Genomic DNA, 57,671 nt, shown 5'->3' on the forward strand with positions numbered 1-57,671 from the left:
AGAGGGGTAGTCGTAAGAGCCAATCCTGATGGAAGTGATTTCGAAGTGTTTGCCATGGGTGTGAGAAATACCCATGAGTTTACTTTTGACCAATACAATAATTTAATTTCTGTAGATAACGACGGTGATCACGGAGGAGAAAGTGAAAGACTGGTTTATTTGGTAAATGGCTCTGATACTGGCTGGAGAACCAATTGGCAGTTTGGTAAATACAGAGACCCTAAAAACAATACCTACAAGGTATGGATGGATGAGAAGCTTTTCTTGCCAAGACATGAAGGCCAAGCGGCTTATATCACTCCTCCGATATTAAATTATGTCAATGGACCTACCGGTATGGTTTACAATCCGGGAACTGCCATGGGCGAAAAATGGACCAATACCTTTTTTGTAGCCTCTTTCGTTGGTAATCCAACTTCTTCCGGCATTCATGCATTTAAGTTGGAGCCTGAAGGAGCTACTTTTAAGTTGGCTCAAACTGAAAAAGTAATGGGTGGAGTATTGGCTACTGGTTTGGATTTTGGTCCAGATGGTGCGCTTTATTTTGCCGATTGGATTAACGGTTGGAATACCAAGAATTCTGGAAGAGTTTGGAAATTGGATGATACTGCCGGTAAAAACTGGGAGGCAAGAAAAATCACTGCTCAAGTGATGAAAACTGATTTTGCTACTTTGACTGATGAGGCATTAGGTGAATTCCTAGGTGATGCAGACATGAGAATCAGAAGAAAAGCACAGTTTGAACTTGCCAAAAGAGGAGAAGATGGAGCCGCTGTATTCCAAAATGCACTCAATCAAAATTCCAATCAACTAGCTAGAATCCATGCTATCGTGGGAACAAGTCAATTGGCTAGAATGGAAGATATGGCCTATGCAGACGCTTTGATCCCATTGTTGAAGGACAATGATCCAGAAATCAGAGCGCAGGCAGCTAAATGGCTGGGAGATATTAAGTATGCAAAGTCCGGTGAGTCTTTGTTGCCTCTTTTGAAGGACTCAGCCATCCGAGTTAGATTCTTTGCTTCTGAAGCTTTGGGCAGAATAGCCTATGAACCTGCCATCAATGGGTTAATTGAAGTCTTGAGAGAAAATAATGATGAAGATGCCTACTTGAGACATGCAGCGAGTTTGGCTTTGGCGAGGATCAATAAAAAAGAACCAATCATTGCTTTGGCAAATGATCCTTCTCCAGCAGTGAGACTAGGCGCTGTACTAGCTTTGAGAAGAATGGCTGATCCAGGAATCAAGGCGTTTTTGGCTGATTCCGATGACTATATCGTAACAGAGGCTGCTAGAGCGATCAATGATGATTTTTCAATTGAAGGGGCACTTCCTGCCTTGGGAGATTTATTGGTAACTACTTCATCCCAAAATGAGCCTTTGATCAGAAGAGCGATCAATGCCAACCTTCGAGTTGGGACACAACAAGCTTTGGATAACTTGAAAGCTTATGTTTCTAAGCCTGGAATCGATTCTGAATTGAAAGCCGAAGCAATTGCAACTATTGGTTCTTGGGCTAGTCCATCTGTGCTAGACAGGGTAGATGGTAGAAATAGAGGAGAAATAAGCCGAGAGCTTGGACCGGTTCAGCAATCTGTTGCTGGTACTCTAGAAAGTGCTTTGAATGACCAAGATCCTGCGATCCGTGTGGCAGCTGCTAAAGCTATTGGTAATCTTAAAATCAAAGATGCCGATGCGAAACTTTTGGCATTGCTGAAATCGGATAGAGATGATCAGGTGAGGGTAGAAGCTATCAAAGCTCTTTCTGCAACAAGTCCTGAAAACATTTCTCAACCAATTGAAATTGCCATGAACGATCAATCCAAGGACGTTAGAGTGGTAGGATTGGATCTTTTAACCAAAACAGACGTTCCTGCTGATTTGATGGAAAAACTATTGAAAGATGTGATCCAAAACAGATCAATTGAAGAAAGACAAGCGGCTTTATTAAGCTTGGGCAATTTGCCAAATTCAGCAAATCTTGAAATATGGAACACTCTTTTGGAAGACCTGAAAAACAACAAACTTCCAAATGAAGTGATGATCGAATTGGAGGAAGCAGTAGCAGAAACAGAGTCTGAACAACTTCAAACCAAATACGATCAGATTCAACAAGAGCGCACCAATGGAGACCTAGTGGCACTTTATAGCGGTGCACTCGAAGGCGGAAGTGTAAGAGCTGGTCGGGCTATTTTCTTCCAGAACCAGGCTGCCCAATGTATCAGATGCCATGGCTATGATGATATGGGCGGAACTGCAGGCCCTCACCTAAATGGTGTCGCAAATAGAATTTCTAAGACTCAATTGTTGGAGGCTTTGATCGAACCAAGCAAGAGATTGGCTCCAGGTTTTGGCTTTGTACAGCTTAAACTGAATGATGGAACAGCTGTAAATGGAACTTTGATGGAAGAAAAAGCAGATGGTATTGTTGTTAAAGAAGCATCAAAACCAGAAGCTTTCATCGCCAATAGTGATATAGCAGAAAGAAAGAATTCTCCGTCAAGTATGCCTGATATGAAGGAAATATTGACCAAAAGACAAATCCGTGATCTGGTAAGTTTCTTAGGCACTTTGAATAAAGAATGGGAATAAGAAAAGTAATTATTTCGCTATTCATCTTGGGGATCATCGTTTATACGGTGATCCCTTTGGTTTTAATATTTCTTTGAAAGGGAAAATTACCTCACTCAGATATCCCGGAATTAGATTATTCAATTTTTTCATCTGAGATAAAAAAACTAGTTGAATCAATTCAAAAAAGCTAAATATAAAAGTATCGATACTTAACAGTTGAGTGAATTTATCTTTATGTAAATCCCTGATGTAAATAAAAAAAGGCGCAAAAAAAGGGCTTATCCAATCTGGATAAGCCCTTTTTCAGTTTTAATTAATTAATTGGGAGGTCATTTCCAACAACAGTATTGGGATTGATCAAAGGAATATTCGAACCCCATTTAGCATTAATTTGCTCTATAAATTCATTTGCTATGAAAGCATGAGCTCTGCCATTTGGATGAATACCATCTACAGAAATCCCACCATTTGGAGGAATAATACTTGCTGTCAGTGCCTGACCATTAAATCTAACTCCACCCTGAAGTACTTGATTCAAAAAAGATTTAACATCTACTAAAACCAAACGTGCGTCAGAGCTTTGTACAGCCGATTGAATAATTTGATTAAAGGCATCAATTCTAGATTGAACTTCATTTTGCTCAACTGTAGTCAATACATAAGTATCTTCAACTGGATAACTTACCCCCCGAATACTTTGAGGATTGTTATTTACAGGCTGTCCTAATACTTGAGAAAGTGTTAAGGTTGATTTGTCAGAAGAATTACTTTGGCGGATGGAAGGTAAACCAAAACCTGTTAAATCTGTCAGATTTTCATCAGTCATTAGATATCCATTTTGACCAGCAACAAAGTTTACCGTACGTAATGCGCGTTCCTCAGCTGAAATAGCCCCCATAGTTTCTAATTGAACAAGTCCTCCATTATAGGCTGCAAAATTTTGATTTACAAAAGCTGCAGTTTGAGCATCAAGAGGAAGTGAATTCCAAGGAACCAAATTGAAATATGGTAAAACATTCAAATCTGGAATATTTCCAACAGCGCCCTTTGCTTCTGGCACAGTAGCTAAAAAAGTTCCAAGAGCCGCATTGAATCTTCCTGTAAAATCTGATACAGAAGTCAGTAAAGCGGGATTAGAGGCTCCTCCAACTGCATAACCTAATACATCGCTACTTCCTAACCAAAATGTAAAGAAAGTACCACCATTTGCTAGGGCAGATGCAGCGTCACCAATTGGAGTGGAAACTCCAGGCTGTGTAGCAAATCTAGCGTAATATGGATTATAAGCAGGATTTTGAGGTACATTAGGCCCACCAGTCTGAGGAATCAAAGCTAAGCCCAAAGTCATGTTTGGTACTGAGAAATTATTTAAGGATGCTTTGTCCCCGCTAAATGGTCCTGGAAAATCCCCGGTTCCTATAGGAGCAGGAGCAGTAGTTCCATTTTGTGTTCTTAATATCAATCTACCTAAGGGAACTCCTCCAGGTCCAACTGCAAAAAAACCATTCTCAGAATTAATAGAAGGAACATTAAATCCTGATCCATTAATTGTCTCCATCTGAGCTGCCATTTGTACCGCAAAAGAATTTTGTTGGCCTCTAGTATAGAGTGCACCATCCATAAACCCAGCTGCAATACCATCTCCAATCACAACCATTTTGCTAAAATCGGCTTCTCCTTGGCTAGGCTCTGAAGTTGGGGTTTCAGGAAAATCATAGGTACAAGAAAATGCCATTCCTATGATTGAACCAAATGCTATATTTCTAGTTATCTTTTTCATTGCAATAATTTTTATCTCAACAACTCATCAAAGGTGATAGATAGGTAATAGATAGCTCCGATAGTCGGACCACCAAAATTCAGGAAGTACCTATTGTTTGTAATATTAGATCCACCAAGCTTAAAGATCGATTTCATTGAGGAAACCTTAAAGCTAACCTGTGCATCAACTGTAGTTACGGCAGGAACTTCTCCTCTAGCAAATGAAGATTCCCAACGGAATGCAGATTGACTTCGCAAAGCAACATTGAAACCTAAATTCTTTGCAATTTTTCTATTTCCAAATGAGATATTCCCTTTATGCTCTGGAGTATTAAAGTCATTCAAGAAACCTTCAGCAGGTGCTGTTAACAGTTTGTTGAAATTATAATTACCTGATAGGGTAAAATTGCTTGGGAGATTAAATGTCATCCCTAACGCCATTCCATGTGCCTTCACTTCACTGCCTGTAAAATTTGTATAGGTTTGGAAAGTGTTTTCTTGTCCTGGTGTGGTTACAGGTGTCAAAAGGGATGGAGCATTTACTGCGTTTATTGCCAATTGGTCACCATTAGCAGGAGTAGGGTAGACAGGCCCTGGAGCTTTTCTTACTGCATTTTGAGTGATAAAATCGTTGTATATATTATAATAATATGCGAAGTCTATCATGATTTTGCTGCTGTTCAACAGACTTTTATAACCTACTTCAAACGATTGAACCTGTTCAGGTCTGAGTTCAGGAAAATCTGACTCGGTTGCAGGAACCAATAATGAAGTTGCTTCAGGTGAAACAGGACTTACACCAGAACCAACTTTTTCCACATATTTTTCAACGGATGCCATTGTAAAGGCATTATTAAATATGTCATACTTCTCTCGATAATAAGGAAGGCCACCAATCAACCTTGCCGACACTACATTTAGATCAATATGCTGACCCTGTGTGGTAGGCATTCTGAAACCAGTCTGATAAGAAAACCTGAAATTGTGGTTTCTTTCTGTGAATACTCCAGAAACTCGTGGGCTAAACTGGCCATCAAAATTTTCATTTTTATCATATCTCAATGAGGCCATTAATTTCAATTTATCTCTAAGCACTTTCTTACCTGCTTGCGCATATGCACCAAATTCAGAGATAGTAATATCATTACCTTCGACATCAGCGAAGATTGTACCGTTGGAATTCAAATCATATACTCTATAAGAGCCCCCAACTTGTAAGTCTATAACATCAATTTCGTTACTGAAATCATATTGTCCTTCAACCATGTACATACTTGACTGATCATTGAATAAAGAACCTTGAGGAATAAAATTGGATCTTACTTCTTGAGATGCATTTTCAAATTCAGGAGTTCCAGGCATTATTCTACCAGTGTCAGCAAAGTCTCTAGCTGCTTGATGAGCAATTGCTTGTTGCTGGGTATTCCCTAGTTGACCTGGGGTAACTCCCTGTTGAGCAAGTGCACCCATGTAGGCAATTCCATAACCTCCAAACCAAGAGGAATTGTCCTTCCACATACTATTAATATTAACGCCAGTCAAATCAGCAATATAGGACTCACCAGAGTTTTCACGCGTCGTATAAGCTCTAAGGAAAAAGTTACTTCCTCTTAGTTCTAACTTATGTTGGCTAATTTCAAAATTTCTCAATGAATACCGCTGGGCACCAGTATATACAGAAGTTCCAGCACCGTAATTCAATGAATAACTTAACTCGGCTCTATCATTTAGCCTCCAATATAATCCTGTATTTATCTTATAATTTTTAGCTCCATAATCAACCAAAAACCTCTCATCGTAGCCAGTTCTTGATACTAACTGATCTGGTAAGCTATTTAGATAGCCACCAAGACCTAAAGCATTTGCTTGTTGTTGAATAGCTCCAACATTTTTGAGTAACCCAATATTGTTCGAAACTTCATCGCCAAAAACGTGAATTCGATTTGCTCCTGGATTGAAAGGTAAGTCTCCCTGAGTGGCTTCATTTAAATCAGTCTGATCAGTTCCATACCAATCAGTTGCTTGCATGAATGAAGCATTAACTTTAAAAGCAAATTTATTATTAAATGCTTTCGCATAGCGAATAGAACCCTCATACATTGGTTGAGGGCTAGTAGGCTCACCTGGACGACCATTAAAATGGTTGAAACCCTGCTTGTAAAAGGCACTTAATCCCTGATATTCAAATGCATTTTTACTATTTACTAACAGTATACCATTAAAAGCATTAGGACCATATAGGGCAGAAGCAGCTCCTGGAATAAATTCTAAACTCTCCACGTCCAACTCTGAAGGTCCATTTAGATTTCCTATTGGGAAATTCAATGCTGGTGCCTGAGTATCCATTCCATCAGTAAGTTGGACAAACCTTGTATTTCCAGTTGAGTTAAACCCTCGGGCGTTTATAATTTGAAAATTAATGGAGGAACTGGTTACATCAACACCTTTTAGGTTTGCTATGGACTTATAATAACTATCTGAAGGAGTGTCGCGAATAGCCAGAATATCCATTTTTTCGATGGAGACGGGAGATTGCAGGATATTTTCTTCAACACGAGAGGCAGATATGACTACCTCTTGCCCTAACATATACTGCTCTTCCATTTTAATATCCAGGGGCCCTGAAGGTGGATTATCAAAGTTTACTTCAATTGTCCGATATCCAACCATGGAAAACACCAATGTAAACGGAAATGGCTGGTTGACACTTAAATTAAAATTACCATCCAAATCTGTTATTGTACCAGTTACTTTTCCTTTGACAAGAATGTTGACACCTACCAGAGTTTCATTAGTATCCGTATCTGTTACAACACCAGAAACAACTGTCTGTGCAAGTAAACTGCTCGAGCTTAAGGAAACTAGAAGGAATAGCATAAACACTACCCTGTTTTTTACTTGAGTAGAAATCCTCATAGATTATATTTTTTAGTAAAATTTTAGCGGTGTTAAAAAGGTGATTAAGCTTATTTAACAAACGAATTTCATCCTAATTAGCGAATAAATTATCGAATTAGACCAAAATTTAACATGATAGTTTTTCTGGGAAAATGTGGTCTAAATGGAAACTAGGCCTGTTTTTAAAAAAAAGTTAAATAAAAAGGCCAGTTCATTAATGATCCTATTCAAAGAATTCAAAAAACTTAAAAAAAACAAAAAATGATTTTTTTTTAATTGATCTACATCAAGCAAAAAAAGCTCACCACCGGCGAGCTTTTTATTTATATTATTTTAAGAATAATTAGATTTTGCTGTTTTCTTCGTTGACATGGCGAACTAAGCGATCACAAAGGTCTTTGATTTCCTCAGACATATATTCATCTCCAGTACTATTCAAAATCGTTTGTCCCATCCCTCCAAGAATATCAATATAGAAACGTTTCATTTCCACGACAGACATATCTTCAGTCCATAGGTCAATTCTCAAAGTACTCTGATTTAAATTATCCCAGATATTCAAACTGATACTTTTAGTAGATTCAAGCCCTTCACCTTCTTTATCTGATGCATCCCAGGTGATTGCTTTTGGAAGACTTTTCTCGTCTAATTCAATTTGAAACTTAATGTCTGACTTTTTCATTCTTAGAAATTTTTCTGGTAAACCAACAGCTTACACAGGGAGTTCATTTGCTTGTAAATTTATTCAAAAACCATTTCAGGTACTTCGCCTTCAACTGTTAATTTCCCAGCTGTTTTGGCTTTTATCTCTTCCACACTGACGCCAGGAGCACGTTCTTTCAAAACAAATCCCAATTCAGGATCTACTTCCAATACCGCCAAGTCTGTTACAATTTTTTTTACGCACTTGATTCCAGTAATAGGTAGGCTACATTCTGCCAAAAGTTTAGATTGTCCATCTCTTGAGCAATGCTGCATTGCAACAATGATATTCTCGGCAGAGGCTACCAAATCCATGGCTCCACCCATTCCTTTCACCATTTTACCAGGGATTTTCCAGTTAGCTATATCGCCTTTTTCAGAAACTTCCATAGCACCAAGGATAGTCAAATGAACATGACCACCTCTGATCATTGCGAAAGATTCCGCTGAATTGAAGAGAACAGAACCTTTCACCATGGTTATGGTTTGTTTCCCAGCATTGATTAAATCCGGGTCAATATCTTCTTCCTTCGGAAAAGGACCAATTCCCAATAAGCCATTCTCGGATTGCAACACAACCTCTAAATGATCAGGAATATAATTGGCTACTAGGGTAGGGATTCCAATTCCCAAATTGATGTATTGCCCATTTTTCACTTCTTTAGCGATACGTTGGGCGATTTGATTTTTGGTTAACATGAGCTTTGGGTTTAATTGGAAACTGTTCTTTGTTCGATTCTTTTTTCATAATCTTTCCCTTGGAAAATACGCTGCACGTAAATTCCGGGACAATGAATCTCATTGGGATCCAATCCTCCAGCTTCAACCAATTCTTCAACCTCTGCAATACAGATTTTTCCAGCCGGAGCCATAATAGGATTGAAGTTTCTCGCTGTACCTTTAAAAATCAAATTTCCTGCAGTATCACCTTTCCAAGCTTTGATGATTGAAAAATCAGCTTTCAACCAACGCTCCATCAAGTAAACCTTTCCATCGAACTCTCTTGTTTCTTTTCCTTCCGCCACTTCAGTACCTACACCGGCAGGAGTGAAGAAAGCTGGGATTCCAGCCCCTCCAGCACGAACACGTTCAGCCAAAGTACCTTGCGGAATCAGCTCAACTTCCAGTTCTCCTTGAAGTAATTGCCTTTCAAATTCTGCATTTTCTCCAACGTAGCTGGAAATCATTTTCTTGACCATGTGCTTTTTGAGCAAGAGGCCAATGCCAAAATCATCTACTCCTGCATTATTGGATACAATAGTCAGGTTATTGATATCACGTTTTAAAAGTGCCGAAATACAGTTTTCTGGAATACCCGACAAACCAAAACCACCCATCATCAGCATAGCTCCAGATGGAATATCAGCTACTGCTTCAGTGGCATCTTTTACAGTTTTATTGATCATTTTATTTTGGGTTTATAGTAATGATTTGGCCATTTTTTGATCGAGGGCCAATTGATTCTTCAATGCTTCTAAGTTCTCAAATTTCTGTTCTTCCCTCAAGAAAGCTCTCAAGTAAATGGTGACTTGTTTATCATACAAATCCCCTTGGAAATCAAAAAGGTGAGCTTCCACTGTTTTCTTTGTTCCGCCAACAGTAGGTCTATTTCCAATATTAAGCATGGCCTTGTACAAAGAACCATTTACAGAAGCTTCTACAGCATAAACTCCATCTTTAGGGATAAGTTTATAATCATTCGGGATGTGAATATTTGCTGTAGGAAAGCCAATCGATCTTCCAATTTGCTGTCCTTTGATCACGAGTCCATTTAATTCATATGGGCGGCCGAGACAGCTTGTAGCAGTTGAAATATTTCCTGTCTCTAAGGCAGTTCTTATTTTTGTACTGGAAACTCCGATTTCATCCACATCCTGTCTGGAGATCTCCTCAAGTTCAAATCCAAACTTGCTATGATGTTGTTGAAGGTATTCAAAACTACCTTCTCTATTTTTTCCAAATCGATGATCGTAGCCAATCACCAATTTCTTGGTTTGGATCTTGTCCACCAAAACCATTTCAATAAACTCTCTTGAACTGAGCTGGGAAAATTCTTTGGTAAAAGGAATCGTGACCAAATGATCAATTCCAAATGACCTTAATAATTTGGTCTTCTCTTCGAATGTACTGAGCAAGCGAAGTTTATGCTCATCTGGATACAATACCAATCGAGGATGAGGCCAAAAAGTAATCAATACCGTTTCCCCTTGGATATTTCTGGCGATTTCACGGATTCTATTTAAAATCTTCTGGTGGCCCAAATGAACTCCATCAAACGTTCCACTGGTTACTACCGGATTTGGAATTTTGGGAATGTCACTTAATCCTTCATAGATTTTCATCGCACTTGCTTTAATTTTCAGGCTTCAGTTTTAGGTCTTGCCTTGATTTCTTCTACTAGGGAATTTAAATCTTTTGCATCAGAAAGATGAAAGTCACCGATTCTAGTCCTGCACAAAGCACTCATATAAGCCCCAACTTGCAGTTTTTCTCCTAAATCTCTGGCGAGACTTCTGATATAAGTTCCTTTTGAACAGGAAATTCTAAAATCAATTTCTGCCCCTACAAAACGGGTTATTTCAAACTCACGAACCTGTACTGGCCTAGCTTCCATTTTTACTTCAATGCCTTTTCTCGCAGATTCATAGACACGTTTACCATCCACTTTAATGGCAGAGTGCATAGGAGGGACCTGCAAAATATCTCCTGTAAGTTCATCCACAGCTGATTTGATATCACCTAATGTTAAGTGACTGGGGTCCGAAACCGGAACAATAGGTTTTTCCAAATCAAATGATTCAGTCGTAGCACCAAGAACGAAAGTACCAGTGTACTCTTTTTCCTGGCCCATGAAAGTTTCGATTTGCTTGGTCATTTTCCCTGCACATACGATTAATAAACCTGTTGCGAGAGGATCCAAAGTGCCAGCATGACCTACTTTCTTTATTTTCAAAGCATTTCTGACCTTCTTCACCACATCAAAGGAAGTCCATTCCTTGGGCTTATCGATTAGAAATACTTCTCCGTAAGGCTGTTCTTGCATTTTATAAATATAAGCCCCAGACGATTGCGATGATACCTACAATGAGGCAATAAACCGAAAAGTAGCTGAGTTTACTTTTTCTTACCAATTGCACCATCCAGGTACAAGCAATGACACCTGAAATAAATGCTGCCAAGAATCCAGCAGATAGGTAGCCGATTCCTTCTGTTTCCATTGACAAACCACCATCCAAAATATCTTTGGCGATTTTTCCTAAAATCAAAGGAACTACCATCAAGAATGAAAATCTGGCCGCTTTTGATTTATCTACTCCCAAAATAACAGAAGCTGAAATGGTTGCTCCAGATCTGGAGATACCCGGAAGTATCGCAATAGCCTGAGCAATACCAATTAAAAACGCTTTTGTGAAGGTCACAGGCTGATCGGTATCTTTTGCCTTATCTGCCAGAAATAACAAAATAGCTGTCAAAATCAGCATAAAACCTACAAATACAACACTTCCTCCAAAGAAGCTTTCCAGCTCCTTTTCGAAAGCTAATCCTACAATCCCTGCAGGAATCATAGAAATGAAAATCTTAACGGCAAATTTGGTTTCGTCATTCCACTTAAACTGGAAAAGACCCGAAAGTATCTCCAGGATGTCTTTGCGAAAAACTAAAACGGTACTAAGTGCTGTGGCAAAATGAACTACCACAGTAAACATCAAACCTTCTGCAGGCATTTTGCTTTCGCCAAGAATCGCTTTTCCTAATTCAAGATGCCCACTGGAAGAAACAGGCAAAAACTCGGTCAATCCCTGAATGATTCCAAGGATGATCGCATCAATAATTTCCATGCTTAATTTTTCTCAGTTTTGGCGAAGATGGCGTAAAACTCAAAAATAAATCCTGCCAAAGTAACAATTGGCCCTAAAGTCAAACCTAGGAAACCATTTCCATGGGGCTCTTTGTCCAATCCAATGATAATAAACCCTACAACGATCAGCGCAAAGCCAATTGCCATGAGCTGATAATTTTTTTTGGAAAAGGGAAAATGTGATCTGCTCATGTTAATATAATTCGTCCAAAGACATGTTTAAATATTTATTTACAGCTCGTAAAGTACTTAGAGCCGATAAGATTCCACCTACACCTACCAAAACGGCAAAAAGCATAAATAGCATCTCTTCATTATGTAACAATCCAAAACCTTCAATATTGGCCTGGGTATATTTCACAAGACTATAAAGAATAATGGAAGCAATTCCTCCTGCGAGCATCCCGAAAAACCATGCTCTGGTAATAAATGGCTTTCTAATAAAGCCTCTGGTCGCTCCAACCAATTGCATGGATCGAATCAAGAAACGCTGTGAAAACAAGGCCAATCTGATTGTATTGTTGATCAACATGATTACTGTAATGATCAGGATCAAAATAAATCCACCCATAACCAAACTGACTTTGAGGAGGTTTTTGTTGATAGAATCAACCAGATCAGTCATGTAAGAAACTTCAAATACACCGTCAATAGCTTGAATTTCTTTGACGATTGCATCCAGTTGCTCAGAAGTCTGAAATTCCTCAGCTATGGTAATGACAAAACTATCCCGGAGCGGATTGTCTTCCAGGAATTTCGTAAAGTCTTCTCCCGTACTTTCTATAAAAGTTGCAGCGGCTTCCTCATCAGAAATAAAACGTAATCCAGTGGTATCACTTTTCTGAAGGATAAAAGGCCGGTTTTCTAAGTTCTCCTGAATTGCTGAAATTTCCTCATCTTCAATATTCTTATCCAAAAACACCTGAACTTCGATGTTTTCACGGATCATACTGGTGAGGGATTTTGCCTGGATAAGGATGACACCAAACAAGCCAACGATAAATAGAGAAAGGGTGGTACTGAATAAGACACTTCCGAATTTAAAGTGGCCTAGTATTTTTTTCTTCCTGGGTTGGTTTGCCATAGATTTAGTTTTCTGCTCAAAAATAATCAGCCTATCCCTTATAACCAATCTTAAATCAGGAAAGGATCGGAATCACTTTTTCTTTTGTCACACCAAATATCTGATCTCCGGGTTTGGGTTTCATTAAAGCAAGGCCAGTAAAACTCCCAAAAGCAGGTAAAATCAGTTGGTTTGGTTTGTAAAAGAAACAAGATAACCGAATAGACTGTCTAGCTTTCCCTACAAGTCTTATGCCCGGATGAATATGTCCGCATAAATTTAACTTTCCTACAGGAATTTCTTCCAACGGCTCATGGGAGAGAAGCAGTTCACCTAGTTCCAAACAACCTTTATGAACTTCAAAAGCAGAATTTCTATAGGCCCTTTCATCCAAAATATCATGGTTGCCTAAAACCAGGTGAAATGTCACTTCCGTAAATTGTTTTAGAAAATCATTCAAAACCTCCCATTGGCCATTCCAATCACTGTGGAATAAATCCCCCAGAAAATAAATGGTGGATGGAGAAAAAACAGAAATCAATGCCTGCAAGTTATATAAGTCAGCATTGTGGATGGGTTCAGGAATTGGAACTCCTGATTTTCTGAAATGAGCTGCTTTACCAAAATGTAGGTCAGCAATGAAAAGAGCTTTATGAGAGGGGCAATAAACAGCCTTTTCTTTCAATAAAATCAGCTCTGTTTGCTGGAACATTATGGTAGAAATGCTTAATTTCATGTATACTTTTTGATGATTTATTAATGAACTTTAAATCTATTAGAAAATAGATAAGTAAAAGGGATGTTTTTATGAGATACTGTCAATTTGCTTCGCTAATATTTCTTTCACTTCTTTCCTTTAATGGAATGGCTCAAAGTAATACCCAAATTTTGGGTACTTGGTTCAACACTGAGAAAACTGCTCAGATTGAAATCATGAATTCGGGAGAGGAGTTTCTAGGGAAAATCATTTGGTTGAATCCAGCCACCAAAGATGGCCAACCGGTACTGGATAAAGCAAATGAAAATGAAAAATTAAGAAATAGGCCCATTATGGGTTTGACGATTTTGGAAGGCTTAAAATACGATGGAGGAGTCTGGAAAGGAGGGAAGATCTACGATCCTAATTCAGGCAAAACTTATTCCTGCGAGCTGAAGCTAAAAAGTCCCGAAAAATTGGAAGTCAAAGGTTTCCTAGGCTTTTCTTGGATAGGTAAAACAGTGGAATGGACCAAAGTGATAAAATAAAAGCGGGAATCCCCGCTTTATTTATTTTCTAAGTAAAATGATTGTAGGAAGTAAGCCAACTGTTCAAATTCTATCAGGAAAGCATCATGACCAGCTGTGGAGATAATTTCTTTGAAAGTTCCTTTTCTCGCATGCTGAGATATAAATCTGGATTCCTCTGATAGAAACAACAGATCAGAATTAACGCCAATAGACAAAATTCTGGCTTTGATTTCCTGAATAGCTTTAACTACACCGCCTCTTCCACGGCCTAAGTCATGACTGTCCATCGTTTTGCTCAAAGTCCAATAAGAAAGCGCATTAAATCTTTTAGTGATTTTATGCCCTTGGTATCTCAAATAAGAAGAGGCTCTAAAACCGTCTAACTTTTCATCTGAATCCAACTGTTTCTTTTGAAAATCATCTGGATGTCTATAACTCAACATTGCGATGGCTCTTGCTGCTTCCAGTCCTTTAATTCCAGCTTCTGCTTTCTGTTCTCCCCAGCTTTGATCTGATTCGATAGCCATTCTTTGGGCTTCATTTAATCCGATCACCCAAGGACTGCTTTTGGCTGTGGAAGCCAGAATTACGGCATTTGATAATCTTTCTCCCAACAAATAAGCCCATTCTAAACCAACTTGTCCTCCAAGCGAACCACCGATTAGCGTATGGATTTTTTCAATCCCCAAATGCTCTCGTAGAATCTCGAGACTATTAGCCAAATCCCTTGTGCTTACTTGAGGAAAATCATAGTAATAAGGTTGGCCATTGGATGGATTAATGCTGAGAGGATTGGTAGAACCATAACAAGAGCCTAGAAGGTTGGCGCAGATAATGAAATGCTGGGAAGGATCAAAAAACTTATCCTCCCCAATTAATCCATTCCACCAATCTGAGGCATTGGAATCTCCTGTCAAGGCATGAATGACCCAAATAACATTCGAACGTTCTTCATTGATTTGCCCATAAGTGGTGTAGGTTAATTCAAATTCCGGAAGAATTTCTCCTGACTCCAATTCAAATGGTTTGTTTGAATGATACAATTCTTGGGACATTGTAATGGTTGCGAATTGACTTTTTAAATTCATTAATTACTCTACTTATAATTTATCAAATGCTTGCTGTAGGTCTGCCTTGATATCGTCTATGTGTTCAATTCCTACAGAAATTCGAAGCAAACTTGGTGTTACCCCAGCTGCCAATTGCTCCTCATCAGAAAGCTGCTGATGGGTTGTTGCAGATGGCTGAATAATGAGTGTTTTTGCATCCCCGACATTTGCCAAATGAGATACTAATTGAAGACTGTTGATGAAGGTTGACGCTTGCTCTTTATCTCCTTTGATTTCAAAACTCAACACTCCGCCAAAGCCATTTTTGAGATATTTTTTGGCCAAAGAATGATAAGGGGAAGAAGCCAAACCAGGATAGTTTACCTTCTGAACTTTTGGATGGTTTTCTAACCAAGAAGCAACGGCCAAAGCATTATCAACTGTTCTTTGTACTCTAAGGGAGAGCGTTTCAATACCTTGTAATAGTAAGAATGAATTGAAAGGGGAGATGGCTGGACCAAAGTCTCTTAAACCTTCTACACGAGCTCTGATCGCAAAAGCAATATTCGGTAAGCCAAGAGGATTATTTTCTCCAAAAACTTCCCAAAAATTCAATCCATGATATCCTTCAGATGGTTCGGAGAATTGTGGGTATTTTCCATTTCCCCAATAGAAATTACCTGCATCCACGATGATTCCTCCGATGGATGTACCATGCCCACCAATCCATTTGGTAGCTGAAGATGTAACAACATTGGCACCATGAGCAATCGGCTGAAATAAATAACCACCAGCTCCAAAAGTGTTGTCGACAACTAATGGAATATCATGCTTTTTGGCCAAAGCTGCGATGGATTCAAAGTCAGGGATGTTGAATTCAGGATTACCGATAGTCTCCAAATAAATCGCTTTGGTTTTATCATCAATCAAACTTTCAAAAGAAGATGCATCATTCCCTTTGGCAAATCTCGCCTCGATTCCAATTCTTTTAAAAGCAACTTTAAATTGATTGTAAGTACCTCCATATAGGAATGATGTAGATACAAAGTTTTCCCCAGCAGATAGAATATTATTCAAAGCCAAAAACTGCGCTGCTTGTCCAGAAGCTGTTGCCACAGCAGCCACTCCACCTTCAAGGGTAGCAATTCTCTTCTCAAAAACATCAGTCGTAGGATTCATGATCCTGGTGTAGATGTTACCGAATTCCTTCAACCCGAAAAGATTTGCACCGTGCTCGGCACTGTTAAAAACATAGGATGTAGTCTGATAAATAGGAACTGCCCTAGAGTTTGTGGCTGAGTCCGGTTCCTGGCCAGCATGAAGCTGTAGCGTTTCAAAATGTAAATTAGACATAGGTAAATAGAGTTTATTGTGAAAAGAAGGGTATAGGCTACCCGAATTATTAAAAGATTCTTACAAAATGGATTTGGCAAAAGACATTCATGTTCCTCCGTAACAGAGAAAATACCCAATAACAAAACAGGGATGCGTTTGAAGCCAAGAAAGAGAATGAAGTAAATCCAGCGTGCATGTTGCAAAGAATTTATAGTTCCAAATAAGACCATCTCATTTGGCAGGAATTGGCACCTTGGATTTTCCAGGTTGCCAGAGGGTCTATGAGCCTGTCTCTCGCCTCTTCTTTATAAATCCTAGCACTTAAAAAGTGGAAGGATGCTGCAAAGTAATATTCCGAAATTGGATTTTCAAAATGAAATCTCAATTTCGGAAAGGTTTTTATTAAGAAGAATCAGCCCAATTGGTCTTGATCATATCTAAATATCGGATTGATATTTTCAAAATCAGGATCAATTTTTACTAATTCTGAGACTAATCCATTTTGCAATCCATAAACCCATCCATATACATGTGGAGCATTTCTTTGCTTCCATGATTTTTGAATAATGGAAGTTTTGATTAGGTCTTGGCATTGCTCGATCACATTGAATTCAACCAGCTTATTGACTTTTGCTGCATGTCCTTCAATGGCATCAATTTCATTTTTATACATTTTATAAACTTCTTTGATGTTTCTGAGCCATTTGTTGATCAAACCTAAATGGTCATTTCCAAGTGCGGCATCAACACCACCGCAGCCATAATGACCGCATACAATGATATGCTCAACCTTTAGAACTTCCACCGCATATTGTAATACACTCAAGAGATTCAAATCTGTATGGACCACCATGTTTGCGATGTTTCGATGGACAAATATTTCTCCGGGGTCGGTTCCTGTGATCTGATTGGCAGGGACTCGACTATCCGAACAGCCAATCCACAGAAACTTAGGCTTTTGTTGCTTTTCTAATCGTTTAAAAAAGGATTGGTCGGATTCAATCATTTCCTCTGACCAGGCTTTGTTTTGAAGTAAAAGTTTTTCGTATGGATTCATATGGTTTTTTCTAGTTTGTAGCGAAAGCCTTCTGTGGTGACTTCTATGTTTTTGTCAAAGGAGGTTAAAATAAAATCATTCAATACCTCTTGAATATCATGATCTATAAATCTTGCTTTTTCAGCATTGATTACCACTTGACATCCTGAAGGGATTCTTGAAAGTTCTTTCATCAAAGGTGCTTTATTTAAGAAACTTACGTCTTTTTGAAGTTGGACTAAATAATTCCCGTTCAATTCCGTGATTCTGATTGACTTTTGGAAGTTAGTTTTAATGACAAAGAATAATCCAAAGGCCATTCCTATCCCAATTCCTACCAAAAGATCTGTGAATAAAATTGCAAAGACTGTGACAAGGAAAGGGATAAGTTGATCCCAACCTTTTTCATATACTGATATAAATATCGAAGGCTTGGCTAATTTATAACCTACCATAAAAAGTATCGCAGCTAAACAACTTAAAGGAATCTTATTGAGAATACCCGGAATAGACAAAATCAAAACCATCAATAAAACCCCATGGAAAATGGCTGACATTTTGGTTTTAGCCCCACTGGTAATATTAGCAGTACTTCTTACAATTACAGCTGTAACAGGAAGTCCTCCAATCAAACCTGAAAATGAATTGCCTATCCCTTGTGCCACCAATTCTCTTGAACTTGGAGTTATTCTTTTTTGAGGATCCATTTTATCGGCTGCATCCAGGCAAAGTAAAGTCTCAATCGATCCAACTACTGCAAGGGTAAATGCGATAATCCAAAAAGGTGCAGTTGCTATTTGAGAAAAATCAGGAAATGTAATTAAGCTTCCCAATTCACTGAAATCAGATACAACTGGAATTGTGACTAAATGTTCTCCATCTAAGGTCCAAGCAGGAATCCAAAATTTATAAGAAACATTGATTAAAATCCCAGAAAGTACAGCCCATAACGCACCTGGAACTGCACCAAAAATTTTATGGTTTTTTAAAAAAGGTTGCTCAAAAGCTATTAAAATTCCTAAAGCCACCAAAACGATCAGAATAGCCCCAGGGCTATTGAATTCAAATGCATACCAAATCTCAGAAAAAGTATTATGGTCATCTGATTGAAGAAAAGTCTCATCACCCATGGTGTCTTTATCATATCCTAAAGCGTGGGGGATTTGCTTAAGGATCAAAATCAATCCAATAGCAGTCAACATGCCTTTGATGACAGAATGTGGAAAATAATATCCCAATACACCTGCTTTTAAGAGTCCAAGCCCTAATTGAATCAAACCAGCAATTACTAGAGTTGCGAGAAACAACTGGAAGGTACCAAGGGAGGAAATTGAATCCAAAACCACAACAGTCAATCCTGCTGCTGGTCCACTTACACTGACATGAGATCCTGAAAAAGCTCCCACTACAATTCCTCCAATAATTCCTGCAATCAAACCAGACATAGGAGGTGCACCACTAGCGATAGCAATCCCTAGACAAAGGGGTAAAGCAACTAAAAACACTACCAAACTTGACTTAAGGTCATATTTGATATTCTTACCGAAAAGGCTTTCCATGAAGGGTTATTAAAATAAAAGAGAAGTGTTTTTCATTAAACACTTCTCTAAAATATCATTTTTCGCTAAGACTATCGCTACTTTTCCTGTTTCATTAGGAACTAGCTCAATAAGCTTAAATAAGCCGCATCAATTTTGTCAAAATTGAATCCTTTTACTGCGTTTTCCATTTTTTGTGAAATTTCAGCCAATCCCAAATTACCAATACTTCCTTCGTGGGTATGGGAAATTTTGCTTTGATCGGGAGAAAAATTATCGGCTTCTATATCCATCCCAACTTGCTTGTAAGCATCCCTGAAAGGAATTCCTTTTAAAACCAAATCATTGACAACTTCCACTGAAAATACATGTTTGAAAAAAGGATCCTGCAAAATTCCTTTTTTCACTTTAATTGATTTCAGCATAAAGGTGCACATGCTCAAGCAATCTCTCAATGTTTCAATTGCTGGAAAAATTTCCTCTTTCAGCAACTGCAAATCACGATGATATCCTGTAGTCGTATTTGTTAATAACAACGAGACAGTGGTAGGAACACCTTGGATTTGATTGGTTTTTGCACGCATCAACTCGAACACATCCGGATTCTTTTTATGAGGCATGATACTGCTTCCCGTGGTCAAATCATCAGGGAAACTGATAAAACCAAAATGCTGATTCATAAACAAGCAGACATCACTTGCCAGTTTATTCAAAGTTCCCGCCATGCCTGCTAAAGCAAAAGCCAAGGTTTTTTCGGCTTTACCACGGCTATTTTGTGCATTGATCACATTATGATGCAAATCCGCAAATCCCAGCAATTCGGTAGTGAAGGTTCTGTCCAGAGGAAAGCTTGATCCATAACCTGCAGCCGAACCTAAAGGATTTTTATTTGCCAAGTCAAAAGCAGCTTGCAACATTCCCATATCCTCGCTCAAACCTTCTGCAAAAGAACCAAACCAAAGTCCAAAGGAAGATGGCATAGCCAATTGGGTATGGGTATAGCCAGGCATTAGATCTTCTTTATGCTGATCCGCTAGTTTGACCAGTAAATCAAATAGGGTAGAGGCTTCTTCCACCAATTCCCTAATTGCTGATCTGTAGTATAACTTCAAATCCACTAGGACCTGATCATTTCTACTTCTGCCACTATGAAGTTTTTTTCCTACTTCTCCGTAGCGCTCAGTCAGTAAAAATTCAACCTGAGAATGCACATCTTCTACTCCAGCAGCGATCTCAAAGGTTCCCTTTTCAATTTCATAGTAAATTTCTTTCAGGCCCTTTTGTAAAGTCGCATTGTCCTCAGCAGTCAATAAACCTACTTTAGTCAACATATGGGCATGCGCCATTGAACCTAAGACATCAAATGGTGCCAAAATGATATCGAACTCAGGATCTCTACCGATAGTGAAATTTTCTACCTCCTTCTTATTTCCCGTTGCTTTTTGCCAAAGTTTCATAGTATGATTTACAGTGCTTGCGTCAATAATTTAGTGTAAGTCTCCAAAATGGATATATAGCCTTCGATTCCTTTTTGAATTTCATTCAAATAAATGAACTCATCAGCTGTATGTGATCTTGCAGAATCTCCAGGACCGATTTTCACAGAAGGAAATGGGATTAAGGCTTGATCCGAAAGAGTAGGGCTTCCGTAGGTTTTTAAACCTAGCTCTTCTGCAATTTTTAATATAAAGTGAGATTCAAGAATACTGGAGGATTGCAAACGCATGGAGCGAGGATGCAACTCTGACTTCAGGTTCTCCTTCAGTTCTGCTAAAGCTTCTTCCAGGGTATATGCATCTGTCACCCGGACATCCAAAGTAAATTCACAAAGATCCGGAACAACATTGTGTTGCTTTCCCGATTGAATAACAGTTGCTGAAACTTTCGTTTTTCCTAAAAACTCTGATTCCCTTTTGAATTTAAAATCGCGGATTTTCATCAGGTCATCCAAAGCAAGATAAAGCGCATTTACACCCTCTTCTCGTGCTGCATGTCCAGCTTTTCCCCTCATTTTAGCATCAATCACCATCAAACCTTTTTCAGCAACAGCCAGGTCCATCAGTGTTGGTTCGCCTACAATGGCCAGATCACATGCTGGGATTTGTGAAACCACAGAGGCAATTCCATTCGGGCCTGAAATCTCTTCCTCAGCTGATGCAATTAAGATCAAATTGAAGGGTAATTCATTTCCGAAGAAATAACAAAAAGCAGCTATAAGACTCACCAAAGGACCACCAGCATCGTTACTTCCTAACCCAAAAAGCTTTCCTTCCTTTTCGATTGGAGAGAAAGGATCGAGTGTATAACCAGCATTAGGCTTTACAGTATCATGATGGGAATTCAACCAGATAGTTGGTTTTCCAGGGTTAAATTCACTTGCAAAAGTCCAGATATTATTTCCTGACCTTTGAAAAGGAATTGTTCTGGCTTTAAAAAAATCTTCTAGAATGGCTGCAGTTTGCTCTTCTTCCTTTGAAAAAGAAGCGCTTGAAATCAACTGTTTTAGAAGCTGAACTGCATCCTCATATAAATTTTCGATAGTCTTCACGGCTGCTTGTCTCGATCAATAAAGATCGTAGCGATGTCTTTCTATGGTAGTACCAGATAATTTTCCTTTGGCAGCAAGCAAAAGGTTTTCGGCTTTGCCAATCCAAACGTGATTTACACCTTTCATTAACGCTTCGAATGCATTATCCAGCTTTGGAATCATTCCGGAATGGATAACATTTTCCTTTTTCAGTTCCTGATAAATATCCTCATTGATCAAAGGAATGATCGAATTTTCATTTTTTTCATCAATCAGAACCCCGCTCTTGTTAAAACAGAAATACAGATTCACCTGATGCTCTGCAGCTAAACTTGTAGCTAAGGCAGAGGCGATACTATCTGCATTGGTATTGAGCAATTGACCTTTTTGATCGTGAGTGATTGCATTGACCACAGGAAGTAAATCTGCCTGCAACAAATGATCGATAAGTTTAATATTCACTTCTTTGATATCACCCACAAAGCCATAATCAATTCCTTTAACTGGCCTTTTGATGGATCTTATCAAATTACCATCAGCTCCTGTCATTCCCAAAGCATTCACTTTTAATGCCTGAAGTTTAGCTACAATCTGCTTGTTGATCAGACCGGCATAAACCATCGTCACCACATCCAATGTATCTTTATCTGTAATCCTGCGTCCATCAACCATTTCAGGCATGACGCCAAGGGATTCGCCGAAGCGAGAGGCCATAATTCCACCTCCGTGAACAAGAATTTTATGTCCAGGGAATTTGGAAAAGAGGCTTAAAAACTCATCTAATTTTTCAGGAAAGTCGATGACATTGCCACCGATTTTAATAATACTGATTTTCATAGGTCGATAGGTTTGAGGCTTTATTAAATCAAATGGCTGATCACTGATTGAGCAGCATAGATTCTATTTTCGGCTTGTTTTTGTACCAAAGATCTCGGTCCATCCAATATTTCATCAGATAGTTCCAGATTTCTTCTTACAGGCAAGCAATGCATTACTTTGGCATTTGGTGCAGCTTTTAGATGCTTTTCAGTCAGCATCCAAGAATGGTCCGTAGAAATGATTTTTCCATAATCATTAAATCCAGACCAGTTCTTAACATAAACAAAATCAGCATCTTGTAGTGCTTTACTTTGATTATATTCTATAGTTGCACCTTCGGTAAATTTCTCATCCAGCTCATATCCGGCAGGATGGGTGATTGTTAGATCATGACCCATTCCGAGTGTCCATTCTGCGAAGCTATTTGCTACAGCATGTGGAATCGCTTTGATATGAGGTCCCCACGTCAGCACTACTTTTGGTTTCTTGATATCCTTTGAATGCTCCTGAATGGTAATCTGATCAGCAAGACTTTGCAATGGATGTCGGATGGCCGATTCCAAACTGATCACCGGAATCCCTGAATACTTCACGAATTGGCTGAAAACGAAATCGCTCATATCTTCCTCTTTATTTGTCAAGGAAGGGAAAGCTCGGATCGCCAGGATATCAAAATAACTACCCAATACACCTGCAGCATCTTTTATATGCTCCACAGTGCCTTTATTCATTATAGCTCCCTCATTCATTTCAAGAGCCCAGCCTTCCTTGTCCATATTCAGAACAATCGGCTCAACGCCTAGGTTGGATGCAGCAATCTGAGTGGATACTCTTGTTCGAAGGGAAGGGTTCAAAAAGATACAACCGATTCTTTTGCCCATACCTTTTTGGATATCAATCCTAGGATCAGCCTTATAAAGCAAGGCTTTATCTATTAATTGCTGGCCTAAAGCTTGGGATTCGAACTGGGTGAATTTTTGAATTTTTATTGAACTTGAGTCCATTTATTTAAGAATAGGGGATTGTGCTAGAATTTGAGTTAATGCTGATATGAACGAATTTAGCTGATTCCATTCGATATTTAAAGGAGGAAGCAGTCTAATGGTGTTTGAGGAGGCGGCACTACCAGTGAAAATATGGTATTTTTTGACCAATTCGGATCTAACAGGCCCTGCTTCACGATCCAGATCAATACCGATCATCAGGCCATTTCCACGGATATCAATGATTCCTGGAATGTGCTTTAGTTCTTCCATGACTTTGGCACCAAGTTCAGCTGATTTCTGGATCAGGTTTTCTGCTTCCAAAACTTCCAAAACTGCCATACCAGCTGCACATGCCAGGTGGTTTCCTCCGAAAGTGGTTCCTAACAACCCATAGCTTGATTTAAAGTCAGGTGAAATAATGATTCCTCCAATTGGAAAACCATTTCCCATTCCTTTTGCCATGCTGATGATATCCGGCTTGATATTCTTTACCCATTGATGAGCAAAAAACTTACCTGTTCTACCAAATCCAGATTGAACTTCGTCTAAGATCAATTTCACTCCAAAATCCTTGCAGATATTGGCTAAACCAGTCAAAAACTCAGGAGATGGAACTTGAATACCACCAACACCTTGGATTCCTTCAATGATAATCCCAGCAATATTTCCTTGTTTAACGCGGAGCTCTACTGCTTGCAAATCACCCCAATGTAGGATTTCAAAGTCCTCTCTAGCATTGCATGGAGCGACGATCTTAGGATTGTCTGTCAATGCAACTGCTCCAGAAGTTCTTCCGTGAAACGCCCCTGAAAATGAAATAAAACCAGATTTACCAGTAGCAAAGGATGCCAGCTTTATCGCATTTTCGTTTGCTTCTGCTCCGGAATTGCATAAAAACAGTCTGTAATCAGGATATCCAGACAATTCCCCCAATTTCTCAGCGTATTGCTTTTGAATAGGAATTTGTATGGAATTGGAATAAAAAGCGATCTGATTCAGTTGATCCTGAATTCGCTTTACATAATGCGGGTGGGTATGCCCAATGGAAATGACGGCATGTCCGCCATATAGATCCAAATATTCTTGTCCTTGATCATCCCAAAGTTTAGCGCCTTCGGCTTTAACAGGCGTCACCGGGATAAGCGGATATACATCAAATAAATTCATCTTGAATTAAAGATAAGAGTAAAGAAATAAGAAGGTTTGACCTTGGGTCAAAATTTAAAAAGCGATGCTTTTCAGGTTTAATCCAGCTTTCTCATCCAGTCCAAAAGCCAAGTTGTAATTTTGAACAGCTTGACCAGAAGCTCCTTTTAACAAGTTGTCAATGGCTGAATAAATAACCAATTGACCAGCTTCTTTTTGAACATGAATTATACACTTATTGGTATTAACAGCTTGTTTCATATCTATGTCCTGATCTGAAACATGCGTAAAAGCTGCATTCTTGTAGAATTCATGATAGGCTTTCCTTGCTTCTTCCTCAGTTCCTTCAAAAGGAAGGTAGGCTGTCACCCAAATTCCTCTTGGGAAATTCCCTCGATAGGGTACGAAAAGCAATTCAGCGTCAAATCCTGAATTCAACTGCCTAAAAGTCTGCCTTATTTCTTTCAAATGTTGATGTGTAAACAATTTATATACAGACATATTGGATGATCTGTAGCTGAAATGAGAAGTTTCAGCAAGTTTTTTACCTGCACCTGTACTTCCTGTGATCCCTGAAATATGAATAGCTTCAGTCGCCCAACCCGCAGCAATAGCCGGAGCCAAAGCCAGCTGAATTCCAGTAGCAAAGCAACCTGGGTTTGCTATCTTTTTCGAATTAGCAATAACAGCTTTATTTACCTCAGGCAATCCATAAACGAAACCGTGAGATTGATCTCTAAAATCTGTAGACAAATCAATAATGACTGTATTTTCAGAAAATGGATGTGCATCCAAAAATGATTTTGTCTCTCCATGCGGTAAGCCTAGGAAAACTGCATCAATCCCTGAATTAGGCACTTCATCTGTGAAAACAAGATCACAATCTCCAATTAGATCAGGATGAACTTCGGATACTTTTTTCCCTTTTTGGCTATTGCTATGAACGCAAACCAACTCACAGTGCGGGTGATGCACCAGAATTCTCAATAATTCTCCTCCTGTATAGCCAGCTGCGCCAATAATGGCTGTTTTGATTTTAGTCATCGCTGCTGTTTACTTTATGGAATATCGCAGTTTGATTTCCTAAAATTCGCGTGAATCCTTTTACATCTTCTGCAGTGTATCCTTTATTCATCTCTCCATAGCTACCAAACTTAGCAGACATCAAATCATGATCAGAGATGATTCCCAACAAAGTAAATCGGTAGGGCTGCAAAAGAACTCGAACTGTTCCAGTTACATATTCTTGGGTGCTTTGTAAAAATGCTTCCAAGTTTCGCATCACTGGATCCAAATAATGTCCTTCATGCAAGTGATTTCCGTAAAATTCAGCTTGCTGATTTTTCCAGAACATTTGCCATTTGGTCAAAGTATGTTTCTCCAACAATTGATGCCCTTTGATAATCACGATAGGAGCGGCTGCTTCGAAGCCAACTCTTCCTTTGATACCAATAATTGTATCACCCACATGAATATCTCTTCCAATGCCAAAAGGAGCGGCTAATTTTTGAACTTCTTGAATGGCATCCACAGCATGCTCATAGGAAATACCATTAACGGATTTTAATTCTCCCTTTTCGAAACCAAGGGTAATTTCCTTCGCTTCAGTTTCGGTCATTTGAGTAGGCCAAGCAGATTCTGGCAAGTAATCAGATGAAGTCAAAGTCTCTTTACCTCCAACAGAAGTTCCCCAGATTCCTTTATTAATAGAATATGCAGCTTTCTCGAAATTCATCGAAACACCGTGCTTTTTCAAATATTCGATTTCTTCTTGTCTACTAAGCTTCAGATCACGAATAGGAGTGATGATTTCAATATCCGGTACAATGGTTTGGAAAATCATATCAAATCTTACCTGGTCATTTCCAGCACCGGTAGATCCATGAGCTACAGACTTGGCTCCAATAGATTTTGCATATTCTGCCAAAGACTTGGCTTGCAAGATTCTTTCTGCAGAAACAGAAAGGGGATAAGTTTGATTTTTTAGAACATTTCCAAAAATCAAGTATTTGATAACTTCTTGATAATAAGTCTCAACTACATCAAGAACTTTAAAAGAAGCAATACCTAAGCTTTCGGCCCTAGACTGGATTGTTTCTAATTCCTCGTTTGAAAAACCTCCTGTATTTACTAACACAGCATGAACTTCATATCCAAGTTCTTTGGAAAGGTGTAAGGCACAAAATGTGGTATCTAAACCACCGCTATAGGCTAAAACGACTTTTTTCATTTATCTATGGTTTGACTTTGACTAGGTAAATATTGATTATAGGAAAAAGCTTGAAACTGAATCTTTTGACTTATTCAGTTTTAGCATGACATATTTTTTGAGTCTGACCCAACGGTCAAACAATTTGATTTCTTTTTTAAAATCCTGTCTTAAAGCCATTTCTTCCACTTGGCTTTTTTTGGCATTTGGGTCATAAAGCATTGCGGTGCAAAGGCAATTCTGACGGTTTTTACTCATCAAAATCTCATAATTCACACAGCTTTGACAACCTTTCCAAAACTCATTATCATCGGTCAAATCCGCATAGGAAACAGGAATGTATCCCAAGCCGGAATTGATTTTCATCACTGCGGCTCCAGTAGTCAGACCGAATATTTTGGAATCAGGGTATTTTTTACGGCTTAGCTTGAAAATTTCTTGTTTGATTAATCGAGCCAATCCAAACTTTCTGAATTCGGGTGAAACGATCAATCCGGAATTGGCAACATACTTACCATGTCCCCAAGCTTCAATGTAGCAGAAACCTGCCCATGTTCCATCTTGAGTCAAAGCAATGACAGCCTTTCCTTCATCCATTTTGGTTTCAATGTAAGCAGGGCTTCTTTTGGCGATACCTGTTCCGCGGGCTTTTGCAGAGTTTTCCATCTCATCAGTGATGATGGTTGCATATTTTTTATGGGACGGATCGGCCACAATGATTTTAAATGAAATATTTTCCATGTTTGAATGCATGAATTTAATCCTGGAGTAAACCGGAATATTTTTTTAAGAACAAGAAGGGAATAAAGCGAGTGGGTTTTCCTCGTAGGAAAACAGAGTATAACAATAAGGGTTAAACCCTGAAAAAGAACCTATACCTCCTCAAAGGAGTGAAAAATAACATAACACGCTTCACTGCAGCTATAGGAAGTGCAAAATTAGAAGTTGGCGCTATGTAAGAAATCGTGTTCATTCGTTTCGGGTAGCAAAGTTGAGTTCTTTGAAAACTAATTGCAAGTAAATTCTTTAATTTTTTAAACCTTAAGACCAAAAATTTTGCCAAAAACTCAATAGCTTACTTTAATTCCCGTTACGCCTTTTTAACCAAATTTTATTCTGTCAAGCATTTCCTGACATTTCTTTTATTGCCTTTACAAATTTATCCATTTCATTTTCTGAGGTATAAACGTTGGGAGAGATTCTACAACCATATACTCCAGCACCATTAATACCCACTGTATAGATCTGATATTTATCCATTAAAACCTTTGCCATCTCAATTGGAGGCACTTTTTCAATGCCAACATTTGCTATCCCGCAAGACCTTTGAGGTTCAATAGGAGTGTTCACTAGTACACCCGGTAAATCCCTCACTTGATCTGACCAATATTTTTGAATGTATCTCAATCGCTCTTCTTTTCTCTTGCTTCCCATTTTATTATGGAAGTCAACAGCATCAATTACAGCCAGATCAGTGGAAACAGGATGTGTTCCTGTGTGATTTAAGTTCAAAATTGTCTTTTGATCCAACTCATAAGGAGCCAATAAAGGCCTGATTTTTTGACTCTTACCATTTTTGACATAAAGCATTCCACAACCTAATGGAACACTTAGCCACTTATGTAGGCTGGAACCATAATAATCACAATCCAATTCAGAAATATTAAAATCAAAATGTCCAACAGCATGGGCACCGTCCAGCATGATTTCGACTCCGTGACTATGAGCCATATCCGCGATTTTTCTTACAGGTAAAATATGACCGGTGATATTCACGATATGAGGAACCATCATCAATCTTGTTTTTGGCGTAATAGCTTGTTCATAAACAGCTACGATTTCCTCATCATTCTCAGGATGCATCGGGATATCTATCTTTTTCACTTTTATCCCATACCTTCTTTCTGCCAATTCAAACATATTGAGGAGACTACCATAATCCTGGTTGGAAACAATCGCTTCATCTCCTTTTTGCCAAGGATAGCCTGAGATAATCAAGTCGATGGATTCAGTCGTGTTTCTAGTCAAAACCACTTCCTCAGGACTAGCTCCAACAAGTTCAGCTACTTTTGCAGCAGATTTGGCTTTGTTTTCCCATTGTACTGTACGCATGTAGCTGGAAGCATGGTAGTTTACATCCCGTAAGTGTTGAATATATTTTTCCAGAGTTTCTTCAGGAAGAAAGCAGTAATATCCGTTTTCCAGATTGATATAATCAGGTTTCAACTTGTAAGCAGCCCTCACTTGATCCCAAATATCAGGTGCAGAGAAATCCAAATCATTTATGCTTAGTGATTTGGCTTTTGATTCTAAAATTGATCCAGTACTGAAACCAAGAAGAGTCAATGCCTTGATAAATGAGCGCTTATTCATAGTTGAGGGTTTTTAATGAATTACAAAATGTAAGAAATCAACCAGACAATTAATAGGAAAATAGCCATCCACATGATCCAGGGAGATCGTTTGGGAAATTCAAATTGACAAATAGGACAGATTTTTGCCTTTTCATCAACTTCCATAGCACAGGAGGGACATTCTTTTGTTTTCAAGTTTGCGGTGAACTCTTTTGTGAAAAATCTGATTTGGATGTTTAAGTAAATTAAAAACTCATGAAAATAGAAATATGGTCTGATGTAGTTTGCCCTTTTTGCTACATCGGAAAGCGAAAATTGGAAAAAGCATTAAATCAATTCCCTCATAAGGATCAGATCGAGATAGAATGGAAAAGCTTTCAACTCAATCCTGATCAAAAAACTGATCCAAGTCTCAATAGCCTTGAGTATTTATCCAAATCCAAAGGCTGGTCAATGCCTCAAACCATTCAGATCACCCAACAGGTAGTTGAAATGGCGAAGCAGGAGGGACTGGACTTTCAGATGGAAAAAACTGTTGTGGCAAATACAAGAAATGCCCATCGCTTGATCCATTTGGCAAAAGAGAGTGGAAAAGGTGGGGAAATGAAGGAACTTTTGTTGCAGGCTTACTTCACAGATGGTAAAAATGTAGATGATCCTGAAACCCTACTTGCATTAGGTCTGGAAATCGGGCTTAATGAAGCTGAAATAACAGAGGTTTTGACTTCCGAAAAGTTTGATCAAGAAGTTGAGGAGGATATTTATGAATCGAGACAAATTGGGGTTAGGGGAGTTCCTTTCTTCGTTTTGGATAGAAAATTTGGGATTTCAGGCGCACAAGCTGATGAGGTTTTTGATCAGACGCTCCAAAAAGCCTGGGACGATTATGTAAAAGAAAACCCTGTACTTGATATAGCACAGGGTAATTCTGATAGCACTTGCGAAATTGATGGGGACTGTTAAGTCCCTATTTTTTTTACCAAACCCCACGGGTTTTCATTTGCAAAGAATAAACAGCATCCATAGCTGTAATAAAAAGCGTTTTTCTATCCAAGGCTCCGAAAACCACATTTGCAGTCCATTTAGCTGGAACAGGAATATGTGCGATTTGCTCTCCATTTCTGTTGAAAACTGTCACTCCATCACCTGTCAGATATAAGTTGCCTTTGAAATCGATGGTCATTCCATCTGAGCCTTTTTCGCAAAACAGCCTTTTGTTGGTCAGATATCCATCTTCGCGAATGTCATATTTATAGGTTTTATTGGCTCTGATATCAGCTACATATAATGTTTTTCCGTCAGGGCTGCCTACAATTCCATTCGGTTGCACCAAATCATCTGTCACCCGAAAAAATTCTGAGCGATCCTCAGAAACATAATAAACGTGCTGCCCATCTTGTTCCATTTCAGGTTCTCTGATTCCTTCCCAATATTCTCTCGGATACAATGGATCAGTGAAATATAAGCCTCCTTGAGGTCTTACCCAGATATCATTTGGACCATTCAGTTTTTTCCCTTTGAATCCAGCCAATAATACCTTTTCATTCCCATCTTGGTCGATTTCCCAAAGCTCATTTTTTTCATCTGCTGCAGTGATTAGGGTATTATTGAGCATAAAGTACATACCATTAGAGCGACCAGCATTTTCTTTGAAGACTGTCACCGTGTTACTTCCTGCAGACCATTTATAGATTTTATTATTGGGTTGATCCGTAAAGAAAACGTCTCCCATACGATTGACGGCAGGGCCTTCAGTAAACGTAAATCCATCCTGCACTTTTACTAATTCAGCATTTCTGGCCACAACTCCGCCTCGATCTTCGATTTGGGCAAGTAAAGAGTTTGAAACAACCAATGCGGCAACAAAAGCTGCGTATTTTAAAGGGTTCATAGTATTAATTGATTTTTTTATTTTCTATCCATCGCCACAACTAGGATTTCCAAATCCTCACTGTAGGCCATTCTTGTGATATTTTGATGTGTATCGGAATTAATGGTTCCAACCAATTCCCAGTTAGTTTCAGTATACTTTCTCTTGTAAATATTATTTCCACTTGCCATCAGCAAGTAGTTTTTGTCCAGCCAAATGAAATCCTGAGAACCTGGAACTCCAAAGTAATACTCTGATCTTTCAGCCGATTCGATATCAAAACTTTTCAGCATAAAAGCTTTTTGTCCACCCACATCCCTAAACTCATCTGTTGAAAGGTAAGTGATTTCACTGGTCTTTGGTCTTTTAATAATAGCTCGGGCAACTGCCGAATCTATTGTCAAAATATCGTTTCTGCCTCTTGCATAAACCAGATGATTGGGCTCACCTAAGACAAACATAGCCGCCTTATTATCATACCAATCGTAATAACCCACAGGTTCGATATCATCATAAAGCAATTCAGCCGGCTCGAAAGTAAGTGGATACAACCAAACTCTCTGTTTTTTATCCGGTTCAGAAACTACAGCTGAAATATACATGCCACAATCAGTGATCATGGGAGAATTTTCATTTCGGTCCGATGTCCGGCTCATGTTGGTAAACTTCTTAGAATTGAAGTTGTAGACAATAATATCGAAATTATCATTTTCATCAGCTGCAGAGAAAACCATTTGGTATTCATTGATAAAGCTTGGCTGATTATCGTATTCCGGTCTATTTGTCAATGCATAAGCAGTTTCCGGAAGAATCTTGAATTTGCCGGATTTCCCAGAAGTCTCTACCACCCAAAGGTCAGTAGCTGTCTGTGCAAATGCAGGAAAAGACAGAACTGAGGCCAGAAAAAAGGAGAAGGAATAAAGAATTTTCATCTTTTGTTAAAATTGATCAACCAAAATACAAAATGCTTGTTAGAATGCTGTGAGTAAACTGAAATTGTACACCAATGGGAATTTGGATCAGCTCCGGGAAAGAACAGATCCCCCTGCTGATCAGGCTGTTTTGGCACTGATAAATGATCCCAAATTAATTCGTGAAATCAACGAATGGACGGTAATTCCGGAGGTTTTTAATGAGAATTTCTCCGATACACTCATTTCATTTTTTAGACTCTATCAAATTCCTCCAAATAAAAGTGAAATAGTTACCCTACAAAAAGGACAGGAGTTCTTCGATCGCAAAGGAGATATATACCTAGGCTTGCTGGGGTTTTACTCTCTGCCTTATTGTTACGCATTTGCCAAAGGGGCAGAAGTATTGGTGAGATCGAAGCGAATTCTCGCCGAACCCGGAAAACGTTTGGGAGAAACTGCCAAATTCCTTTTGGATGTCTTTAAACCCGGAGCTTTCATTGAATCAAAAGAAGCTTTTCTAATCTGTGCAAAAATCAGGTTGATTCATGCATTTAGCAGGTATTTCATCAAGAAGTATTCTAAGGACTGGAAAAATGAATTTGGTCAACCTGTCAACCAAGAGGATCTGATTGGGACAAATCTAGCGTTCAGTCTTTTGGTTTTGAGGGGAATGAGAAAAATCGGTAAGAATCCAAGTACTGAGGAAAGCAATACAGTTCTTGCTTATTGGAGTTATTTGGGCAAGTTAATGGGAATTGAAACCCATTATTGGCCGGAAACAGCCAAAGAAGCTTTTGAATTAGAAAAGCTGATCAGAAAAAGACATTTACAATCCTCCGAAGCTGGAAAACGATTAATAGATTCTCTGTTGAATTATTATGAAGCGAACCAAACTGAAAGTTTTTTGAAAGGAAAGTCAGCTTCTCTTGTAGCATTTCTCATTGGCAAAGAAGCTTCAGATGCATTGAGGATACATCAAGAAATACCCATGTCAAGTGAGTTAATGGGAGGGATATTTAGCTTTTTGGGTTGGAAAAATTATTCTGGTAAGAAATCCCATGCTAGATTCAATGCAAACTTTGAGCAAAGCTATTTCCAGACTTTTGAATCCAAGCCAGAAATCCTTTTACCTGAACGGTAATGTTCATAACCGTACACTTTTTTGTACGATTATTCTACTCCAGCAAAGAGTCAACCTTGAATCTGAGCTCTTGAGGGCATTTTTAGTGAATGGCATCTTTTTCGTATTTATACTGGCATGAAGGAAATAAGTAGACAACTTCAGCGATTCCCTTTGGAACTGGCATTCTGGGTAGGAAGTTTGGTAGCAATTTTACTACTAGAGCCACACGCAGCGACTCACTTTAGTCTATGTCCTCTGGATCAACTGGGATTTACCTGGTGTCCGGGATGTGGATTAGGAAGATCCATGAACCTCCTGGCTAGAGGAGATTTTCAGGCATCTTGGTCCATGCATCCTTTGGCAATGCTGGCTTATGTCGTGATTTTCACTAGAATTTGGCAACTAATTAAAAACCTTAAAACAACACACAACTATGGCTAATGTATTAAGACATCTTCCTGAATTGGAAGGAATGGAACTGGGATATATCCAGGGATTAATGAAAAGTATGGATGAAGATCAAGCTTCACTTTTTGCTCAAGTATACCGTGCAAGAAGAAAAGACGCTCAAATGATCCTAATCTTGACATTGCTAGGCTTCTTTGGTTTCGCGGGTCTACATCGATTTATCCTTGGTCAAATCGGATTGGGTATACTCTACATTTTGACATTTGGTCTATGTTTTATAGGTACAATTGTCGATTTGGTAAACTATAAAAGTTTGGCTTATGAGTTCAACATCAAAGTTGCTCATGAAACCATCAATATGCTTTCTACCTCTTTTGATATGGGGCAGTCAGACAAAGCTTGATTTAAACCTTAACCGCTAACCAAAAGGCCTGAAGAAATTCAGGCCTTTATTTTTTACCAGTCTTCAGATTCTTCTTCAGGGGAAGAATTTCCTATTTCTGATTCGCTAAAATGCTTTTCACCTTCCTCAGAGAATAAAATGTGGAAAGCATTCAGTTTTTTATGTATCAATTGAAGCGTTTCAAAATCCGGATGCTGCACATGAAAAGGGATCCCCAACAAATTATCCTGTTTCTTGTCAAATGGAGGAGGAGTAGCAGCTCCAAAAAAATAAGGCCACAAAGTCTTGCTACATGAAATACCCCAATGATCTATAGGGTAATTGGAGGCATACTGATTTAATCGTTCATTGATTTCTTCAAAAAACAACTCAGATTCACCCAGGCGAATCCTGGATCCTGCACGAGATTTTCCTTTAGTTTTCAGGTATTTAATCTGACTTTTTCCTTGTTTCTGACGGACCATATAGGCTCTAAAAACCTTATGATCAATCAAGGCTCCATCATGGAAATAGCCCGTAGTAGCGATTCCAGCTCTAATCATGACCAAAGCCATGTGATAATCATCTCTTTTTTGGATGGAATTATCATCAAGCACTTTCATATTCCAAGGAATGGAAACTTTAGCCATCCATTTATTATCCAGAGAAAATTCCATTTGATGGCTTTCTGGTAAATAGCTTTGAATCAATCCCTTTTGATTTGCTTTTTCTTGAAAAGAATAAAAATCTACAGTACTTATTTCTTTGGATTGGCCAGATGACATGATGGAGATAGCAATTCAATTATCTTTGTACAAATAAACTGAAATTTTATGCAGGAGGAAACCCAAAAACTTTTTGACAAAATCTGTGATCCCAACGAAAAGGAAGCTTTCTACTTTGCAGAAAAGCTTGGCAAAATCAATACGGAAGAAGTTAAAGACAAATTGATCGAGCTGGTCAAAGGAGATAATTGGGAAATTGCTTATTTGGCCTGCAGGGCATTATCCAAGACAAGCTTTAATGAAGAATCTTTGGATGCGATTTTTGAGGCTATCCGGGACAAAAAGAATCAAAAACACCAAGGAGCTTTTGTACAGATCCTAGAAGAATTTGATCTAAGTGACAGTTTTGTGGATATTTTCAGAGTTTATCTTTTTGGCAATTTCAAAGCCGAAACTCTGGCAAAAGAATATCTAGACAGTGTAGAGTTTGAAATTACTCCCAGAACTATTCGCAAAGCAGAAAAACATTGGAACCATTACCTTCACAATCCTGAAGACGAGGGAAGCATGGCAATAAAAAAAGCTGAAATCGAACCTATGTTGCAGGAAATGAGGGAATTATTTTCTGAAGAATAAACAACATTTTTTGATTTCTCTGGTTATTACTAACATGAGAAATCAAGACATCATCGGCTTACATACCCAGTTTTTTAGAGACCTGGGTTTCGAGTTGGATAATGAATTGATGATGTTTCAAAAGCCTTTTCCTTTAGGCTTTCAAATGATTTTTGTTCAGTTTACAGAACATGAAAATCACGCAACTTTAGAGTATAATCTTGGAATCCGGATTCATGAGGTAGAAGAATTGATCCATCAATTTTTACCCACATTGAGTGGTTTTTCGGAAAGATCAATCACTTTGGTGCAAACGCTGGATAAGATTGGCAAAATCCTACCAAAGCAATTTATAATCAACAATGATTACGAATTGGCCAAAGCCATAGAAACAGCTGAAAAGTTTCTGATCACTGACGGATTGAATTGGCTAGATAAAATGGAAGATCCATTGAATCTGGAGATCGCCTTTTACGAAAGAAAAGCCAAGACTTTTAAGACTTCCAACTTCGTTTATAATGCTTTCCGAGCAACAGCTTTGAGCAAGCTTTACAACCCAACAGATTATCCTTACCTAAGACAAATATTTTTAGAAGCGATTGAGGAAAAAGAACTAACACCTTTCACAATTGCCTCTTATTTGAAATTCCTGAATTACCTCGATAACCTCGATTAAGTTCGCCTTTTTACTCCTCGGACTGCCTCCGCCGAGATCGGATCTTCAGGCCATTCATGCTTTGGATACCTTCTCTTCAACTCTTTTTTTACTTCAAAGTAACCATTTGACCAAAAGCTTTTAAGGTCTTGGGTAAGTTGGACAGGTTTAAAACCTGGAGAAAGCATTTCTATTAACAAGGGTACTTTTCCTTGGTTGACTCTGGGAGTTTCCAGCAATCCGAATAATTCTTGCAGCCTGACAGATAGGAGTGGAGTTTCACCTTCCGATTGGTATTCAATTTTGATTTTGCTTCCAGATGGCACTGTCAAGGATTCGGGAGCCAGTTTTTCCAAATCTTGCTGCAATTGGAAATCAAGGCTGGAGATTAAAATCCTATGTAAATCCAGCTTTTTAAAATCCTCATTGTGCTTGATTTGAGTCACATAAGGTTCCAACCATTCATCTGCGCTTTCACAAAGAGATGCCACAGACCAGTTTGGCCAAGCTTGTTCTGGATTCCAACTGGCTAGAGATGAAACCCGATGAATCAATTGAATCACTTCCTCATTCCAATCCAAAAGCAATTCACCTTCTTCCTTAATAGCATTTAGAATGGCAGTTTTTGCTTGCGAAGGATCGAATTTTCCTAAAGGTCTTTTACCTAAAATAATGGCACCGATTCGAACTTCCGTATGTGCCACTAAGCCTCCTTTTTTTCTATCCCATTCTAAAACTTCTTTAGTCTTGAGCATAGGAGCAAGGTCTTTAGGGTTTAAAGTAGCTGCAAGCCAAATTTTTCCCATTCCTTCCCGAGCGTCCACGTGAGCAACTGCCAACCAAGATTCATGGGCTAAATCATCCCGATGGCCAATTTGAGCGATTTTACCATTTGCCAACTGGAATTGAGCATTATTTCCCGGTCTGGCCGCAGCTATCCTTTCAGGATAAGCATAGGCTAACAAGAGTCCTGTCAACCAAGGATCTACAGGTTTATTTTCAGGAGCTATCTTAAACATGGACCGATAGGAGGCAGCTAATTTTTCGATTTTCTTGATTCTGGGAATAGTCACTCCTCGATCTCTAAACCTCCTCAAAGCCTCAATTCTTAAATTCAAATCCACACCAGCATCAGCATTCAATGGGTCTCTTTCATCTAAAATTGCCGCAATGTCTGTCCCAAGACCCAAAGCATTCTGCTTTTCTGCATAAAGCAACATATGCGCAATCCTAGGATGAGTCGGTACTTTATGAATCTCTTTTCCATGGGATGTCAATGCACCCTCTTCCAATGCATCAATTGCCTCCAGTGTCTTTTCAGCGAGATGGAGTGTCCCAGCAGGAGGGGGAGTTAGCCAAGTCATTTCCCGGATATCTTCCTGACCCCAGGCTTTCATATCCAACACCATTGGTGTCAAATCTGCCTCCAAGAGCTCAGGAGTCCTAAATTCTGCCAATTGATTTTCAATGGCTTTAGTCCATAAGCGATAGGAATGACCGGCAGTCAATCTTCCAGCACGTCCTGATCTTTGATCCGCAGAATCCTTACTGATTCGATGCAGCACCAATCGTGACAAACCTGTTCTAGGATCAAATTTGGATGATTTGGCAAAGCCTGAATCAACCACAACTTTTACTCCCTCAATAGTTAGAGAAGTTTCTGCAATATCTGTTGAGAGAACAATCTTCCTCTTGCCATTCTGATCAGGCATAATAGCCTTTTGTTGGGCAGCGGGTGAAAGCTGTCCAAATAGTGGCAAAATAAGATCATCAGGCAAAGCTCTTCTTAAGATGGCTTCTGCTTTTTTGATATCCCCTTGACCAGGTAAAAAAACCAAAAAATCACCCTCATGCTTTTTGGTTAAAGGAATGATTTGTCGGGCTGTATCTTCTCCAATGGCATATTCATCAACCTCACTTAAGTGTTTGACTTCAACTGGATATTGCCTACCGCTACTTTTCACCACTTTAGCTTGAATCAAATCGGAAAGCATCGCTGCATCGATTGTTGCTGACATCAGCAAGATTCTTAAATCAGGACGCAAGACCTCTTGAACCTCTCGGCAAAGTGCCAAAGCAACTTCTGAATGAAGATTTCGCTCGTGGAACTCATCAAAAATAACCAAGCCAACATCCTCCAGAGAATTGTCTGAATGAAGCATTCTGGTCAAAATCCCTTCGGTGATGACTTCCAGTTTTGTGTTTTTTGAAACCACTGACTCAAAGCGGATTCTATAGCCAATTTCCTCGCCTAATTGGGTTTTAGACATTTGTGCCATTCGCTGGGCTATGGATTTTGTGGCCAACCTTCTTGGTTCTAGCATCAAAATCTTTTTTCCTTTGAGCCAGTCTTCCTCCAATAAAGCCAAAGGTAAAAGCGTACTTTTTCCTGCACCTGGAGGTGCTTGGATTATTAATGAGTTGTCAGTTGTGAGTATTTTTTTGACTTGTGGGATAATCTCCGCAACGGGTAAGTCAAATGAATTAGGATCAAAATTATCAAGCATGCGATGCAAAAATAGCGGATTCTCCAGAAGGCAAGGGAATTTAAACTTTAATTCTAAATAGAAATCAAGTCTTTAAACTTGTTTTGAACTCAAAAAAATGGCCTAAAATGGAAAGTTCATTTCGCTGTAAATCCTCAAAAAATAATAACTAGGTTAAAAAATTACCTTAAAATAAAAATCTGTGGATTGTTCACCGAATTTTCCCATTCTAACCAAATTTGGTTGTAAGCTCAATTTCCATTAAATAACTTAGATGAGATTGATTCCCTGCAATCCAAGAAAAGGCAAATGACTCCAAAAATTGAAACCTTATTTAGTAACCAATTTACATGATAAAAAGTCTACTGTCTTTCTTCTTAATTCTAACTCTCTTTTCAAACTTCACAGGGGCTTATATTGTACTTAAAGTTCAGCAAAACCAGATTAGAAGATCAATCAAAAGACAGATCAAATCCGGCATTCCAACCGGTGAATTACATTTTTTTGAATTAAGCCAAGAGGAATACGATCAACTAGATTGGGAGAGACCTGATATTGAATTCCATATGAATTCTGAGATGTTTGATATTGTGAGAAAAGAAAAAGTTGGAGATTCCATTCAATTATATTGTGTGAATGACACAGAAGAAGCCATCCTTTTTTCACAAATGGATAAATTGGTTCAATTGGAAATAGAACATGAATCGAGACAAGCAAATAACCCGATAACTAAGGTGGCGAAGGCTCTGAAACTGCTCTATGTTTCGGAGAATTTCACCTTTAAAATCAATCCAAATACACTGAAAACAATAAAGTCAAATTTTAACACCAATTCGAAATTGACATTTGTTTTCTTGGAAGTATCAACTCCTCCTCCCAACTTTTTGTAATCCAAATTTCTTCAATACTTCAAAATTCACCTTTATAAAGGCTGGAAGAGGTATGTCTTTTTAAAAATCAACTAACAAAGAATTTATGAGAAAATTAATCTTGCTCGTACTGGGCATGGTTTGCTCAATGCTGTCCTTTGCTCAAAGCAATCAAATCAAAGGAAAAGTCATTGACGAAATAGATAAAACTCCTGTGGTAGGAGCAAATATTATAATCGATGGAACAAGAGGAGTGATCACAGACAACAATGGTGAGTTCACATTTCCCTGCTCAGGTTCATCTCGGCTAAAAGTCACTTTTGTAGGCTATAAGTCAGTAAATCAAACAGTTTCCTGCGGAAGTTCTGAAATGTTGGTAATTGCTTTGGTTCCAAATGAGCAAGAACTTGAAAGGGTTGAGGTTCTCGCCAATTCAAACAAAACACAACTGGAACAACCGATTTCTTATGTTGAAATGGATGAAACCGATCTGAAAAGAGGAACAGGCCTATTTTTGGATGATGCGATTAACACCAATGTACCAGGAGTTTTTATGCAGCGAAGAACTCAATCCGGAGGTCAACAGATCAACATTAGAGGATATGGAAGCGGAATGGGTTTCAGAGGAGTTAGTAACAACTTTGATAGCCAAGGTGTGAAAATGTATCTGAATGGCATCCCGGTAACAGATGGAGAAGGAATCACAGTTATGGATGATATCGATTACGGTTCAGTAACCAATACATCCATTTTAAAAGGTCCATCTGGAACATTATATGGTTTGGCTATCGCTGGTGTCATCAACATGCAAACAGAAAAAGCTCCCAGAAACAAGACCTCAATCGGGCAAGATATGACAGTTGGAAGTTATGGTTTATTGCGTACGACAACCAGATTGAGTGTTGGTACTGAGAACAGTTCCATTTTACTGAATTATGGACATCAGAAGTTTGACGGCTTTATGGATCATACAAAATCCAGTAAGGACTTCGCGAACATGATGGGTGATTTTCGCCTGAATGACAAACATACAATCACTACATATCTGGGATATGCTGATAGTTATGATGAGCGAAATGGTGAATTGACAAGAGAGCAATACGAGTCTTTCGATTACTCCGGAAATCCTAGATATATCAAAAACAACGCGCATTCAGCTGTAGAAACTTTCAGAGCTGGAGTGGGAAGCACGTATCGTTTTAATCAAACGATTTCCAATACAACTTCTCTTTTTGGTTCATCCCAGAGATTGGATAATAGCTCTGCGGGAGGATGGAATGATAAGTCTCCATTGAATTATGGATTTAGATCTGTTTCTGATCTGAATTTCAACCTAGGTGAAAATGTGGAATTAGCAGGTCAAGCAGGAGCGGAAGCCCAACGCATGAATGCCCAAACGGTAGGCTACGGAATGGGGGCCGACAGCACTAATCTAGCTGGTTATAATATCATTACGAGTTTGAGAAGTAATCAGGTAACCACTAGTTCTACCATTTCCTATTTTACTCAGTGGACTTTGAAATTACCTTCACAATTGAGTCTGACAGCAGGTTTGGGAATTAGTAATATGAACCTGAGTTTGGATGACAGGCTTTGGGCTTTTTCCAACAATCATCCTGGCAATGATAAATTGAAAGTCTATTCCAATAGCTACAAGGGTTTGGTTTCACCCACTTTGGCAATAAACAAAGAAATCAATTCTCAGGCTTCTGTTTACGCTTCTTATTCCACTGGTTACAAAGCTCCTGTGGCGAGCAATATCTTAATTTCCACCACAGGAGAGCTAAATACTGGCTTAAAACCTGAAAAAGGGACTCAATTTGAGTTGGGAACAAAAGGTAGTTTTGCAGACAACCGCTTATTCTATACGCTTTCTGTTTTCCAAGCCAATTTCCAGGATAAGTTTACCACAGTTACCGTCCAAAATCCTGATAATACTGCAACTCTTTATTCCTACTTAGTGAATGGAGGAAAATTGGATAACAAAGGGGTAGAAGCTTATGTCAAATATACAGCGTGGGAATCACAATCGGGCTTTCTGAAGCTCATTCAGCCTTTTGCCAATTTTACTTTTTCTGATTTTACTTATGAAGATTACCAATTCGAAAGAGTGGGTAAAAATGATCAGGGAAAAGATGTGGCGATTGTAGAGGATTATTCTGGATTGGCAGTAGCTGGGGTAGCTCCATTTGTCTTCAATACTGGTATTGATGTGGACACACATGTTGGTTTTTATGGTAACCTCTACTTCAATTATAGAAGTAGCATGCCATACACCTCAGATGGACTGAATGAAACAGATCCTTACAATTTATTGAATTCAAAAATCGGATTCCGTAAGAGCTTGTCACAATTTGATCTGGATCTGTATGTAGCAGCCAATAACATCACTGGCTCTCAGTACTATAATATGGTATTTGTAAATCAACTTCCAGATGCTTACATCCCTGGTCCAAACGAAATCAACTTCTTTGGAGGAATCAATCTAAAGTACAGTTTCTAAAATTTTACAATCCAAAACCTGCTTCCCACCTCTAGGGAAGCAGGTTTCTTACTGATAGAAAAAATGAAAAAATACCTAGTGAGTTTCCTTCTTTTGACGGTGTTGGTTAGCTGCGGAAGGTTTAGCAATAAAGATGAAAAGCAGGAGAATGAAGAAAGAATTGTCTGTATTTCAAAGCAGTATTCTGAAATAATTTTTGCTTTGGGAGCTGAGGAAAACATTGTCGCAGTAGATCTTTCTAGTACATATCCTCCTGAAATAAAGGATCTTCCAACAATTGGTTATCATAGAGCTTTAAGTACAGAAACTATTCTGGCTATGAAGCCTACCTTGATTTTACATGACAATAATATTGGTCCAGAGCAGGTTGTAACCCAATTGGAGGAATTGCAAATCCCGATGAAAACATTCGGAAATTATCAATCAACCATTGCAGGAACAGATTCATTGATTCATGAAATGGGAGACTATTTCGGGAAAACTGAGAAAGCCAAAGCCTTGGTTGAAAAACTAAAATCTGATATGAATCTGGCTTTAGAAGAAGGAAAGAAGTTTACAAGCAAACCAAAAGTTTTGATCATCCATTTTGGAAGAGCATCAAATGTCTATTTAGTTATGACAAAAAATAGCGTTGCTGCTAAAATGGTGGAATGGGCAGGAGGGGAAATGGCAGTGGAAGCAGAAGGCCAAATGAAACAATTGTCTCCAGAAGTGGTCGCTGCTGCCAATCCTGACATCATTTTGCTTACTGACTTCGGTTACGATCAATTAAGCCAAGGAAATGAAATCGAGAAATTGCCAGGAATTGCCGCAACCAAAGCTTTTCAGGAAAATAAAATCTTTCGAGTAGAAGAGCATGACATGGTTTATATCGGACCTAGAACGGGTGAAAATGTACTTCAACTTCAAAAATTAATTCATCCGGATGAATCAAAGTAATTCAAAAGTTATTGGATTGGCTTTGCTGGTAATTCTGATTCTTATCTCCTTGTTTTCAGTCAAGTTTGGTGCTGTTTCAATCAGTATTCAAGAAATTGGAAATGCTTTTACTCACCTGATTCAAGGCACTGAGATAACAGACCTAAATGAGCGGATTTTTATGCAAATCCGACTTCCAAGGGTTATTATGGGGATCTTTGTAGGTGCAGCATTGGCAGTTGGAGGAGTGCTGATGCAGGCACTTTTCCGCAATCCTATTGTAGAACCCGGTTTGATTGGAACATCCAGCGGAGCTGCATTTGGGGCTGCATTCTATTTTGTTTTGGGGGCAACATTTAAACTCAATCTCGGAGAATGGACTTTACCAATTGCTGCATGCTTGGGTGGTATCGTTTCTACTATGTTGGTTTTCTATCTATCCCAATCCAAGAATGGAGGAAAAAGCTCCGTGGTTTCTTTACTATTGACAGGAATTGCTATCAATGCTTTGTTTTTAAGTGGGGTTGGATTTCTTTCCTACATAGCCAGAGATCCGCAAGCAAGGTCCATTACTTTCTGGAATTTAGGAACCCTATCAGGTGCTTATTGGGAAGGTTTGTTGATCGTTGCAATAGTGACCACATTTAGTATTCTTCTAAGTTTAAGATATGCTAAGCAGCTAAATGCATTGATGCTTGGTGAGCAGGAGGCCCAGCTTTTAGGGATCAGTATTTTCCAGTTAAAGATTAAAATATTACTGATCAATGTGGTGATGGTGGCGGTAGCAACTGCCTTTGTGGGAGTGATTGGATTTGTAGGATTAATTGTTCCTCATCTGCTGAGAATGATCAATGGCTCAGATAATCGTTTTCTGATTTGGTCAGGTGCTTTACTAGGAGCCATTGTATTAACTGCCTCGGATCTGACTGCCAGATTAATCCTGTCTCCAGCCGAACTCCCGATCGGAATAGTAACTTCTTTAATCGGAGTACCTGTGTTTATCATTCTTCTTCGTCGAACCAATTATTTTTTCTGATATGATCCAACTAGCTAATTTATCCCTAAAAAAAAGTGGAAAGAACCTAATTGATGACGTTTCTTTAAAATTTAACCACGGAAAGATGCATCTAATCTTAGGTCCCAATGGAGCAGGAAAATCCACTTTGGTCAAACTCATGAGCGGGGAATTGAAACCTAATATCGGTCAAGTTTTAATTGATGGACAGGAATTGGAAAAAACCTCCTTTAAAGATCAGGCGAAGTATCGAGCTGTTCTTTCTCAAAACATCGAATTGAGTTTCCCTTTGAGAGTGTCAGAAGTAGTTATGATGGGAAGATTTCCTCATTATGAGAGTAGCCCAAAACCGCTTGATCTAGAAATATGTGAAGAATCCATGAAACTCTTCAGGGTAGATGAAATGAGAAACAGAAACTATTTAACCTTGAGTGGTGGAGAAAAGCAAAGAGTTCAATTTGCGCGGGTATTTGCGCAGATCTGGACTCCCTTGCCGGGAAGATCTAGGCTGTTGCTATTAGATGAACTTTTGACTTTTCTGGACATTTATTACCAATATGATCTTATGCAAAAGATTCGGGATTTTATGGTTAAAAATGAAGATCTCACAGTGATAGGAGTGGTTCATGATATGAATATCGCCGCCAAATTTGCAGATACCATTCTCCTGCTAAAAGATGCAAAAGTCTTTGCGTTTGGTGAGACAAAAAACACTTTGAACGCTTCAACAATCTACCAGGTATTTCAGGTGAAAGTCGAACAGTATTTTGAAGTGAAATAAAAAAACCACGGAAATTTTTCCGTGGTTTCATTTATTAATAGAAATGGAATTAAGACCCCAGCTTAGCAGAAGCTTTTCCGTATTCCCATCTGATTTCAAAGCTTGATGGCTTTACTTCATAAACCAATCGCTCTTCCATCGTAGAAGTCTGCTGAGAAGGAACTGAAACTCTCAATACATCTTCTTTAGAATCGTAATCAAAAGCTCCCCACTGCTTAGCAACTTTATTGAATATCAAAGTTGATTCAGTTTCTCCAGGGATAATAAAGAAACCATAAGTTCCTGCTGGCAATTTCTTGCCTTCTACCATGATATCCTTGGTTGTAGTGAAGGTAGTTGCCTCATTGGCACCAGCTCTCCATACTTCACCTAAAGGCACCAAATCTCCCCAGATCACTCTTCCTTTAACAGCTGGGCTGCTGTAATTAATTGTAATTTTTGCATCTCCAACCATTCCTTCTGCAGTTTTAGCAGGGCTTGGTTTTTCTTGTGCATTAGCTGCAAATCCTACAAATGCTAGTAGGGCGATAGCTAAAAGGCTCTTTTTCAAGTTCATTGTAATAATAGTTATAAGTTAATTGACTGGAAAATACAGAATTTATTGATAAACAAATGTCTCTAAACTGACTTTTTGATTTTTAACAATATGCTAAGAAGCAAACTGATAACTTTTAATCCTGCCTAAAACTGCCATTTCACATTTTTGAGATGCGCATTTACAGGTATTTTAAATCTTCACCCAAGCCTGCTTTTTGTTACTTTCCACAATTCTCTCTCCGATGATCAATTCACGCAATCCATCAGCAAAAGTTGGGAATGAAGCTTTTTCAGGTTGCTTTCCTTCTCTTACCGCAGCATAAACTTCCTTAAACATCTGCTTGGAAGTATCCGGGAAACCTTCGTTGTGTCCGCCTGGGAATGAAATCAAAGCAGCAGCCTCAGGGTGGAAAAGACCTGGATCTTTCATCAATACACTATTGGCAGTCTCGCGTTTACCGATCCAAAGTTCGTTTGGCTTTTCTGAATTGAATTCAAAATTGGATTTAGAACCAGCGATTTCAACATTCAGTCTGTTTTTACGGCCGGCATTCACTTGAGATACAGTAATCGAACCTTTGCTGCCATTATCAAAACGCAAAAGTACTGTTGCATGGTCTTCGGTATTGATAGGAACTTCTTGGTAATCAGACATATCCAACTTATCACCAGAATAAGTTTCTATGGCTTTCAATGGCTTCAATCGAGTTTTATGAACAGTCGAAAAATCAGCCATTACTTCTGTGATTTTCAAACCAGTTACATATTCAGTGATATCCAAAAGGTGGGAACCGATATCAGCAATAGCTCTGCTGTCACCAGATTTGTCTGGCTCTAATCTCCAGTTGTAATCTGTCTGAAGGAAAAGCCAATCTTGTAGGTAAGATCCCATTACGGAATAAACTTCTCCTAGCTCTCCTTTTTCCCTCATGGTTTTCATTTGTCTGACCATCGGGTAATATCTCAGATTGAAGTGAACGGCATTCACCAATCCTTTTTCTTTTGCAATTTTTACCAGCTCTTCTGCCTCATCTATTTTTACTGCTAATGGCTTTTCGCAAATCACATGCTTTCCAGCTTCCAATACAGCTTTAGCCTGAGGATAGTGAAGGAAATTTGGAGTACAGATATGCACAACATCAATTTCTGGTTGTTGTAGCATGGCTTCAAAAGTATAGGCATTCGGAATTCCAAGAACCTTTGCTTTTTCATCTGCCAATGCCTGATTGACTTCAACCAAAGCAACTACTTCTACATTAGGGATTCTTCTAAGTGCTTCCAAATGAGCAGGACCGATAAATCCGGTTCCCACAATGGCAGCTTTTACTGTCTGGGACATAGGTTAAGTAGGTTATTTAAATATTTATTTAAAATGTCAAATTAGGAAAAATGCTTCAAAAGTAAGGCATGAGTATTTTTTCATTTTCGCAATAAAATCAGTCGTCAAAGGCTTTTGCGAGGTAAATTGTTTAAAAAACTCCCCTTTTATCATTGAAAATCAATAAGATTCGCAAAAATCAAGGCTTAATCCACCATTTTTCTGTAGAACTGAGATTTCCTTCCAAATCTATAAATGAGCCGATCTTAGGAACATAAATCGCTTGATCTATCTCCTTTGCTTTTATTAAAACCCTTTCTACAGGATCAGTCCAAGAGTGCATAGCCAATGAAAAAGCAGCCCAATGAATAGGCATGATGACATTTGCCTTAATATCCTTACCAGCCTGTGCAGTCTCTTCTGGCATCATATGGATTTCCTTCCATCGCTCATTATACTGACCACATTCCATCATGGCAAAATCAAATGGACCATATTTTTCGCCTATTTCATTGAAATGAGGACCATAGCCGCCATCACCACTGAAGTAAATATTCTTCGTTTCTCCTTTGATGATCCAAGAGCCCCATAAAGTCGAAAATCTATTATTTAAACCTCTCCCAGAGAAATGTCTGGATGGAGCAAATGCCAAAAAAATATCATCAACTTGCTGTTCTTCCCACCAGTCAAGCTCGTGAATTTTAGAAGATTCAATCCCCCAAGATTCGAGATGCGATCCAACTCCTAATGGAACATAGAAGGCTTTTGTCTTTTCCATCAAACGGATCACCGATTCATAATCCAAATGATCATAATGGTCATGAGAAAACAGAACCATGTCGATTTGAGGAAGTTGCTCGATTTCTATTGGTAATTCTTTGCTAAATCTTCCTTTTCCCAACAAAGGATGAGGCGCAGGGACATCCCCAAACATAGGATCCAGTAGTATATTTTTACCGTCGATTTGAAGGAGAAAAGCCGAATGTCCGAACCAAATCAAGCGAGTAGGGAGGTTCTTGTTGACCAAATCCAATGAATCAACTTTGACAACAGGAATTTCGAAATCAGGTACTCGAGTAGGATCATTTTTGAAAAACTCTGGCAGCATTTTAACGGCCTTACCAATATCCATATCCATGGAGGTAGGCATTAGGTTGCGAAACTCACCATTGGAATAATGATCTAGTTTTTCAAAAGCAGCCTTTTTTGCCTCATCTGGATCCGCTCCAAATTGTGGGCTTAGATTTACAAACAGGACACCTATTAAAACCAGAATTCCCGCAAGGGAAACAAGTATGACAAAGAGGTACTTTAATATTTTCAGCAAAATAAATCTGGAGTATGTGGATTGGGGTGAGTGATTAGGAATTATTTAAACTTTAAAATCTAGAAAAAGGTGCAGTTAATGATTCAATTTTAGCAGCTATTTTTCGACTTTGAAACGCAAGCTTCCAAAGCTAAAAACAAAACACCCTTTAAAACTATTTCATAATCAGAATAAGGCCTAGCTAGAGAATTCCACAAATGGTTTCCTTTAGCTTTTGATTTTCTTTAACTTAATACCCTAACATAAATGAACCATGGCAACTTTAAACCTTAAAATTAATGGAAGAACCCATTCCGTTGATGTAGAAGAAGATACACCACTACTTTGGGTACTTCGGGATCATCTAGGATTGGTGGGAACCAAGTATTCTTGCGGTATCGCTCAGTGCGGAGCTTGCACAGTACATCTCAATGGAGAGGCAATATTTTCGTGTAGTATGCCTGTTTCCAGTCTGGCATCTTCTGATGAAGTAACCACCATAGAAGGACTTTCTGAAGATGGAGACCATCCAGTTCAAAAAGCTTGGGAAGAAATAGATGTGGCACAATGCGGCTACTGCCAAGCAGGGCAAATCATGAACGCAGCGGCATTTTTGGATAAAAATCCATCTCCTAGTATGGAAGAAATCGAAAATGCGATGAATAGAAATATTTGTCGCTGTGGAACTTACCATAAGATAAGAGAAGCCGTAGCTAAAGCCGCTAAAATCTAAAAACCATGGGAACACTTACAAAAACAAATAGAAGAGACTTCCTGAAAATAGCAGGTACTACTGCTGGTGGATTATTTATCGGCTTTAATTGGCTGGCATGTGATTCTCCAAAAATGGAAGTTTTGACAAATGAAGAAATTCTTGCTCAAGCAAAGAACTTCAATGCATATCTATCAATATCCCCAAGTGGTGATGTGGTAATTTATTCTCCAAATCCTGAATTGGGTCAGAACATCAAAACTTCTTTTCCAATGGTTGTGGCAGAAGAGCTAGATGCCGATTGGAAGAGGGTAAGAGTTATTCAAGCAAATCTGGATACTGAAAAATTTGATCGTCAGTTAACTGGCGGTTCTGGAGCCATGCCGCATTCTTGGGAAAGACTAAGAAAGGCAGGAGCTACTGCTCGCTATTTATTAGTGGCAGCTGCTGCTAAAGAATGGGGAGTACCAGCAGCAGAAATTACCACTGATGCCGGTATGATTTATCACAAAGGAAGTGGTAAAGAAGCCAGTTATGGAGACATGGCCACTGCGGCATCCATGCTGGAAGCACCGGAAGAGGTAACTTTCAAGGATAAGAAGGATTTCAAAATCATTGGTACTCCTGTGAAAAACGTAGAGAATGCTGCGATTTTTACTGGAAAACCACTTTTCGGATTGGATTTCTACCGTGAAGGAATGATGCATGCCATGATCCAGCGTCCTCCTTTTGGAATGAAAATCAAATCTGTAGACGATTCAGCAACTAGAGCTGTAGCAGGCATCTCGGATGTTTTGACTTTTGATAATAGTGTAGCCATCATCGGTAATTCTACATGGCCTTTGATGAAAGCCAAAAAGTTATTGAAAGTAGAATATGAAGCTGATGGCTTGGTAGAAAGTACCAGTGATCATGACAGATTGTTCAGAGAAATGTTAGACAATGGAAAAGCTGAGGAAAGAAGAAGAGATGGAAATGTAGAGATGGCTTTTAAAAATGCCGCTCAAGTCGTCGCAGCCGAATACCAATGCCCGTTCCTTTCACATTCTCCAATGGAACCGATGAACTTCTTTGCACATGTCAAAGAGAATTCTGCGGAACTCATTGGACCTACCCAAACTCCAGATAGAGCAGCATCCGCTGCAGCAGAAATTCTTGGAATTCCGAAGGAAAATATAACAGTTGAAATCACTCGTCTAGGAGGCGGATTCGGAAGAAGACTTCGTGCCGATTATGTGGAAGAGGCTGTAAAAGTGAGTAAAATGATCAATGCTCCTGTGAAAGTAACCTGGAGCAGAGAAGATGATATCACCGGTGGAGCTTATAGACCTGCTGTTAGATATAGGTTTGAAGCAGCTCTGGATGCAGAAGGCAATATGGTCGGATACAAACTGAAAGGTGCAGGGATCAATGCTGGAAATAGTACACGTCAGGATAACTTCCCATCTGGGGCAGTTGATAATGTATTGATTGAAAGCATCGATCATAAGTCTCCAATAACTACGAATCCATGGAGAGCCCCGATCACCAATTTCTTGGCTTATGCAGAGCAGTCCTTCTTGGATGAAGTGGCTATAGCAGCTAAAAAAGATCCAGTTGAATTCCGATTAAATCTTTTGGAAAAAGCCAAAGCAAATCCAGTAGGAGGTGAACTTGGATACGATGCAGATCGAATGATTGGAGTGATAAAAACCGCAGCAGAAAAGTCAAACTGGGGAAAAGATCCAAATGTCAGTCAAGGATTCTCCGTCTATTTCTCTCACAGAACTTATGTAGCTCAGGTAGCAGATATTGTGATGGAAAATGGATCACCTGTATTGAAGAAAATCACTGCTGCCACAGATTGTGGTATGGTCATCAACCCAACAGGTGCGAATCATCAAGTTAGAGGTGGAATCGTTGATGGAATGGGACATGCCATGTACGGTAACTTAACTTTCGAAGCAGGTCTACCAATTCAAAAGAACTTTGATAAATATCGCTTGATCCGAATGAAGGAAGTTCCTCAGGTAGATGTGCATTATGTTGACAGTGGTTTCGATCCAACTGGTTTGGGCGAACCAGCATTGCCACCTACGGGAGGTGCTGTAGCAAATGCTATTTACAAAGCGACTGAAAGAAGACTTAGATCACAGCCTTTCATCGAACAAAAAGAATTTCAGGATATCAAACTTGAAATTAGAAGGGCTTAATTCTATTAGTTCTAAAACAATAAAAGGTGTCAGTTTCGATTGACACCTTTTTTATTTTCGAGTAGGAATTGAAACTTTCTTAAATATCATCCAATCCTCTATCAGGCCAATCAGGTCCTTTTAAAATCAGATTCCCATCTTTTTCATCGATATTAAAGTCTATCAAAATGGATTCCCTGTTTTGCTCATGGATAGCTAAACAGGCATTAAAGTAAACCAGATCAAATGCTAATCGAAGTTTCCCAGAATTCTCATTTTCAAAGTTGGGAGTATCAACCAAACTTACATTTTCTGCCACAGCACCATCTTTTTTGAAATAATAAGAAAGGAAGATTCCCAATTCCTTGGATTCACTGGACAAAATATCAGTTAACTGCTCACTTGGAGCATTCTTAGTACTTTTCTTCAGGTCTAGTTCCCAAGTTATCTGCATTTTCAAAAATAACAATTTTTAGAGCCCACACTTGGAGGAAGTAAAAATCTATCCAGATAAAAAGCCTTTTTAATGTCTTATTTAACTTTTACTTTGATGCTATGAATTACCCAATTTACCTTGATTATAACGCGACGACTCCTTGTGCTCCAGAAGTTGTACAAGAAATGATTCCTTGGTTTGGAGAGCATTTTGGAAATGCTGCCAGCAAAAGTCATCCTTATGGTTGGGTTGCTGAAGATGCGGTGGCTTTGGCTAGGGAGAAAGTTGCCAAACTGATAGGAGCTAATTCCAAAGAAATAATCTTTACATCCGGTGCCACCGAAGCCATTAATCTAGCTATCAAGGGCGTTTTTGATATTTATAAAGGAGAAAAGCAACATTATATCACCTGCCAAACAGAGCATAAAGCTGTTTTGGATTGTTTTCAGGAGCTTGAGAAAAGAGGAGCTGCGGTTACCTATTTGCCTGTTAATGATGATGGTAGTCTGAATTTAGATTTGCTTCGTGCGGCAATCATCCCAGAAACAAAAATGATCGCCCTGATGTGGGCAAATAACGAAACGGGGGTAATCCATCCCATTGGAGAAATATCTAAAATTTCGGAAGAGATGGGGATAATTTTCTTTACTGATGCAGTTCAAGCAGCCGGTAAAATACCTATTTCAACTCAAGGGATACACCTGATGGTTATTTCAGCACATAAGTTTTATGGCCCAAAAGGAGTAGGGGCATTATATATCAGACACAATAATCCATTACCCAAACCGATTCCACAAATCCATGGTGGAGGGCATGAAAAGGGTTTCCGATCTGGAACCTTGAATGTGCCGGGCATTGTGGGAATGGGGAAAGCTGCCGAGGTAAAATTGAAAGAAATGGAATCTGAATTATCCAGGTTAGCCTTACTTCGAAACCAACTGGAAGAGAGTATTTTACAAATCCCAGGCACAAAACTGAATGGAAGTCAAAATAACAGATTACCACATGTGAGTAATATTGCTTTTGAAGGAGTAGAAGGAGAGGAGCTTCTTCGAAAAATCTGTCAAAAGGTCGCTGTGAGTTCCGGCTCGGCCTGCACTAGCATCTCTCCCAAACCATCCCATGTGCTACAAGCTATGGGTTTGGATTCTGATTTGGGTAGATCTTCGATACGGTTTAGTTTGGGCAAAAACACTAGCGAACAAGATATTTTGGATACAGTGGATTGGGTGAAAAAAGTTGTAAACGCTTTACGATCTTAGGATTTTTATTCTTTAAAAAAGCAAAAACCTATAGATTCAAATCTCTCAAATCCGCTTCTGTATCCACATCAGTTTTTCCTTTTGGGAAAGAAACCAATTCCATATCATCCTGATGGGCCATGGCAATTTTCTTAGCACCCTCATCACCAGTTAATTCCACCAGTTTATCGAAGTAATCCTTCCCAAAAAGAATTGGAACTCCAAAGGTTTTAGAATATTCGCAGGCGACAATGCCTTTACCGGTTTTTGCCTGGATACTGATTAGTTTATTAAGGATTTTAGAATCTACAAAAGGCTGATCGCAAAGCATGACAATAACCTGATCAACCGGGTCGATTTTTTGAAGGTATTCCAAACCTTTAACCAAGGTAGAAGCCATGCCTTTTTCCCAATTTGGATTTGGGATGTTTGGAATGCTAGCTCCTGAAAAAGTCTTTTTTATCTCATCTTTAAACGCACCCAAAACCAAGACTTTTTTATCAGCTTTGGAACCATTGGCTGCGTCAATAGCTAATTGTAAGAGGGTTTTGTCCTTGTATCGCGCAATTTGCTTTGGATATCCCAATCTGGAAGAATCTCCAGCTGCTAAAATGATAATTCCTGTCCTTGGTTGGCTCATATGATTTCTTGATGGATGGGACCATCTTTTTCTCGTAAAAAAGTCCCGGTTTTCCTTGCCAAGACCGCTTTGATCTCTGCTAGGACCGATAAAGCTATTTCTTCAGAACCTTCTGCACCTATATCGAGTCCCATGGGGGAATAAAGGTTATCTTTTTTTATGGATAAACCTTTATTTTCGAGTCTCTGAATCATCTTTTCAGATTTCTTTTTAGGTCCCAATATTCCAATGTAAGGAAGAGAATGCTGGATCAGTTGCTCCAAAACCAAACACTCATATTCAAAGTTATGCGTCATCAAAAGCGCAACTGTCTGATCATCAATTTCTAGTTTAGAAACTGCTTCATCAGCTGTTGCTACGATGATTTCTTTGACTTTTGGAAACCTGGCCTTGGTGGCATGGTTAGCTCTGCCATCGATCAATACTACCTCAAACCCCAAAATAGCAGCTAACTGAGAAAGTGGAACGGTATCGTTTCCCGCACCAAAAAGTAAAACTCTTGTGATTGGCTTGATTAATTCGAAGAAAACCTCCACCTCAAATTCAGGATAATTTTTAATCAAACTTCCAGAAAAATTCAGCTCTTGTAATTGATCTGAAATGTGTTTCAATAAATCATCGCCAACATTGCTTTCCAATCCGATTAAGCCTGAAGGTTTCGATAATAAGACCGTTCCTATTTGAGGTGATTTTGAATTTTGGATTGAGAAAACAGTGATTAAATATCCCAGTTCACGATTGGATGTGGCCTTTTTCAAAAGATTGACCGCATTGTTTTCATTCTCGTAATCAATCGGTTCTATCAAAACCTGGATGATCCCATTACAGCCTAAGCCCACTCCAAATTTTTGATCATCTTCATCAGTAGTATCGTAGGTGACAAGCATGGATTTTTGCTGAAAAATGACTGATTGAGCTTTGCGCAACGCATCTCCCTCCAAGCAACCACCACTTATCGCCCCAGTAAGAATTCCATCTTCTGTTACCAGCATTCTCGCACCAGGTCTTCGATAAGCAGAGCCATTTACATGCACCACTGTAGCCAAGGCGATCGATTTTCCTTGACTTTGATACAAATCATAGGCTTGAATGATGGATTGAAACTCTTTCATTTTAGGTTTTCTGTTTGACTTAAATTAAGGCAGCATTTTTTCAATTTCAAAGATTTAATCCCGAAAGCCAAAAATGGTTTGAATTTCATAAGAAATAGCTTCTATAAACTCGAATAAATCCTTTGCTCTCAGCGGCTCTGTGAATGAAATTTTTCTCTTCCATGAGCTTAAGCTTAAAAAAATCCTGAAACCATTTTTCGAATTGTGCTATCTTCCTTTTTGATTCAAGGAAGCATGAAACCAAAACACCTTTCCCTTCTTATCCTATTTACAGTCATTTTTGCCCATAATCTTTCCGCCCAATTGACTCGGGAGCAAATCATTCAAGAATCTGAAATGGAGCTTAGATCTTCTTTAATCACTTTTAAGGAATATTTAAGCATCCCAAACAATGGCTTATCAATGAATGACATCGAGGCCAACTTGGATTGGTGTCAGGAGAAATTAAATTCCTTGGGTTATCAGACCAAAGTTTTGAAAGCTGGATCTGTTCCTCATTTATATGCTTCAGGTAAAATTGACCCAAAAAAGAAAACCATCTTGATTTACATGCAAATTGATGGGCAACCGGTAGATTCCTCTGCCTGGAATCAGGAAAGTCCGTACATCCCAGCCCTAAAGATGCAGGAAGGTGATTCTTGGGAAGAATTAAACTGGAATTTTTTAGAAGGTCCGATCGATCCAGAATGGAAGATTTTTGCTCGCTCTGCCTCTGATTCCAAAGGTCCAACTATGGCTCTATTTAGTGCATTGGAGATTTTGAAAAGGAGAGGAGAAGAACCTGCGGTAAACCTGAAGTTTATTCTGGATTTTCAAGAAGAAATGAGTTCGCCAGAGCTTGCAGATGTTGTAGCACAAAACAAGGATCTTTTTGCATCAGATGGAATTTTGATCATGGATGGAACCCGCCATTTCTCCAACCTTCCCAATTTGGCTTTTGGAGCAAGAGGAATCGCAACTATCACTCTCAAGGTCTTTGGTGCAAAAGAAAACCTACACAGCGGCCAATACGGTAACTTTGCACCGAATCCGGTATTTATCGCGTCAAGACTCCTTGCTTCAATGAAGGACGAATCCGGAAAAGTGTTAATTCCGGGATTCTACGAAGGAGTGAACTTTACTGAAACTGATAATAAGGCAATGGATGCTGTCCCAGAAAGCTTTGAACAAATCCAATCCGAATTGGGTATCGCTGCAGCTGAAAAAGTGGGAAATAGCTACCAGGAAGCGATGCAATATCCTTCTTTGAACATCCGAGGTATGAAGGCAGCTTGGGTAGAAAATGAGGTACGAACCATCATTCCTTCTGAAGCTATTATTGAAATTGATATGCGGACTGTCAAAGAAACACCTGCTGAAAGACAAGTTGCTTTGGTTCGGAATTTCATAGAGGAACAAGGATTTCATATCGTTTCAGAAAATCCAACTGATGAAGAAAGAAGTAAGTACCCCAAATTGATTTCATTTGATTATAGAATTGGTTCGGAACCATTTAGAGCAGAAATGGAATCGGATTTTGGACATTGGTTGGAAGAGGGAATGTCAGTTGTTTTTGGAGATGATTATATCAAAACCCGACTGACTGGAGGTTCTCAACCTATGGCACCATTTATCAATATATTGGAAGTGCCAGCGGTGTCTGTTAGGATTCCAAATCCAGATAATAACATCCACGGACCAAATGAAAACATCAGAATCGGAAATTACTTAGAGGGAATACAAACTTGTCTGGGAATCCTTACGCAGTCCTTTAAATGATCAGCTCTTCTGATTATATCGCAGCAGCCATTGTGCTTCTGACTGTGTTTTTTGTTCTCAAAATCAGTAAGGTTAAGCATAGGATTGTTCAAAAAATTCTTGATTGGTTTCCTGCTATACTTTTCGCTTATGTAATTCCTGCTGCTTTTACCCATTTGTTTTCTTGGGATCTATCCGAGGTTTTCCTACATGGATTAAGTAGAAATTGGATCATTCCTGTCACTCTTTTGGCTGTGATGAGCGCTTTACCCTTAAGGCAATTAGCAATTGTTGGAATTAGGCCTTTGATTCTCTTTTTTGTAGGATCTGCAGTAATCGCCATTCTCCCAATTTTGTTAGTTCTTCTCTTTTCATCTATAGACCCACAATCATCAGATTTATTAATTGGGCGAGGATATTGGAAAGGATTAGTACCTATTGTTGGAGGTTGGATAGGAGGAAGTACAAGTCAATTGATTTTGAAGGAATTGGCCCAAACACCGGAATCTCTATTTCTTTCTGTATTGGTACTGGATAACATTCTGGTCAATATATGGACCATCCTCATGTTTCAATTCATTAAAAAAGCTGAGGTTTTGAATGTACTCATTGGAATAAATGATCCTATCCCAGATCAATCTGAAGTTGAAATTAAGGCAAGCAGAACAAATATTCTTCCTTTAGTTACTCTCTTGATTTTCCTTGCAATTGCCAGTATCGTGTATTTTTTAAACATTTCATTCCTTGGAATGGTCATTAGCTTATCTATCATCGGCTTATTATTAGGAAACCTGATCAAGCTGTGGAACACACGCTTTTCACTTCAATTAGGTGGGATTTGCATTGTTTTGGTCATGGCCATTCTTGGTTTAAGGCTTGACTTTAGCAATCTAAGCCTTCCTATGGTATTTATTCTATTGGTCATCATATGGTTGATATTCCATTTTATTGGAATGATTATCTGTGCAAAAATCCTCAAATTAAACTTAGTTTGGGTGCCCATAGCCTCTATGGCAAATCTTGGAGGGATTTCTACCGCTCCGGCTGTAACAGCGGCTTTTCGAAAGGATTTGATGCCACATGCGGTTTTATTGGCAATTTTGAGCATGGTCACTGGAACAGCCTGGGGAATGTTGACCATTTATATATTCGAGCTATTAAATTAAAAATTGAATGCAAATACCGAGTCTCGCTGAAATAAAAAGAGAATTGAGCTATCTGAATGAAAAAGAACTCAGAGAATATATTGTGGACTTAAGTAAGTTCAGTCGAGACAACAAAGCTTACTTGTTTTTTAAACTATATGGTAGAGATCAGCCAGGGCTTTATGTACAAATGGTTCAGGAGGATTTGGAGTTGGAGTTTCAAAATGCTAGAGGGAACCATTCCTATTACGCCAAAAAATCTGCTCAAAAGATCCGTCGTAAAATGAACAAGCTCCTTAAGTTGAGTAAGGAGAAAACTGATCAGATTGAGGTATTGATTTTTTTCTGTGAAAGAATGAAAGAGTATGGATTTCTCAAGCATGGCAATCTAGTGATTGACAATCTTTACAAAACCCAAGTTGCCAAAATCCAAAAACTCATTGCCGGCCTTCATGAAGACTTACAATTTGACTATGAGGGAAGGGTAGAGGAGCTGGAATAAAAAAGCCCCTGAAAAATCAGAGGCTTTTTATTGAGTTATTTATTTGACCAATTACTCCAAATACTACAATGACCAGCTTCATCTGTAGCTTTTAGATCAGCTTGATATCCTCCAAAATAACCAGCATTCATGACAGCTTGTGGTGAAAAAACCAATTCACCTTTATTAGATACAAAAGCTTTTCCAAAATGTGCTTGACTCAATCCATGTCCCATTTCATGTAAAGCTATTGATTCAACATCTACAGCAGTAAAACTCGCTACATCTTCATCATTATCTCCCCAAATGAAATTGTCATTATAGTAAATCTCCCTAAATGCTACGTCTATTTTGCCATCTCCATTTGTATCTATTGGTTGACCGTTTGAGGTTAAAATCAATGTAAAAGTTGCTCCCAAAATGAATTGCCCCCCATTTGTAGTAATTTCGTCAAAAAATGCCGGTGGCAACCAGCCAGCATGATTAAC

General features: G+C 38.8%; 54 protein-coding genes and 1 riboswitch (2 of these 55 cut by a window edge). Of the genes, 19 read left to right on the plus strand and 35 right to left on the minus strand.

The features are described from left to right. On the plus strand, positions 1–2,592 hold the 3' portion of the coding sequence (locus J0A69_RS14755) for a HEAT repeat domain-containing protein (RefSeq protein ID WP_206587375.1). Its footprint begins 810 nt before the window's first position; 2,592 of the gene's 3,402 nt are visible here — the last part of the coding sequence; its start codon lies off the left edge, out of view; its stop codon occupies positions 2,590–2,592. Positions 2,593–2,887: 295 nt separating this feature from the next. Here J0A69_RS14755 and J0A69_RS14760 read toward each other — a convergent pair whose 3' ends face one another. The 11 genes from J0A69_RS14760 to pdeM form a co-directional block, all read right to left on the minus strand. Continuing rightward, positions 2,888–4,354 (minus strand): hypothetical protein, encoded by a 1,467-nt coding sequence (locus J0A69_RS14760; protein WP_206587376.1) that lies wholly within the window; start codon positions 4,352–4,354, stop codon positions 2,888–2,890. 11 nt (positions 4,355–4,365) lie between these two features. Then, positions 4,366–7,251, minus strand: a complete 2,886-nt coding sequence (locus J0A69_RS14765) for a TonB-dependent receptor (protein ID WP_206587377.1) — start codon at positions 7,249–7,251, stop codon at positions 4,366–4,368. A 325-nt stretch (positions 7,252–7,576) separates the two neighbouring features. Next, positions 7,577–7,915 carry a gliding motility protein GldC gene (gldC, locus tag J0A69_RS14770; protein WP_206587378.1) on the minus strand — a complete coding sequence of 113 codons (339 nt, stop codon included), beginning with the start codon at positions 7,913–7,915 and terminating at the stop codon, positions 7,577–7,579. A 59-nt stretch (positions 7,916–7,974) separates the two neighbouring features. After that, positions 7,975–8,634: a 3-oxoacid CoA-transferase subunit B gene (locus J0A69_RS14775; RefSeq protein ID WP_206587379.1), complete on the minus strand. Its 660-nt coding sequence runs from the start codon at positions 8,632–8,634 to the stop codon at positions 7,975–7,977. A gap of 11 nt (positions 8,635–8,645) precedes the next feature. Then, positions 8,646–9,341, minus strand: coding sequence for a CoA transferase subunit A (locus tag J0A69_RS14780; RefSeq protein ID WP_206587380.1), 696 nt, complete (start codon positions 9,339–9,341; stop codon positions 8,646–8,648). A gap of 12 nt (positions 9,342–9,353) precedes the next feature. Further along, on the minus strand, positions 9,354–10,277 hold the full coding sequence (locus J0A69_RS14785; RefSeq protein WP_206587381.1) for a bifunctional riboflavin kinase/FAD synthetase: 924 nt from the start codon (positions 10,275–10,277) through the stop codon (positions 9,354–9,356). Positions 10,278–10,294: 17 nt separating this feature from the next. Next, positions 10,295–10,978 (minus strand): tRNA pseudouridine(55) synthase TruB, encoded by a 684-nt coding sequence (gene truB / locus J0A69_RS14790; protein WP_206587382.1) that lies wholly within the window; start codon positions 10,976–10,978, stop codon positions 10,295–10,297. 1 nt (position 10,979) lies between these two features. Further along, positions 10,980–11,774, minus strand: a complete 795-nt coding sequence (locus tag J0A69_RS14795; RefSeq protein WP_206587383.1) for an undecaprenyl-diphosphate phosphatase — start codon at positions 11,772–11,774, stop codon at positions 10,980–10,982. Positions 11,775–11,776: 2 nt separating this feature from the next. Continuing rightward, positions 11,777–11,986, minus strand: coding sequence for a DUF3098 domain-containing protein (locus tag J0A69_RS14800; protein WP_206587384.1), 210 nt, complete (start codon positions 11,984–11,986; stop codon positions 11,777–11,779). Position 11,987: 1 nt separating this feature from the next. Then, on the minus strand, positions 11,988–12,878 hold the full coding sequence (locus J0A69_RS14805) for a cell division protein FtsX (RefSeq protein ID WP_206587385.1): 891 nt from the start codon (positions 12,876–12,878) through the stop codon (positions 11,988–11,990). A 55-nt stretch (positions 12,879–12,933) separates the two neighbouring features. Further along, positions 12,934–13,593 carry a ligase-associated DNA damage response endonuclease PdeM gene (gene pdeM / locus J0A69_RS14810; RefSeq protein WP_206587386.1) on the minus strand — a complete coding sequence of 220 codons (660 nt, stop codon included), beginning with the start codon at positions 13,591–13,593 and terminating at the stop codon, positions 12,934–12,936. Positions 13,594–13,664: 71 nt separating this feature from the next. Here pdeM and J0A69_RS14815 point away from each other — a divergent pair, with 71 nt between their 5' ends. Further along, on the plus strand, positions 13,665–14,102 hold the full coding sequence (locus J0A69_RS14815) for a DUF2147 domain-containing protein (protein ID WP_206587387.1): 438 nt from the start codon (positions 13,665–13,667) through the stop codon (positions 14,100–14,102). A 17-nt stretch (positions 14,103–14,119) separates the two neighbouring features. On the opposite strand, the gene J0A69_RS14820 is transcribed toward J0A69_RS14815, so the two are convergent. The 13 genes from J0A69_RS14820 to J0A69_RS14880 all read right to left on the minus strand — a co-directional run bounded on the left by J0A69_RS14820 (position 14,120) and on the right by J0A69_RS14880 (position 29,102). Then, complete coding sequence (locus J0A69_RS14820; RefSeq protein WP_206587388.1) at positions 14,120–15,172, minus strand: homoserine O-acetyltransferase family protein; 1,053 nt, start codon at positions 15,170–15,172, stop codon at positions 14,120–14,122. Positions 15,173–15,184: 12 nt separating this feature from the next. Then, entirely contained in the window at positions 15,185–16,486 is a 1,302-nt protein-coding gene (locus tag J0A69_RS14825) for an O-acetylhomoserine aminocarboxypropyltransferase/cysteine synthase family protein (RefSeq protein ID WP_206587389.1), read from the minus strand. A 187-nt stretch (positions 16,487–16,673) separates the two neighbouring features. After that, positions 16,674–16,782, minus strand: a riboswitch (SAM riboswitch). A gap of 98 nt (positions 16,783–16,880) precedes the next feature. Beyond that, positions 16,881–17,525 carry a carbonic anhydrase gene (locus tag J0A69_RS14830; protein ID WP_206587390.1) on the minus strand — a complete coding sequence of 215 codons (645 nt, stop codon included), beginning with the start codon at positions 17,523–17,525 and terminating at the stop codon, positions 16,881–16,883. Then, positions 17,522–19,063: a SulP family inorganic anion transporter gene (locus J0A69_RS14835; protein ID WP_206587391.1), complete on the minus strand. Its 1,542-nt coding sequence runs from the start codon at positions 19,061–19,063 to the stop codon at positions 17,522–17,524. The genes J0A69_RS14830 and J0A69_RS14835 overlap by 4 nt, the downstream gene beginning before the upstream one ends. 101 nt (positions 19,064–19,164) lie before the next feature. Further along, on the minus strand, positions 19,165–20,499 hold the full coding sequence (gene argH, locus J0A69_RS14840; protein WP_206587392.1) for an argininosuccinate lyase: 1,335 nt from the start codon (positions 20,497–20,499) through the stop codon (positions 19,165–19,167). Positions 20,500–20,507: 8 nt separating this feature from the next. Continuing rightward, positions 20,508–21,590, minus strand: coding sequence for a M20 family metallo-hydrolase (locus J0A69_RS14845; RefSeq protein WP_206587393.1), 1,083 nt, complete (start codon positions 21,588–21,590; stop codon positions 20,508–20,510). Between the two features lie 15 nt (positions 21,591–21,605). Then, positions 21,606–22,406: an acetylglutamate kinase gene (gene argB, locus J0A69_RS14850; RefSeq protein WP_206587394.1), complete on the minus strand. Its 801-nt coding sequence runs from the start codon at positions 22,404–22,406 to the stop codon at positions 21,606–21,608. A 23-nt stretch (positions 22,407–22,429) separates the two neighbouring features. Continuing rightward, the gene (locus tag J0A69_RS14855) at positions 22,430–23,371 is read right to left on the minus strand and encodes a Rossmann-fold NAD(P)-binding domain-containing protein (RefSeq protein WP_206587684.1); all 942 of its coding nucleotides are present in this window, start codon (positions 23,369–23,371) and stop codon (positions 22,430–22,432) included. Between the two features lie 21 nt (positions 23,372–23,392). Beyond that, on the minus strand, positions 23,393–24,541 hold the full coding sequence (locus J0A69_RS14860; RefSeq protein ID WP_206587395.1) for an aspartate aminotransferase family protein: 1,149 nt from the start codon (positions 24,539–24,541) through the stop codon (positions 23,393–23,395). A 54-nt stretch (positions 24,542–24,595) separates the two neighbouring features. After that, positions 24,596–25,564 (minus strand): N-acetyl-gamma-glutamyl-phosphate reductase, encoded by a 969-nt coding sequence (gene argC, locus J0A69_RS14865; protein WP_206587396.1) that lies wholly within the window; start codon positions 25,562–25,564, stop codon positions 24,596–24,598. After that, positions 25,557–26,750, minus strand: coding sequence for an argininosuccinate synthase (locus tag J0A69_RS14870; RefSeq protein WP_206587397.1), 1,194 nt, complete (start codon positions 26,748–26,750; stop codon positions 25,557–25,559). The genes argC and J0A69_RS14870 overlap by 8 nt, the downstream gene beginning before the upstream one ends. A 36-nt stretch (positions 26,751–26,786) precedes the next feature. Beyond that, positions 26,787–27,470 carry a GNAT family N-acetyltransferase gene (locus tag J0A69_RS14875; protein WP_206587398.1) on the minus strand — a complete coding sequence of 228 codons (684 nt, stop codon included), beginning with the start codon at positions 27,468–27,470 and terminating at the stop codon, positions 26,787–26,789. Positions 27,471–27,848: 378 nt separating this feature from the next. Continuing rightward, the gene (locus tag J0A69_RS14880; RefSeq protein WP_206587399.1) at positions 27,849–29,102 is read right to left on the minus strand and encodes an aminotransferase class V-fold PLP-dependent enzyme; all 1,254 of its coding nucleotides are present in this window, start codon (positions 29,100–29,102) and stop codon (positions 27,849–27,851) included. A gap of 236 nt (positions 29,103–29,338) precedes the next feature. On the opposite strand from J0A69_RS14880, the gene J0A69_RS14885 reads away from it, so the two are divergent. Then, on the plus strand, positions 29,339–30,046 hold the full coding sequence (locus tag J0A69_RS14885; protein WP_206587400.1) for a DsbA family oxidoreductase: 708 nt from the start codon (positions 29,339–29,341) through the stop codon (positions 30,044–30,046). Positions 30,047–30,059: 13 nt separating this feature from the next. Here J0A69_RS14885 and J0A69_RS14890 read toward each other — a convergent pair whose 3' ends face one another. After that, positions 30,060–30,974, minus strand: coding sequence for an SMP-30/gluconolactonase/LRE family protein (locus J0A69_RS14890; protein ID WP_206587401.1), 915 nt, complete (start codon positions 30,972–30,974; stop codon positions 30,060–30,062). A gap of 17 nt (positions 30,975–30,991) precedes the next feature. Next, positions 30,992–31,885, minus strand: a complete 894-nt coding sequence (locus tag J0A69_RS14895) for a hypothetical protein (RefSeq protein ID WP_206587402.1) — start codon at positions 31,883–31,885, stop codon at positions 30,992–30,994. Between the two features lie 49 nt (positions 31,886–31,934). On the opposite strand from J0A69_RS14895, the gene J0A69_RS14900 reads away from it, so the two are divergent. From J0A69_RS14900 to J0A69_RS14910, 3 genes are all read left to right on the plus strand, one after another. Then, positions 31,935–33,008, plus strand: coding sequence for an oxygenase MpaB family protein (locus J0A69_RS14900; protein WP_206587403.1), 1,074 nt, complete (start codon positions 31,935–31,937; stop codon positions 33,006–33,008). 117 nt (positions 33,009–33,125) lie between these two features. Then, a complete protein-coding gene (locus J0A69_RS14905) occupies positions 33,126–33,431 on the plus strand; it encodes a DUF2752 domain-containing protein (RefSeq protein ID WP_206587404.1) in 306 nt (101 codons plus the stop codon). Beyond that, a complete protein-coding gene (locus J0A69_RS14910; protein WP_206587405.1) occupies positions 33,424–33,801 on the plus strand; it encodes a TM2 domain-containing protein in 378 nt (125 codons plus the stop codon). Before J0A69_RS14905 ends, J0A69_RS14910 begins: the two co-directional genes overlap by 8 nt. A 53-nt stretch (positions 33,802–33,854) precedes the next feature. Here J0A69_RS14910 and J0A69_RS14915 read toward each other — a convergent pair whose 3' ends face one another. Next, positions 33,855–34,565 carry a hypothetical protein gene (locus tag J0A69_RS14915; protein WP_236032888.1) on the minus strand — a complete coding sequence of 237 codons (711 nt, stop codon included), beginning with the start codon at positions 34,563–34,565 and terminating at the stop codon, positions 33,855–33,857. 48 nt (positions 34,566–34,613) lie between these two features. On the opposite strand from J0A69_RS14915, the gene J0A69_RS14920 reads away from it, so the two are divergent. After that, positions 34,614–35,141: a HEAT repeat domain-containing protein gene (locus J0A69_RS14920; protein ID WP_206587406.1), complete on the plus strand. Its 528-nt coding sequence runs from the start codon at positions 34,614–34,616 to the stop codon at positions 35,139–35,141. A 34-nt stretch (positions 35,142–35,175) separates the two neighbouring features. Beyond that, complete coding sequence (locus J0A69_RS14925; RefSeq protein WP_206587407.1) at positions 35,176–35,796, plus strand: hypothetical protein; 621 nt, start codon at positions 35,176–35,178, stop codon at positions 35,794–35,796. Here the strand turns inward: J0A69_RS14925 and hrpB are convergent. After that, on the minus strand, positions 35,793–38,282 hold the full coding sequence (gene hrpB / locus J0A69_RS14930; protein ID WP_206587408.1) for an ATP-dependent helicase HrpB: 2,490 nt from the start codon (positions 38,280–38,282) through the stop codon (positions 35,793–35,795). The genes J0A69_RS14925 and hrpB overlap by 4 nt on opposite strands. A gap of 329 nt (positions 38,283–38,611) precedes the next feature. Here hrpB and J0A69_RS14935 point away from each other — a divergent pair, with 329 nt between their 5' ends. The 5 genes from J0A69_RS14935 to J0A69_RS14955 all read left to right on the plus strand — a co-directional run bounded on the left by J0A69_RS14935 (position 38,612) and on the right by J0A69_RS14955 (position 44,347). Beyond that, on the plus strand, positions 38,612–39,151 hold the full coding sequence (locus tag J0A69_RS14935; protein ID WP_206587409.1) for a hypothetical protein: 540 nt from the start codon (positions 38,612–38,614) through the stop codon (positions 39,149–39,151). An 85-nt stretch (positions 39,152–39,236) separates the two neighbouring features. Beyond that, positions 39,237–41,633, plus strand: a complete 2,397-nt coding sequence (locus tag J0A69_RS14940) for a TonB-dependent receptor (protein WP_206587410.1) — start codon at positions 39,237–39,239, stop codon at positions 41,631–41,633. Between the two features lie 63 nt (positions 41,634–41,696). After that, entirely contained in the window at positions 41,697–42,572 is an 876-nt protein-coding gene (locus J0A69_RS14945) for a heme/hemin ABC transporter substrate-binding protein (RefSeq protein ID WP_206587411.1), read from the plus strand. Further along, complete coding sequence (locus J0A69_RS14950; protein WP_206587412.1) at positions 42,559–43,587, plus strand: FecCD family ABC transporter permease; 1,029 nt, start codon at positions 42,559–42,561, stop codon at positions 43,585–43,587. The genes J0A69_RS14945 and J0A69_RS14950 overlap by 14 nt, the downstream gene beginning before the upstream one ends. A 1-nt stretch (position 43,588) precedes the next feature. After that, entirely contained in the window at positions 43,589–44,347 is a 759-nt protein-coding gene (locus tag J0A69_RS14955; protein WP_262897721.1) for an ATP-binding cassette domain-containing protein, read from the plus strand. A 49-nt stretch (positions 44,348–44,396) separates the two neighbouring features. Here the strand turns inward: J0A69_RS14955 and J0A69_RS14960 are convergent, their stop codons facing one another. The 3 genes from J0A69_RS14960 to J0A69_RS14970 form a co-directional block, all read right to left on the minus strand. Next, the gene (locus J0A69_RS14960; RefSeq protein WP_206587414.1) at positions 44,397–44,903 is read right to left on the minus strand and encodes a DUF2911 domain-containing protein; all 507 of its coding nucleotides are present in this window, start codon (positions 44,901–44,903) and stop codon (positions 44,397–44,399) included. A 171-nt stretch (positions 44,904–45,074) separates the two neighbouring features. Continuing rightward, entirely contained in the window at positions 45,075–46,223 is a 1,149-nt protein-coding gene (locus J0A69_RS14965) for a Gfo/Idh/MocA family protein (protein ID WP_206587415.1), read from the minus strand. 178 nt (positions 46,224–46,401) lie between these two features. Then, on the minus strand, positions 46,402–47,529 hold the full coding sequence (locus tag J0A69_RS14970) for an MBL fold metallo-hydrolase (protein WP_236032889.1): 1,128 nt from the start codon (positions 47,527–47,529) through the stop codon (positions 46,402–46,404). Positions 47,530–47,782: 253 nt separating this feature from the next. Here J0A69_RS14970 and J0A69_RS14975 point away from each other — a divergent pair, with 253 nt between their 5' ends. After that, on the plus strand, positions 47,783–48,241 hold the full coding sequence (locus tag J0A69_RS14975) for a (2Fe-2S)-binding protein (protein ID WP_206587416.1): 459 nt from the start codon (positions 47,783–47,785) through the stop codon (positions 48,239–48,241). Between the two features lie 5 nt (positions 48,242–48,246). After that, a complete protein-coding gene (locus J0A69_RS14980) occupies positions 48,247–50,412 on the plus strand; it encodes a xanthine dehydrogenase family protein molybdopterin-binding subunit (RefSeq protein WP_206587417.1) in 2,166 nt (721 codons plus the stop codon). Positions 50,413–50,491: 79 nt separating this feature from the next. On the opposite strand, the gene J0A69_RS14985 is transcribed toward J0A69_RS14980, so the two are convergent. After that, complete coding sequence (locus J0A69_RS14985; protein ID WP_206587687.1) at positions 50,492–50,845, minus strand: hypothetical protein; 354 nt, start codon at positions 50,843–50,845, stop codon at positions 50,492–50,494. Positions 50,846–50,946: 101 nt separating this feature from the next. Between J0A69_RS14985 and J0A69_RS14990 the strand changes: the two genes are divergently transcribed. Further along, complete coding sequence (locus J0A69_RS14990) at positions 50,947–52,089, plus strand: cysteine desulfurase family protein (protein WP_206587418.1); 1,143 nt, start codon at positions 50,947–50,949, stop codon at positions 52,087–52,089. 28 nt (positions 52,090–52,117) lie between these two features. Here J0A69_RS14990 and J0A69_RS14995 read toward each other — a convergent pair whose 3' ends face one another. Continuing rightward, positions 52,118–52,708 (minus strand): nucleotidyltransferase family protein, encoded by a 591-nt coding sequence (locus tag J0A69_RS14995; protein ID WP_206587419.1) that lies wholly within the window; start codon positions 52,706–52,708, stop codon positions 52,118–52,120. Next, positions 52,705–53,820: an XdhC family protein gene (locus J0A69_RS15000; RefSeq protein WP_206587420.1), complete on the minus strand. Its 1,116-nt coding sequence runs from the start codon at positions 53,818–53,820 to the stop codon at positions 52,705–52,707. The genes J0A69_RS14995 and J0A69_RS15000 overlap by 4 nt, the downstream gene beginning before the upstream one ends. A gap of 234 nt (positions 53,821–54,054) precedes the next feature. Between J0A69_RS15000 and J0A69_RS15005 the strand changes: the two genes are divergently transcribed. From J0A69_RS15005 to J0A69_RS15015, 3 genes are read left to right on the plus strand one after another with little or no spacing between them, the layout of a single operon-like run. Then, on the plus strand, positions 54,055–55,578 hold the full coding sequence (locus tag J0A69_RS15005; protein ID WP_206587421.1) for a M20/M25/M40 family metallo-hydrolase: 1,524 nt from the start codon (positions 54,055–54,057) through the stop codon (positions 55,576–55,578). Next, the gene (locus tag J0A69_RS15010) at positions 55,575–56,723 is read left to right on the plus strand and encodes a DUF819 family protein (RefSeq protein ID WP_206587422.1); all 1,149 of its coding nucleotides are present in this window, start codon (positions 55,575–55,577) and stop codon (positions 56,721–56,723) included. Before J0A69_RS15005 ends, J0A69_RS15010 begins: the two co-directional genes overlap by 4 nt. Positions 56,724–56,730: 7 nt before the next feature. Beyond that, complete coding sequence (locus tag J0A69_RS15015) at positions 56,731–57,204, plus strand: hypothetical protein (protein ID WP_206587423.1); 474 nt, start codon at positions 56,731–56,733, stop codon at positions 57,202–57,204. A 35-nt stretch (positions 57,205–57,239) separates the two neighbouring features. On the opposite strand, the gene J0A69_RS15020 is transcribed toward J0A69_RS15015, so the two are convergent. Continuing rightward, positions 57,240–57,671 carry the 3' end of a hypothetical protein gene (locus J0A69_RS15020; protein ID WP_206587424.1) on the minus strand. The gene runs 594 nt beyond the window's last position, so only the last 432 of its 1,026 coding nucleotides appear in the window; its start codon lies off the right edge, out of view — the gene reads right to left on this strand; its stop codon occupies positions 57,240–57,242.

The organism is Algoriphagus pacificus, assembly GCF_017254845.1.
Lineage (GTDB): Bacteria > Bacteroidota > Bacteroidia > Cytophagales > Cyclobacteriaceae > Algoriphagus > Algoriphagus pacificus.

Excerpts from the sequence above, each read along its gene's own strand:
- J0A69_RS14760 (WP_206587376.1), bottom strand. The coding sequence starts at position 4,354 with ATGAAAAAGATAACTAGAAATATAGCATTTGGTTCAATCATAGGAATG.
- J0A69_RS14765 (WP_206587377.1), bottom strand. The coding sequence starts at position 7,251 with ATGAGGATTTCTACTCAAGTAAAAAACAGGGTAGTGTTTATGCTATTC.
- gldC (WP_206587378.1), bottom strand. The coding sequence starts at position 7,915 with ATGAAAAAGTCAGACATTAAGTTTCAAATTGAATTAGACGAGAAAAGT.
- J0A69_RS14775 (WP_206587379.1), bottom strand. The coding sequence starts at position 8,634 with ATGTTAACCAAAAATCAAATCGCCCAACGTATCGCTAAAGAAGTGAAA.
- J0A69_RS14780 (WP_206587380.1), bottom strand. The coding sequence starts at position 9,341 with ATGATCAATAAAACTGTAAAAGATGCCACTGAAGCAGTAGCTGATATT.
- J0A69_RS14785 (WP_206587381.1), bottom strand. The coding sequence starts at position 10,277 with ATGAAAATCTATGAAGGATTAAGTGACATTCCCAAAATTCCAAATCCG.
- truB (WP_206587382.1), bottom strand. The coding sequence starts at position 10,978 with ATGCAAGAACAGCCTTACGGAGAAGTATTTCTAATCGATAAGCCCAAG.
- J0A69_RS14795 (WP_206587383.1), bottom strand. The coding sequence starts at position 11,774 with ATGGAAATTATTGATGCGATCATCCTTGGAATCATTCAGGGATTGACC.
- J0A69_RS14800 (WP_206587384.1), bottom strand. The coding sequence starts at position 11,986 with ATGAGCAGATCACATTTTCCCTTTTCCAAAAAAAATTATCAGCTCATG.
- J0A69_RS14805 (WP_206587385.1), bottom strand. The coding sequence starts at position 12,878 with ATGGCAAACCAACCCAGGAAGAAAAAAATACTAGGCCACTTTAAATTC.
- pdeM (WP_206587386.1), bottom strand. The coding sequence starts at position 13,593 with ATGAAATTAAGCATTTCTACCATAATGTTCCAGCAAACAGAGCTGATT.
- J0A69_RS14815 (WP_206587387.1), top strand. The coding sequence starts at position 13,665 with ATGAGATACTGTCAATTTGCTTCGCTAATATTTCTTTCACTTCTTTCC.
- J0A69_RS14820 (WP_206587388.1), bottom strand. The coding sequence starts at position 15,172 with ATGAATTTAAAAAGTCAATTCGCAACCATTACAATGTCCCAAGAATTG.
- J0A69_RS14825 (WP_206587389.1), bottom strand. The coding sequence starts at position 16,486 with ATGTCTAATTTACATTTTGAAACGCTACAGCTTCATGCTGGCCAGGAA.
- J0A69_RS14830 (WP_206587390.1), bottom strand. The coding sequence starts at position 17,525 with ATGAATCCATACGAAAAACTTTTACTTCAAAACAAAGCCTGGTCAGAG.
- J0A69_RS14835 (WP_206587391.1), bottom strand. The coding sequence starts at position 19,063 with ATGGAAAGCCTTTTCGGTAAGAATATCAAATATGACCTTAAGTCAAGT.
- argH (WP_206587392.1), bottom strand. The coding sequence starts at position 20,499 with ATGAAACTTTGGCAAAAAGCAACGGGAAATAAGAAGGAGGTAGAAAAT.
- argB (WP_206587394.1), bottom strand. The coding sequence starts at position 22,406 with ATGAAAATCAGTATTATTAAAATCGGTGGCAATGTCATCGACTTTCCT.
- J0A69_RS14860 (WP_206587395.1), bottom strand. The coding sequence starts at position 24,541 with ATGAATTTATTTGATGTATATCCGCTTATCCCGGTGACGCCTGTTAAA.
- argC (WP_206587396.1), bottom strand. The coding sequence starts at position 25,564 with ATGACTAAAATCAAAACAGCCATTATTGGCGCAGCTGGCTATACAGGA.
- J0A69_RS14870 (WP_206587397.1), bottom strand. The coding sequence starts at position 26,750 with ATGAAAAAAGTCGTTTTAGCCTATAGCGGTGGTTTAGATACCACATTT.
- J0A69_RS14875 (WP_206587398.1), bottom strand. The coding sequence starts at position 27,470 with ATGGAAAATATTTCATTTAAAATCATTGTGGCCGATCCGTCCCATAAA.
- J0A69_RS14880 (WP_206587399.1), bottom strand. The coding sequence starts at position 29,102 with ATGAATAAGCGCTCATTTATCAAGGCATTGACTCTTCTTGGTTTCAGT.
- J0A69_RS14885 (WP_206587400.1), top strand. The coding sequence starts at position 29,339 with ATGAAAATAGAAATATGGTCTGATGTAGTTTGCCCTTTTTGCTACATC.
- J0A69_RS14890 (WP_206587401.1), bottom strand. The coding sequence starts at position 30,974 with ATGAACCCTTTAAAATACGCAGCTTTTGTTGCCGCATTGGTTGTTTCA.
- J0A69_RS14895 (WP_206587402.1), bottom strand. The coding sequence starts at position 31,885 with ATGAAAATTCTTTATTCCTTCTCCTTTTTTCTGGCCTCAGTTCTGTCT.
- J0A69_RS14905 (WP_206587404.1), top strand. The coding sequence starts at position 33,126 with ATGAAGGAAATAAGTAGACAACTTCAGCGATTCCCTTTGGAACTGGCA.
- J0A69_RS14910 (WP_206587405.1), top strand. The coding sequence starts at position 33,424 with ATGGCTAATGTATTAAGACATCTTCCTGAATTGGAAGGAATGGAACTG.
- J0A69_RS14915 (WP_236032888.1), bottom strand. The coding sequence starts at position 34,565 with ATGTCATCTGGCCAATCCAAAGAAATAAGTACTGTAGATTTTTATTCT.
- J0A69_RS14920 (WP_206587406.1), top strand. The coding sequence starts at position 34,614 with ATGCAGGAGGAAACCCAAAAACTTTTTGACAAAATCTGTGATCCCAAC.
- J0A69_RS14925 (WP_206587407.1), top strand. The coding sequence starts at position 35,176 with ATGAGAAATCAAGACATCATCGGCTTACATACCCAGTTTTTTAGAGAC.
- hrpB (WP_206587408.1), bottom strand. The coding sequence starts at position 38,282 with ATGCTTGATAATTTTGATCCTAATTCATTTGACTTACCCGTTGCGGAG.
- J0A69_RS14935 (WP_206587409.1), top strand. The coding sequence starts at position 38,612 with ATGATAAAAAGTCTACTGTCTTTCTTCTTAATTCTAACTCTCTTTTCA.
- J0A69_RS14940 (WP_206587410.1), top strand. The coding sequence starts at position 39,237 with ATGAGAAAATTAATCTTGCTCGTACTGGGCATGGTTTGCTCAATGCTG.
- J0A69_RS14945 (WP_206587411.1), top strand. The coding sequence starts at position 41,697 with ATGAAAAAATACCTAGTGAGTTTCCTTCTTTTGACGGTGTTGGTTAGC.
- J0A69_RS14950 (WP_206587412.1), top strand. The coding sequence starts at position 42,559 with ATGAATCAAAGTAATTCAAAAGTTATTGGATTGGCTTTGCTGGTAATT.
- J0A69_RS14955 (WP_262897721.1), top strand. The coding sequence starts at position 43,589 with ATGATCCAACTAGCTAATTTATCCCTAAAAAAAAGTGGAAAGAACCTA.
- J0A69_RS14960 (WP_206587414.1), bottom strand. The coding sequence starts at position 44,903 with ATGAACTTGAAAAAGAGCCTTTTAGCTATCGCCCTACTAGCATTTGTA.
- J0A69_RS14965 (WP_206587415.1), bottom strand. The coding sequence starts at position 46,223 with ATGTCCCAGACAGTAAAAGCTGCCATTGTGGGAACCGGATTTATCGGT.
- J0A69_RS14975 (WP_206587416.1), top strand. The coding sequence starts at position 47,783 with ATGGCAACTTTAAACCTTAAAATTAATGGAAGAACCCATTCCGTTGAT.
- J0A69_RS14980 (WP_206587417.1), top strand. The coding sequence starts at position 48,247 with ATGGGAACACTTACAAAAACAAATAGAAGAGACTTCCTGAAAATAGCA.
- J0A69_RS14985 (WP_206587687.1), bottom strand. The coding sequence starts at position 50,845 with ATGCAGATAACTTGGGAACTAGACCTGAAGAAAAGTACTAAGAATGCT.
- J0A69_RS14990 (WP_206587418.1), top strand. The coding sequence starts at position 50,947 with ATGAATTACCCAATTTACCTTGATTATAACGCGACGACTCCTTGTGCT.
- J0A69_RS14995 (WP_206587419.1), bottom strand. The coding sequence starts at position 52,708 with ATGAGCCAACCAAGGACAGGAATTATCATTTTAGCAGCTGGAGATTCT.
- J0A69_RS15000 (WP_206587420.1), bottom strand. The coding sequence starts at position 53,820 with ATGAAAGAGTTTCAATCCATCATTCAAGCCTATGATTTGTATCAAAGT.
- J0A69_RS15005 (WP_206587421.1), top strand. The coding sequence starts at position 54,055 with ATGAAACCAAAACACCTTTCCCTTCTTATCCTATTTACAGTCATTTTT.
- J0A69_RS15010 (WP_206587422.1), top strand. The coding sequence starts at position 55,575 with ATGATCAGCTCTTCTGATTATATCGCAGCAGCCATTGTGCTTCTGACT.
- J0A69_RS15015 (WP_206587423.1), top strand. The coding sequence starts at position 56,731 with ATGCAAATACCGAGTCTCGCTGAAATAAAAAGAGAATTGAGCTATCTG.